This is a genomic window from Paenibacillus sp. J22R56 (assembly GCF_056269375.1).
The window spans coordinates 461,372-519,042 of record NZ_JBWDNV010000004.1; the positions used below are offsets into that span (position 1 = coordinate 461,372).

A 57,671-nucleotide genomic window follows, 5' to 3' on the forward strand; every position below is an offset into this window, starting at 1 on the left:
TACAAGCGGATTTTCTTCCAGACCTTGTATCGTTCTCTGTAGAAATGAGTAGCTTAGACTATGATGATTCGGATGCGTATAAATAATAAGGGTTTTCATAGGGCACCTTCTTTGTTATCATTTGATAAGAAGTTACCATGTGGTCAAATTAGTTGTCAATAGATAATTGTTATTTGATAACAAATATATGCCTGAGCCTAATACAAGGAGATGTTTTGGTATGGCCTCCAAGGAAATCGTCTTTCAACAACTGGTCTTCCTTATTGCATCCTCTCATCAACTGCATTACGACATGACCAAGGATTTGCCGATGGATGATATTACGCCTCTTCAATATGGTATGCTGGAGCTTTTGTCGGTGAAGCAGCCGATGACCTTAAGTGAAATCAGCGATTGCACAGGCATCTCGATGCCGAACACAAGCCGGGAAATCCGAAAGCTGACGGAAAAAGGGTTATGCGAGAAGACCGGGGATGGGGAAGATCGCAGAAAACAGTACATTCGACTTTCTTCGCTGGGCGAGGAGAGAATGGCCTTAGCATTCGATCATATGAATAAGCTGTTTATGCAGCAGGTTAAGGATGTATCGGATGAGGAATTGTCCCGAATATCTGAAGCACTGCATGTGCTTGGATCGACCATTTTTCGATAATTAGGGGGATTAATCATGGACAAGAAGATTGATGTTCTTAGTAAGGCACCGGGTCCAGAAGAATATCTTGCTCTAAGGGCAGCTGCAGGATTAAGTCCACGAGATGTGGACGGCGCCAGGATTGCCATGAACAATTCCATCTTTGCGGTTACCCTGAGAGATTCAAGCCAGCAGCTGATTGGGATGGGCAGAGTTATAGGAGATGGCGGCTGTTTTTATCAAATCGTGGACATCGCCGTTGATCCTGATTATCAAGGACATGGTTACGGCAAGCGGATTATGACGGAATTGATGGAATATCTAAATACCCATGGGCAAAAAGGGGCTTTCGTCAATCTGATCGCGGATATACCCGCGGATGGCTTGTACAAGAAATTTGGGTTTGAATACACCGCTCCGAACTCTGTTGGGATGTACAAAAAACTATAGAACATGCAAAGAAGCCGTGCTCCTGTTCAAGGAGTACGGCTTCTTTGATGTTGCTCCTATTATTTCGATTGTGACGTGCTTGTCGTCTGTTTACGATCCCAGCGGAATAAACGGTTTAGCACGTTAAATATGATTTTGTTCTCCTTTGTGAGGAGCGGTCCCAGGATGGCTAGAATCAGAACATATAGGGCAGCAAACGGCTGGATCACCGCCATCAGTGCACCTGCCTTAGCGAGATTAGCCATAATGATGGAGAATTCTCCACGTGATACGATGGTCAGTCCGATATTAACGGAAGCTCTAGGAGAAAGTCCTGCGCTGCGCCCAGCCAGCATCCCGGCTGTCAGATTGCCGATCAGCGTGACGGCAACAGCAGCTAGTGACAGCCAGACCGCTCCGCCTAAGGCGGTTGGATCAATCGTCAGGCCAAAGCTGAAGAAGAACACAGCGCCGAAGAAGTCCCGGAAGGGAAGGATCAGCTTCTCAATCCGTTTCATGTGCTCAGTTTCAGCGAGTACGAGGCCAAACAATAAGGCACCAATGGCTTCGGCGACATGAATCGTCTCGGAGAGTCCTGCCACAAGGAACAGCCCCGCGAAGATGACCAGTGCAAACAGCTCATTGGAACGGATATTAAGCAGCTTGTTCAGTGTCGGCGCCGCTTTGCGGCCAAGGGTAAGAAGAGCAAGCATAAAGACAAGGGCAATAACCGTAGAGAGTACAATGCCGCCGATCGAGGTTGAACCACTCAGGACGAGCCCGGATAGGATCGAGATATAAACAGCGAGGAATACATCCTCGAACATAATGATGCCAAGAATCATCTCCGTCTCCGGATTGGCGGTACGCTTCAGATCAACCAGCACCTTGGCAACAATCGCACTGGAAGAAATCGTAGTTATTCCGGCAATAACGAGTGTCTCTTGAAAAGGAAAGCCGCTCAGCCAGCCAAACAGGAGTCCAAGTGTGAAGTTAATGGCGATATAGATCGTTCCACCGACCGCGATAGATCGGCCGGACTTAATTAAGCGCCCAACGGAGAATTCCAGTCCGAGGTAGAAGAGCAGGAATAAGACGCCAAGTCTGCCCATGAACTCGATGAGAGGAGCGCTTTCGATAAAACGGAAGTCGAAATGCCAGAGCTCAACGGAATGCGGACCAACGGCCATCCCGATCAGAATATAGAACGGAATGACGGAAAACCGGATTTTTGCCGACAGCAAACCAGCCACAGCGATAAGCGCAATAGCGAGGCCAACCTCTAATATGATGTGATCCATAGGCATTAATCACATCCATTCATGAGGATTTTTTTCAGTTCTTTATGCTGCGCACGTTCTCCGGCAACAACGATCGTATTATCAGCGGCCAGAATAGCCTCAGGCCCAGGATTGATCTGTTTGGCATGATTGGCGGAGAGCAGCGCAATAACTGTTGTTCCTGTATTTTTACGGATATTCAGCTCTCCGATCGATTTCCCGATGCAGGCGTAATGCGCCTCAAGTTTATACCATTCAATAATGAGCTCGTCGAGTGCGACCTCGATCGTCTCGAGCATCTTTGGTTTATACGTCATACCGCCGATCATAGCGGCAGCCATACGGGCTTCGTCGTCATCAAGGGTAATCATGGAGATGCTGGATTCGGGGTTGTCGTGGTGGAAATGATAGCATTCTCGGCGGCCGTCATTATGCACGATAATGACAAGCTGGTCGCCGCTGCGGGTATTCATTTGAAATTTTTTACCGATGCCGGGCAAGTCGATTTCACGGATATTCATAGGAAATTCCTCCTCGAGTATGATCGAAATTCTATTCGTCTGTTGTTGCCTTAAACGATCGAATAGGATGTCGTCAGCTTGAGGGGCATGAGCAGGCGTTTGAGCCGCTGCAGGAAAATGAAGGGGAGTAGAAAAACACGCTTGGCCTGCAAGAACAGGCGAGGGTAGCTGATCCAGCAGTATATCACAGCCAGCAGTGTTGCCATTAGAAGCAGCTTGCTGGCAGGAGACACCGTGACCCTCTTAACAGCTTTCATGCTGTTCGGAAGGCTGTGCTCGATGTGGGCTCTGCTTGATTTCGAGGCATCGAAGTTGCCAAGCATCATAGTTGGCATGCTGAACAGAATAAATGCTCCAAGGAGGAAGAGAAGCAGCGTCAAACGACCTGCAGAATGTGTTGTTCTCATGAATGACGCCTCCCTTCGTTATTCTATCTGCTTTGCCATAACTGAGCTTATGCGGTATTCGAGCCGTACCTCTTTTACGTCAAAATGGCTATTGAGGTTTCACTCCTTTAGCTGGAACATGAACAGCCCTCGCTGTGGCTTTTTGCCGCTCTTGCGAGCTTCTAAGAAGAAGGCGATATGCAGCACTTAATCCGACTAGCAGCAGAGACCCAGCCAAGACCGGGGTTAGCAGGAAAGACCAGCCTGCTCCGGACAGGATAACGACAAGTGGATCAGCACCAGCCGGGGGATGAAGGGTTTTGGTTAACTGCATGAAGAAGATCGATAATGCTACCGCTGCAGCCATGGTCCAGGCATGATGACCAAACACATGCAGGAAAGTGAGACCGGTCAACGTGCTAATAAGGTGGCCGCCGATTACATTGCGAGGTTTAGCCAAAGGACTATCTGGCAGAGCGAATACAATAACGCAGGAAGCACCAAAGGGGGCCATTAACAGCGCTAGTCCCATCGAATTTTCAAACTGGAATAAGAGAAAGATGGCAGCAAAAGCACCTATAGCGGGCCATAGGAAGCGGATAGTACGGTCAAACATGAAGCATCAGCTCTCCTTTACGATCGAATACTTCGATGGTATCATGTGCTTAACCATTTTAAAAACGAATATATATGATAGCTATCATTTTGAAATAAAATACCTAAGGAGGCGGTAAAATGCTGGATCAATGGGATGGGAGATCGCTCCGAACTTTTCTGACGGTAATGGAAGAGAAGAACTTTAGCCGAGCCGCTGACAAGCTGGGTTATGTACAGTCCACCGTGACAACTCATATTGCACAGCTGGAGAAGGTCAGCGGCAAGAAGCTGTTCGACCGTCTGCCAAGAGGTGTTGAGCCAACTGAAGCAGGAGCAGCGCTGGCACGGTTCGCGAGACAATTTGCGGAATTAAGCCAGGCCTTGGAGGATGATCTTCTACGTACGGAGCAGCCACGCGGGGTGCTTAAGGTTCGGGCATTAGAAGCCTACTGCGTGACTAGACTGCCTGATCTCCTTGCCTCCTATGCCGAACAGTACCCGGATGTTGAGCTGCAGCTCTCAACAGGGTTTATGGAGGATATTTGCGGCAGGGTACTTGATCAGAAGGATGACCTGGGGATCGTTCCCCGTGATCCTGAGCATGACAATCTCGTATTTGAGCCGCTGCTTGTAGAAGAATTAGTGTGGGTAGGAAGCCCGGATGCAAGAGGTGGCGGAAAGCAGGTTTACATCAGTTATGGGAATGCTTGCTTGTATCACGAGTTAGGTGAGTCATCCCTGCGTGAAGCGGGACATACCGTGCATGATCGCAGAAGCTTCCCGAGTGTGGAGCTGATTAAGCGTATGGTCCAATCGGGGTTTGGGATATCTTTATTGCCCAGGGTGAATGTGGAGGAGGAGCTACGGTCAGGGAAGCTGATTACGATGAATTTTCCTGTGCCAGAGCCTGTTCATCAAGGATTTATCTATCTGAAAGGTAAGCAGCTTCGGCCGGCGGGAGCAGCATTTATAGAATGGGTGCGTTCTGGGCTTACCTCATAATATGACAATTTCGCTCGATCGTACGAATTTATATTGTAATTCTAGCTCGATCGTACTAAACTAAGTGGTATCAACGGGTCTCAATGATTAGCGAGGATGGAAGAGCATGAAGGGAACACGGGGAAAAATACTGCAAGCCTCACAAGAGCTTATAGCTAAACTCGGTTACGCCGGCTTTTCGCTAGGTATGATAGCCGAGCATTTGAGCATCAGCAAGGGCGTAGTAACGTACCATTTTCCGCAAAAGGATCTTATTCTGGCGGAGCTTGTGGAAGGCTACTTTCATGATGCAGCAGAGTATATGGGCAGGCATATGGTTATTGATAAAACGGCTCCTGAAGCATTGGAGTCTTATATCGATAGCAATCTGCGTTATGTGGCTGAGAATCGGCTCGGGACATTGGCCATCATTCACATTATCGCAAACCATCGTAACAAGGATGGAGAGCTGATTTTCTCGGATAAAGATAACCATATTCACCAGCCGCTTATCGAAATTTTTCAATACGGACAAGATGAAGAGAAAAGCTTTAGGGATTTTCAGCCTGAGTTAATGGCTTTGCTCGTTAGAAGCGCAATAGACACGTTAAGCGGACGGATTGCGATGAACGAAATTGCTGATCTTGATGGAACCATTAAGGAGACGATCAGAACTTTTACTTTTGCGACAAGGAGAGAAGGTCATGAAGAAGATTAAAAATGACGGGCTGCAAATCTTAGGGATCGTCTTGAGTATGGTCGGTATTGCTACCATTGCACAGCCGCTTATTCGAGCGCTCTTTGGCAAACCGCTGAAGTATCAGTTCCTGGGGCTGCTCCCGGAAGGCTGGGCTTCCTTTGCGGCATTGGCCGTTATTTTGGTCGTTGGGCTTGTACTTGTGACCATTACGCAGGGACTCACTTCAGTTAAAAAAGAATAGCAATTAAAAGAGCAACGGCCTTGATAGTGCCGTTGCTCTTTTTCACTTATTGACGATAGATTGGAGCGCCAAATGGTGCTCCGTCAGCTCCGCCGTCTACTTGAAGCTCAGCAGCTTGAACAAAGGAGGATTCATCCGAGGCCAAGAATAAAACAGCATTCGCAATTTCCTCGGGTTCTCCGAGACGGTTCTGCGGAATGGAGTGGGAGAGAGCAGCCTCCAGCTGCATCAGTTGCTCAGGTGAAGAAGCTCCCCAGATTGGGGTTTTGGTCGCGCCCGGCACAACCGTATTCACCCGGATGCCACGCGGCGACAGCTCGGAGGCGAGTACTTTGGCCATGCTGCTAACAGCACCTTTGCTGGCGGCATAAGCTGCCCAGCCAAATCCGCCGGTAGTGGCAAGCACTGAGCCGACAAGGATAACCGACGCACCAGGCTGCAAATAAGGTGCCGCTGCCTGTACGGTGAAGAATACACCAGTCACGTTAATCTTCAGAATATGATCGAAGTCTTCCAGCTTCGTATCACCAAGTGGTGTACTGCCGGCTACACCGGCATTCGCAAAGACGATGTCCAGTTTGCCAAATTGCTTAATGGCAGCAGCAACGGCTTGCTCTGCACCAGCAGGATCGGTTGCATCCGCCTGTACAGCGAAGGCATTTTCTTGACCAAGCTCATTAACTGCTGCTGTTAAAGAAGCCTGATTGCGGCCTGTAATAACAACCTTTGCACCTTCCTCTACAAATCTTCTGGCGGTAGCCAGCCCGATTCCACTATTACCTCCAGTAATTAATGCTACTTTTCCGTTTAATTTACTCATTATAAACACAACTCCTTATTTTTTTAATACGAGAACGATCATTCTAGAATATGCAAAAAAATTTAGTCTAGAATAGACATTGTTGTCGCAATAATCTGTTGTAATCTCTCTCTATTGTATTGGGTCTTTGCCATCACCCGAAGTCCCGTCAACGCATTGTTGAAGTAGGCAGATAACATTTCTGCATCAAGTGCTGCAGACAGTTCCCCATTCTGCTGGCCTTTGACGATCAGATCACGGATCAGCTCTTCGGTAAGTGCCCAGCTTCTGTTGACATAAGCTTCAAGCTCGGTATCATGAACGGCTAATTCCACAGCTGTATTCACCATTAAACAGCCTTGCGGACGTTCCTCATCTTGAGCGATCGTTGCTTCCATGAGAGAGCGAATGGCGGCATTTGCTGTGAAGGAGCTGTTTGCCCGTTGTTCAATGGACTTCCAGACCGTGTCGCTATAGCGCTTCAAAGCTAACAAATATAAGGCGTGCTTATCGCCGAAGGTATCGTAGATACTTCTTCTATGAATGCCCATATGCTCAACAAGATCCTGCATAGAGGTCTTCTCATAGCCTTGTGCCCAGAACAGCTTCATTGCCTTCAGCAGTACAGCATCTTCATCAAATTCTTTGCTTCTGGCCAAATCGTTTCTGCCTCCTTTCGAGATCAGAATATCATATTGAGAACGATAGGTAAAGAATTATTTTTGCTGATCGTTCTCAAAAGGGGGGTGGACTCCTAATTCGCCGTACTGGAAAATTTTAATAATAATTAGTTGCAATAGCATTCTATCTGACATAAGATGAGAATAAATTAGTTGCAATAACACTCTATTATGGAGGAGGACATAATCTGAGCGGGCATTGGAATAAAGAGCATGAGAATGCCTCGGAATCGCACGGGCAATATATTTCGGCGATCTACCGCCATATGCAGATCTTGATCACAGCTGAGCTGGCACCATACCGAATTGGGAGCGGGCAGTATATTTTTCTCATGGCGATTGCCTCTCAGCAGCCAGTTACACAGAAGGCCCTAAGCGAGAAGCTGTTTATCGATAAAACAACAACGGCGAAGGCTATTGCGAAGCTGGAAGCAGAAGGATACGTGCGCAGGGAGGCCGATCCGGCGGATAACCGCTACCATCTGCTCTTTTTGACAGAAGCGGGTCATGAGGTAGTACCGAAGGTGCAGGAAGCGTTGAATCGGATCAAAAGTAAGACCCGAAGAGGAATCAGCGATGATGAATATGGCTTATTATTAACCCTGTTAAAAAATGTGCTTCATAATCTAACGGAGGTGGATGAATAAGATGATTGCACAGCCTTTTATAGTAGTGGAGAATTGCAAAGAGGAAATCAAGTATTATCAAAGCGTTTTTGGCGGTGAGATTGTGATCCTGCGAGAGCAGGGGGACACGGTTCTTAATGCGGATCTCCATGTAGAGGGAACCTCTCTTAAGTTCGCAGATACGCAAGCGGCGAAGCCGGCTGTGAAAGGCGATTATGTTAGAGTGTTTCTGAAGATTGATACGGAGGAAGCGTTCGGACGGATCTACGATGAGTTTGTTGGGAGCGGGACAGTACAAACGGCCATGTACGAAGCGCCGTTTAATGGCTATCTGGCAATTGTAACAGACCGGAATGGCGTATGCTGGGTTCTGTCGTATTATCGGGAAGGTTAAAAAGAAAACAACAGTGCGGGAAAAGTTCCCGCACTGTTGCTTGTTTATGGTAATGGTGTGCAATTTGTGTAAATTAATGTTGGATCCGGACATGTAAAAGCTGGTGGTGTAGGCTGTGTTGTTTCCGGAGAAGATGTTTCTTCCGTATCGGTAGGAGGAGTTGTCTCATCTACCCATGGAGGAGCTGTCTCCTCGGTACCAGTGTCAGTAGGACAAGTCTCTTCAGTTACCGGAGTAGTCGGCTCTTCAGTTACCGGAGTAGTCGGCTCTTCAGTCACTGGAGTAGTTGGCTCTTCACTTGTAGGTTGTTCTGACTGTGAAGGAGTCGATGGTGTCGTTGTATGTACCGGAGTGGGCGTTGGTGTCGGCGCTACATACTGCTGCTTGGCCTCATATGCACCAGTAATGAGCAAATCACGTGTTGCATTAGCTTGTCCGCCAAATTTTCCGTCAGCGCCGTTAGACAATACTTTTAATTCGAGGGCTAGTGCGACATAACCTTGCGCCCAATCGGATACAGTCTTGTCATTCCCAGTGGCTGATCTGCCTTCGGCATCTTTGCCAAGAACTCTGACCAAAAACGTAGCGAGCTGCTCTTTAGTTACTTTACCGGCAGGATTGTAAGTGCCTTCTCCAAAGCCATCGGTAATACCTGCCGTTTTAAGAGCTTCAATATAAGGCAGGGCATATCCGTTTGCAGGATCATCGCTCTTTACATCAGAGAAGCTGGATGTCTTCAACGAAGAGTCGGTTTCCAATCCTGTGAGCAACGCTGCAACCTTGGCGAATTGGGCGCGGTTCATTTCTTCCTTGAGTCCGAAGCTTGTGTCTGAGACACCATCGAAGATTCCTGCGCTAATCATGGCATCGAACTTGGCTTTAGTGGCTGCATCCAAATCCTTTAGGTCGGTGAAATCGGCAGATGTCTTTGCAGTGGCGGCAAAACTCAATGAACCATAGGTACATAAGAGCAGAGCCAAGGCAATACCTGCGATTTTCTTTTTCATCATACTCATTCCTTTCAAGATATAATCAATACAATTGCTATATACAATTATCGGCGCAATATTAAAAAATGTTTATATTATTCAGTTGATTTTCCCTATGGAGGAATAGGTATATGGAACTATTGTTGGAATGTGTTTTGGAAGAGCATGATCAGTTGGGCGAAGGCCCTGTATGGGACGAACGGCTGCAGGAGCTGTTCCGAGTTGATATCGAAAGCTGCAAGCTGCACAGATATCGTCCCAGCGATGGCAGACAAATCGCATATCAGCTGGATCAGAAAATAGGTGCAGCAGTTCCAGCAGAGGATGGATCATGGATCCTCGCGTTAGCAGATGGGTTCTATCGTTTCGACCTCGAGACAGGAACAACAACATTAATTGCGCACACCAAAGAGGATATTCCTAACAGACTTAATGATGGCAAATGCGATCCGGCCGGTCGATTCTGGGCGGGCACAATGAGCAGCAAATGGAACCAGCGAAGCGGACATTTGTACGTTCTTGAGGATAGTAAGTTGTTAACGCGCTTATCCGAGGTTGGCTGCTCGAATGGACTTGCTTGGAATGCGGATGGAACAGTGATGTACTATATCGACACCTTTGAGAATTTTATTCATGCCTTCGATTACGATGCAGCGACCGGTCAGATCTCAAATAGAACAACTGTGATTACGATCCCAGAAGGAGAGGGTAGTCCGGACGGGATGTGCATCGACTCAGAGGGAATGCTGTGGGTTGGCCATTGGAATGGCTGGCAGATCTCACGATGGAATCCTTTGACGGGTGAAAAGCTGGCAACCATTCCGCTCCCCGTCAGTAATGTCACGTCCTGCGCATTTGGCGGCGATAACCTGGACGAGCTATTCATCACAACAGCAAGAATTGGCAATGACGAATTGCAGCTCAGCAAGCAGCCGCTTGCCGGCGCATTGTTCCGCGTTAAGCTGGATGTTAAAGGACTGCCCGTGCAGCGGGCGAAGTGATTAGAATAAATGAAACGACCACTCTCAATGAAGTGGTCGTTTCATTTATTCGTGGTTACAGCTCATTGAGTAATTTTTGAGCGCGATTTTCACATACTGAAACAAATCCTGCATTCATTGATCAAAGAAAGCAGCTGCTTTATGCTAGTTAAGAGGTGAGCATCATGCCAGACTATGAGGTCTCCAGCCTGAAAAAAGGTCTCCAGATTCTAGATCTGCTAAAGGAAAAGCAGCGCCTCAATCTTACTGAAATCTCAAACCGGATTGAAGTAAACAAGACAACGGTGTTCCGTCTGCTGCACACTTTAGAAGAGATGAATTACATCATTAAGCTGGGCAGGGACTATGAGCTTCATCCGATGCTTTTCAACGATATACAGGCTGTAAGAAGGACGATAAAATGGTCCAAGCTTCAGGCACTTGGCCGGCTGGGGGCGGAGTGCGGAAAAGATGTGTTTGTTGGTACGCTTCATGGACGCGATGTCATCGTCCGTCAGGTGTATGAGGCGAATACCGGGCAGATGGTCGACAGGGAGACGAGCGGATCTGTACCTGCCTATCAAACAGCTGTGGGCAAAGTGATATTGGCACAGCTGGAACGTTCGGAACAGCTCGAGTTATTCCTTTCGTCAATCGATCCGATGCAGATAACGGATCAAACCTTCACTGATCCGGATTTATTCCTCCGTCATCTGGAAGTCATCAAGCAGCAGCGATACGCAGCAGATTACGAAGAATTTCGTAAGGGTGTGCAGTGTATCTCTTCCCCTGTGTTCAGCGGGAATAAGGTTGTCGCATCCATTGCTGCAGCGGATTACAGCGATTTTATGCCGAAACACGAAATGAGAAGCTTAACTCGCAAAGTTATTTATGCCGCTGAGGAAATAACGAAAGAAATCAACACGTATGTCAATGCTATGGAATGAGAAATGGGGAGGTACGTTCATGCGCATTGTAGAAGGATTAGAAATGCTCGAGATTGAAATGAAGCTGGCCGGACGTTCGATGATGATTCATCCGGTTATCCTGCATGATAAAGACACTTGGATACTGATCGACACTGGAATGCCAAGCAATGCAGACGATATTCGTGCTTTTGCAGAACAAGTGGGAATCTCAGGACTCCCATTAACGACAATCATTCTGACCCATCAGGATATCGATCACATTGGCGGCCTGCCGTCATTCCTGGAGAAGGAAGGCAGCACGATACCGATTGAGATATATGCCCATGAAGAAGATAGATCCGTCATTGATGGAGAATCTCCGCTTCTCAAGTTCCCGGCGGACCGGTTAGAGACTGAGCTTGAGGCTTTGCCGAGTGAAGTAAGTGAGCAGTACAAAAATGCATTTATGCAGGGGTTCAAGCCGAATGTGACAAAGCTGATGGCAGACGGAGAGACACTGCCGTTTGGCGGCGGTCTAACCGTCATCCATACGCCAGGCCATACACCAGGTCATGTCAGCCTCTATCATCATGCCAGCAAGACGCTGATCGCCGCGGATGCTTTGGTTATTCATAACGGTGAGCTGCTGCCTTCGTCGCCATATTCAACCGCAGATATGGAGCAGGCACTTCGCTCTGTAGAGAAGTTCAAGGACTTTGATATTGAAGCGGTTATTTGTTATCATGGCGGATTGCTGCGAGGCAATATGAATGAACTTATCAATAAACTGATTACGAAGTAATAAGAAAGATTCCATTTCAAAGAGCCATTCAGCTTCCTCATGAGAAGTTGAATGGCTCTTTTTGTTAGGGATAAGGAAATGACGGTGGGGCTGTATGAAGCTTGTTATTTTAATGTAATAAGTTTGCCTGGGTATAGGCAATTCCGCAGGAGCAGCGGTGACTTCCAAACATGGCATCGTAGGAGGGCGGAAACTCTCGGTTAACCCGAATAACTTGTTCGGCGAATTCCACGGAGTCCTTAGGTACTGGGCCAAGAGAGTCGGCTTTCTCCTGTGTATCAATATGTGCACCAGGTGGAACAAACCGTTGAGGAGCGATTCTTACCCCGTTTGTCACAATAGCATCCATCGAAACATAAGAACCACGGCCTACATAAGCATTAAATACAATAGCTTTGAAGCTCACGAATACATCATCTTCGATGAGGCAAGGACCATGGACAATAGCCCCATGAGCAATGGATACTCTGTCGCCTATAAATATAGAGTAACTTTTACTCCCTACATGAATGCCTTGATTAGCTAATCCGTGCAAAATCACGCCATCTTGAATATTGGAGCTCTTGCCGATGAAAAAAGGAGTTCCTTCATCGGCGCGAAGAGTTGCACTGGGTGCTACAAATACATTGTCGGAGATGATCACGTCACCAATAACCGTGGAGAACGGACTCAAAAAGGCGGTAGGATGGATGGAAGGAAAGCGCTGAACCGGATTAATCGATGTTATCAGGTTTGGGCTAATAAACCTTGCGAATAGATTAACAGGGCCTTTCGGAAGAAGCTCAGGGTTTATCGGCCAGGCGCTGCTCCTGATGAAAGGCTTCTCTTGTGCCATGAACCATTCTCCTCGTCGTGAATAATGCCTTATAAATTAGGCTATTCGGCATATAGGTAAATGTCACAAGGAATTAGCTGCTATAACGAGAATTTGAAGTTGCCGCTGACCAAGAGCCCGAAGCAGGCCGCGTTAACTAGAAAGGTAATGCCCGCACCAATTAGCAGGCCTTGAACGATGCCAGTTTTTTTGTTGAAAATAAGGATAGCAGGCAGCAGGTAGACGAGCTGTACAACGCTGATAAAGAAGAACCCGATCGGAAATAGGAATAGCAATAAATGAAGGACAGCGAGTAGTCCAATCCCAAGAAACACATCTCTGACATGATGAGGTGATTTCTCGTAGGGTGATTGCTTCTTCTGCTTATTCTCCTCGTCACTCGCTCCATTCATAGACCTTACCTCCCGGACGCATGTCAAATTCTTGTCTCAGTTCGGCCAGCTTCTTCTCCTGATCTGCGGATCGGTAGAACATATTGTAGGTATCAAAAGGAATAATTCTTCCATCAGGATGTACGATATGTACACATGACTTCTTAACAGAGCGTACATCGAAATTGTACGGGTCTAGAAATTGCATAATAATAACCCGGAATACATTGTCATAGCTAATATGCTCCGGCACCGAGACGAGCGGCAGGCAGCATAGCAGGCTCTTCAGCGACAGGGCGGAAGAAGAGGGAGAATGGGCGGTCGAGAACAGCTCGAATATCCGCGACTTTAGCGTCTCATCTTGCTCGAATACGATGGTATTGCGGCCGCCGTCTAACAGAATTTGTGGATCAATTAACCCAGTAAGCGGCAGTACCGCCTCCTCGCCGAGCTTCAAGGCGTAGCCCATGGCTAAGCAGTCCGGATGGCATGGAACAGGAATTATATCCTCAGCACGGAAAATACCCGACTGGTTAATGATACTTTGCCTTACTTCGCTTAATGTCAGACGGTCCTTGGCAGGATCAAAATCCTCGAGTCTTCCTGCCGCTTGGATTGGTTGGAAGGTAACACCACGCACAGCACGCTGCTTCAGGCCGTACTGAATAATGTCGCCGATCTCATGATCGTTAAGGCCTTTCTTAAGCGTGACGACCAGCGTTGTCGAAATATTGAACTCATTCAGATGCTCCAGCGCTCGGCGGCGGACATCACGCAGATCAACTCCGCGCAGTTCTTTAAGCGTCTCCTCCTCGAAGCTGTCGAACTGCAAATAGATTTCAAACCCTGGCATATAGGCAGCCAGACGCTCCACAAATTTCCTGTCCTGGGCAATACGCAGTCCGTTTGTATTGACCATCACATGCTTAATCGGTTTGCTCTTCACAAGGTCGAGTATTTCAAAAAACTGTGGATGAATCGTTGGCTCGCCGCCGCTGATCTGCACAATATCCGGCTCGCCCTCATTGCGGACAATAGCATTCAGCATGAACTCGATCTGCTCCATCGAGCGATAGGAACCCGCATGCGGGGAAGACTCCGCGTAGCAAATCGGGCACTGCAGGTTACAGCGCTCCGTGATCTCGAGGAGTGTCAGGCAGCTGTGCTGCTCATGATCGGGACATAGACCGCAATCATAGGGGCAGCCGTAGCGGATTGGGGTGTTCCAAACCTCCGGCATTTCCGCTGGCTTAAGGAACTCCCGACATTTCTTGTAGTATTCAGCATCGCTTGCAATCAGAACCTTTTCCCTGCCATGCTGTCCGCAGTATTTCAGAAGGAATACTTGATTGTCCTCAATGATGACTTTCGCTTCGACCTTGCGCAAACATTTGGAACATACACTGTTCGTAAGCTCATAGAAAATGTAGGGTCTGTTTTTGGTTGTCATCATTATAATTCCTTTCTATGTGAGCGATGCGGCTGCACGAGCCACTTGGATATTAGAACAAAGTAATAGAATAGGCCAGCGATGCAGGCAAGCTGAATATTGTTTATTCCGAAATAGAAATGAGGGGTTGGCTTTATGAAATCAATCGTGAAGCGGAACAAGAGATACCCCGTCATAAATAGCTGAAAGATCGCTCCGTCAGGCAAGACGGCTTTTCTTTTCCATTGGAAGAGCAAGGCCCCAAGCAGAAGCAAGAAAGCTATCTCATAGAGCTGTGTAGGATGTCTTAGAACGCCGTCACCGAAATCAATACCTGTAATCCATGTGGTCGCAACACCGTAGGTATGATCATCCAGTCCGGTCATAAAGCATCCGATTCGTCCAATAACCATGCCGACAATAATTGGAAGCGCCATATCGTCACCGGTGGAGCGGGTATAACCGATGCGCTTCTTGGTCCATTCGACGCCAATCAATCCGCCTAGCAGCCCGCCGACAATTGTTTTGCCTTCCATTAAGTAGGTGTAGCTGTTCCAATTCTCGAGCGTCAGCCTAGGATCCTCGATCCAATACAGTAATTTTGATCCGATAGCGGCTCCTAATATGGCTCCAACGACAACCCACATGCCTTGTACGATCGGAATCTTGTCCTTGCTTCGAGTGTAGAGGTACACGCGAAAGCCGATAAAATAAGCAAGTGTTTCAAATACCGCATGAGGATGCAGTCTGATAAAACCAAGATCGATCCAGATTGGAAATGTCATTGTGTGCTCCGATTTGTAGTTTTGGTTTATTTTGTATAGATTCGCTGATTAGAATAAAAACTCCTGTCTAATTCCTTAACTAGCATTATCTTGGGCGTAAAAATGAAACAGCAACATTACAAAACTGCTCCTATGATACAACTAATAGTGTAAAAAATTAGAAGGAGTTGAACGGAGCATGAGTAGATTAAATGGAAAAATTGCCTTGGTTACAGGTGCAAGCAGAGGGATTGGCCGTGCTATTGCGCTGAGACTTGCCCAGGAGGGAGCAATAATAGTTGTTCACTATGGTGCTGATTTTGAGGCGGCGGCTGATGTTGTAAGGCAAATCAAGCAAAACGGAGGGGAAGCTTTTTCAATAGGGCAGGAGCTTGGGACTGCTGCTAGTGCTGCTAAGCTTTATGAACAATTGGATCAGGCTTTGGAGCAGCGTACGGGTGAGAGCTCCTTTGATATTCTCGTCAATAATGCAGGTGTGGGGCTTCCCGCTGCTATTGAGGATACTACAGAGGATGCCTTCGATCATGTTATGAATACGAACGTAAAGGCTCCTTTCTTCCTCATTCAGCAAGCGTTGCCTCGCCTAAGAGATAACGGCAGGATTATTAATTTGTCCTCTGCTACAACGAGGATTTCCCTGCCTGGGGTTACGGCATACAGTATGACCAAAGGGGCTATCAATACGCTTACGCTTTCTTTATCTACCCAGCTTGCACATCGCGGGATTACTGTTAATGCCATCCAGCCCGGTTTTATCGCCACAGATATGAATAATGCCTTGTTGCAGGATGCGTCTGGGTATAGATTTGGCGCTGAATATTCGAGCTTCGGCAGATGGGGAGATCCTTCAGATATTGCGGATGTTGCGGCCTTCCTGGCTTCTTCAGATAGCCGCTGGATTACGGGGCAATGCATAGATGTAAGTGGCGGGTCGCATTTATAAAGATTCATCAAAAAATACACCGCTTCGTCCCTCAGGGCTTCAGCGGTGTATTTTTATCCGGTCATAAGCTTAGAATACAATACTTATCTTCCCAAATGCAGAACCTTGCGCCAAGTAGCGGAGAGCATCAAGGGATTGGGAGAAGGGGAAGGATCGGTCCATGACTGGACGAAGGGCATGCTGCTCAATGACAGCATTCATTCTTTCGAACATTTCCCGGCTGCCGACATTGATCGCTTGAAGTCTGGCTTTGCGGATAATAGCAGGGACAATGGCGAAGTCCTCAACTGCTGCGCCTGACAGGATACCTATAATGCTGACTTGCCCGCCCACTTTCAGCGCCGAGATGGAACGATTCAGTGTAGAGGCACCGCCTAGATCAACGATGTGGTCAGCTCCGCGTCCTTGTGTATAGGTCAAAACAGCCTGGTCCCACTCAGGATTTGTTCTATAGTTAATGCCATAGTCGGCCCCAAGAGCCTTCGCGCGTTCCAGCTTCTCATCGCTGCTGGAAGTGACGATAACAGTGGCTCCCCGAAGTTTGGCGAATTGCAGAGCAAATAGGGACACACCACCCGTTCCTTGCACAACAACGATGTCACCAGCCTTCACTTGACCTTCCACCACAATTGCATGCCAAGCCGTGACACCCGCGCAGGCTAAAGTTGCAGCTTCTTCATCCGTGAGATGTTCGGGGACCCGCACGAGTCCTTCCTCCGGCAGTACAACAAACTCGGCAAGCATACCGTCAAGCGGGCTGCCTAGTGTTGATACCCAGTTCTCCTGTGTAGGTTCGCCTGTTGTCCAGCTTTGCGTAAATATCCCACTGACACGGTCTCCGACTTGGAACTTGTCTGCGTGTTTCCCTAAGGCAATGATCCTGCCGACACCATCTGAGACCGGAATAAGAGGTTCCGTCCGATTTGGTTCATAAAATCCGTCAATCACTCCTGTATCACGGGAATTAAGAGACACTGCCTGTATCTGAATCAGAACCTGCCCAGGTCCAGGAGAAGGAATAGGGAGATCTGCCTCCATCACATGTTCAAGTCCAAAACCGCCTTGTAACACAAATGCTTTCATCTCAAGCACACTCCTTTGTAAAAGATAGACATAATATAGCGCACGTCATAAAATTTAGTAACACGGCACTTTAAAGTGGGTTACGAACTTAAAGGTGCGTACAAAGGGAGGGGAGCAGTCATGAAGAAGCTGCCAGATATCTCTCTGGAGGCATGCAGGTATAGTCATGTGCTGGAGATCATATCTAACAAATGGACGGCACTGGCTATATATGCGATGGAGGATGGCACCATTCGTTACGGAGAAATCAAGAGGCGTATTGAAGGTATTTCTCAGAAAATGCTGACTCAAACGCTGAAGCAGCTGGAGCGGGATGGCGTAGCTAACCGCAGGCTTATACCTTCTGTTCCGCCGATAACGGAGTATTCCCTTACGCCACTTGGGGAATCGCTTCTTCCCATTATGAATATGCTTAAGATCTGGGCGGTCGACCATTATGACGATGTGAAGCAGGCAAGAGAAGGATACGACAGCGATAAGGGTTAGATAGAGGATTGGCTGGAATAGAAGGGCCGAGAATCTCCGCAGGGGAGACTCTCGGCCCTTTATGATTATCTTAAGCTCCAAGCACAGGAAGCAGAACATGACTCGGATATTGTTCGGAATGATGGATCGTCTGGGTAGCCAAGATCGGTTCCGGATCATCATACGGGTTAAGGCCCGTGTTCGAGTTCGGGAATGCGACGAACTTGCTGGACGATGTAATTGAGAAGCGGATCCGGTGTCCGGCCGGGAATTGGTGCGCGATATTTGGCATGAAAATATCAAATTGCTCCACTTGGCCTGGCGTCAGCAGCTCCGGCTTATCGTAGCCGTGGCGGTATTTCGCCCGAACGATGTAGCTGGACAGCAGGATCGAGTTGTCCGCTTCATCTACATCGCTAAGTGCCACAACCCAGTCGGTATCCACAGCAGAGCTTGAGGCATACAAAACAGCAGAGAGCTCGCCGGCGATAGTAATCGACTCAGCCAGCTTGTCGCTTGTATAACAAACGACGTCCTGGCGAAGTTCGATTGTGCGGCGATTTTCCGGGATACGCTCGCCGGAGTCAACCACTGGATCAAATGGATTATAGACATAGACATCAGGCGTGCTGTCTTGCTCGGGTTGAGCAAGGCTCAGCTTACCATCACCAAAGGCGGAATTCGCTCGTCCGTCACCACCGAGATAGAAAGGCGTTACGGCAGCTTCTGCCGGTGTCCAATCCTCAGATGTACGCCACTTATTCTCGCCAACGACATAGTAACGGGCGCGAGGCTCTTCGTTGATCCCATTCTGCACACCTTTGAGGTAATGGTCGAACCAGCGAAGAACGTTCACATCATAATCGTAGACGACAGCATCTTCACCGAAGGCGGTGCCTTCGAGATCGCGGGCACGGTTTGGACCATGCTCCCACGGACCAAGCCAGATTTTACGGTTCGGAACATCATGCTCCGTAAGGAGGCGCCATGTCTCTGATACACCGGGGCTGTCGCCATCGTACCAGCCGGAGATGACGAACATCGGTGTTTTGATCTGGTCAGCGCGCTCCGAATGGGTACAGTTCGCCCAGTATTCATCGTATTCTGGATGCTGGCTCCAGAAGTCCCATGGTCCGGAAGCTTTGCCGATCATCTGTTGAGGAATTTCGCGGATTGGCCGCGCCTCAACCGCTTTGGCTGGATCAACGGTAATGCCGCCAAAAATTTGGAAATCTGTGCGGGTGCCAACCGACTGAGCTAGCGTCCAAGAGAGAAGCGGCCAAGAGCAGACCGTACCGCCTCTGCGGACGGTATCTACAAACGGTGAGCCAACGTTCACTTCGTTTACGACAGCCTTCAGGTTCGGGTGTCCGCTTGTGGAAGCGGCCATAACAACATAACCGAGATACGAAGCGCCCCACATACCAACATCGCCATTCGACCAGTCCTGGGAAATAATCCAGTCGATGGTGTCACTGCCGTCTTCTCGTTCATAATAGAACGGCACTAGCTCCCCCTCGGAATCCGCACGTCCCCGAACATCCTGGTTTACGACGGCATAACCTTTATTTGCCCAGCGGATAAGGTTTTCTTTCTTGCCGTTCCTGTCGTAGCAGGTCCGAATCAGAATGGTAGGCAGACGTGTTCCCTGCTTGATACCCTCCGGCAGATAAACATCAGTCGCAAGCTTCAGGCCATCTCTCATTGGAATAAGAAAAGTACCTAGATCATTAATGCCATACTCAGACTTGGATAGAAGAGGATCATCGTACACAACAAGCGGCGTCAGCTTCTCCAATCCCTCTTGAACGATCAGCTCCATCCCATAGCGGTTAGGGCAGAGGAAGGCAATAATGTCACCGTCCAAGGTTACGATATCAACTGCTGTATCGCCGCGCTTCGCCCATACTTGAGAGGTGTGGCCTTGATCATCCGAATAGGTGAGGTGGCGGTGATACGTTTCGCCGTTATCTACGATGACGCGGTCCCCGGACCATTCCGCTTTGCGATAGAGCGACAAATTTTCGTGGATTTTTTGCAGCGGCAGAACATACTTCGCTTTGTCATCCAGCACATGCTCCTGCATTTGCGTACGTCTTCTTGAATCGACCTTGGCATGCATCACTTTCGTATCGGCAAAACGAATCTTACCTTCGTACACACCCGCCCAGTAAAAGTTAAAAGTTGTCATCTTCCGTATCCCTCCTATCCCCACACCTGTTCGAATATACGCAGCCAGTTGCCGCCGATGATTTTGCTTACATCTTCATCGGAATAACCACGGGCCACAAGGCCGCGGGTGAAGTTAATGAACATGCCATATTGCTCGAGCCCTGCAACCAGCTCAGTTGATGGACCGTCTCCTTTGGCAAAACCAAGCTTAGGTGCAATATGCTCCTTGAAATATACGAGTGACCAGTCGACGTCGCTCATCGGCCAGTCTGTACCGATGCCAACATGATCAACGCCTACAAGGCGGACGATGTAATCGATATGATCAAGCACATGGTCTATTGTAGTTCCTTGTGGATCCGCGTGAACGAACCATGGCATAGCAAAAACGCCGATAACACCGCCTGTAGCGGCGATCGCGCGCAGTTCTGCGTCGCTTTTACACCGGCGATGTGGATAGATTGCTTCAACTCCTGTATGCGAAGCGATAACCGGCTTCGTTGACAGGCGGCATGCATCCAGCGTGGTTTGCTCACCGCAGTGACTTGTATCTACGACGATGCCAAGCTCATTCATCTTGCTGATGAACCGTACGCCGAAGTTGGAGATGCCGCCGTTCGCCAGCTCCATACAGCCGGACGCGATAGCATTCTGATTGTTATAAGTTAATTGAAGGACCCGCAGGCCAAAGCCGTGAAGGGCTTCAAGAAGATCGAGGTTTTTGCCAAGACCAGTTGGATCTTGTGAAGTTACAATGCCCGCCTTTAGACCTTTGCTCTTGGCTTCGCGGATATCCGCTGCCTTCAGAGCTTTCACAAGCCAATCGATACGGTCGAACTGCTCCTGTACTTCGCCCATACTCGTCATAATCGCTTCCGGGCTGGATAAGTCTACTTCCCGGTTACCGGCTGTAATACCGGAGCGATACCACTCATCTTTGAACGCAGCTAGTCCGCCGCGTACAGACATTTGGCGCAGCCGTTTGGCAGGAAGGGCGCTGTACGCCATTGGGTCGTCCTTCAGAGATTCACATTCTTCTTTGATTTGCGCCGATATTTCTGCAGGAACAACGCCAGGGGAAAGAGGGCCTTGGAACAGCAGGTCAATGACGATGCTGCTCTCGTGAATGTCGATTGCCCGCTGCTCTTGCTCTGGAGTAAGGTAAAAGTTGTACAATCCTTGATGATCTCTCATGATGACACGCTCCTAGATTGCGATAGTTGTACCTTTGCCTTGAAGCTTAGCCTGCTCAACAATGTAAGTTGCCGCTGCCAAATCTTCGACGGCTAGACCAAGTGATTTGAACAGCGTAATCTCTTTGCCGGATACTCTTCCCGGAGCACTCCCAAGTAACACTTCGCCAATTTCTCCGACGATGTGTTCGCTGTTAATAGCACCTTCTTGAAGCGGGATCAGATAATCACCGGCTTCATTCAGAGCGGATTCACGCCGGTCAACGTAAAGCCTTGCCTTTTCAACCACATTTGTGGCGAGCTCTCGATCTTGTGCACGGCACGCTCCAACTGCATTAATATGGACGCCTTCTGGAATCCATTTGCCTTGTAAGACAGGCACTGTCGAAGAGGTGATTGTACAAATGATATCGGCATCCGCAACAGCTTGCTTCGCGGAGTCCGCAGCTTCAATGGTCAAATCAGGGTAAAGAGCACTCATCTCCGATTGAAACTTTAACGCGTGTGATGGGTTTGGACTCCATACACGGACAAGCTTGATAGGGCGGACGAGAAGCAGCGCTTCCAGATGGCTGCGGGCTTGCTCGCCCGTACCGATCAATGCGAGTGTTCGCGAGTCAGGTCTTGCCAGCAGCTTGGTTGCTGCTGCACTGACAGCGGCTGTGCGGATCGCGGTAACCCGGCGTCCGTCAACAATGGCGTTCATGGCACCATTTTCCGCATCAAACAGAGCAATAACACCTTGATGGGAAGGCAGTCCACGGTCGTGGTTATGCGGGAAGACGCTGATTAACTTGGCTCCGACAACTTCTTGGCGGACGAGATAAGCAGGCATGAGTCCCATTAAGCCGCCCTGACGGACGGGTACGACAGATCTGAGCTGCTGCTCAGCTTGTCCACTAGATAAGTCAGTTAATACATCTTCCATGAGAGTAATGCATGATTCCATGGACAATAGTTCGGATACTTCATTGCGGTCAATGACTAACATGCTGCGCTCACCTGCTTGCTTCCGAATAAAAGAACAACTTTATTTTACCTCAAAAGCTTTCGGGAGTGTTATCTAGCCAGCCTGACTGCGGAAAATGCTGTTTCGACCATTGCGTTTGGCCGTATACAGGGCTTGATCACATCTTGTATACATTGATTCCAGATGAGTGTGCTGATCCGGGACAACCGTGAGTACTCCTATACTAATGGTATAAGTGACAGGCAGGCTGCTTGGAACTGTTTCGAGCAGTTTCTTAATCCGCTCGGCCAATTCGTTTGATTGGGCCTCGTTTTTCCCGGGTAACAGGATACCGAACTCATCTCCTCCATAACGAACGAACAGATCGTTCTCCCCTAATTGCTGCTTAATCCGGTTCGTAACATCTTTAAGCACGAGATCTCCTATATGATGGCCGTATGTATCATTAATGTCCTTAAAGCTGTCGATATCAAACAGCAGATACGATACAGCTTCACTTTTTTTTGCAGAGCGAGTAAGAAAATCCTTAGCATGCTCGGTGAACGTTCTTCGATTAAGAGTTCCGGTCAGATCATCATAACTAGCATAGCGAATCAGATCCTGATTGATTTTCTCCTTCCACATGAGTAGAAATCCCATGATCGAAAGAATGGTAAGAAGATAGATAGTCAGCAGGTAGAACAATTGATAAATACCTGGTGTGTAAAAGCTTGCTGAGATATCCGTAAAGAGGGCCGTTACCCCTCTGAAGATATTCGCTGCTATAACAAATAAATAGATATAGCCTATAACTTTCATTAATGAGGATGGTCCTTTAATTAACCGATACACGGGTGCCAGAAGGAATACAAGGATGAAGGAGCAGTAGGCGATTCGTATGTCCTCATTCTGATGAAGGAGTAATTGAAAACCAACGATGCTAAGGAGGAGGAATGATAAATATATTTTTCTGAAGGCAACACGCCATTCGTTCCTTAAGTGTAACAGAGAGATAATTTCCAGAGATGCTCCGATAAACATGAATGAATTGGCAACGGAGAAGGATAGAAAGTCTGATATATCTCCACGTAATACGGCACAGAACCAGGAGATGGACTGCAATAATTTAGCTACGAAGAATGTTCTGACTGGTAAAGCCTTGATCAGATCACGCCAGTAAGCACTCATAACAATAAACGTGAATAGATATCCGATTCCAAGAAAAATAACGATCGTAGTTGAATCGAGCATTATATTTATAATAGTCACCAGCCTGACGAGAAGAATGTCCGTTAATGTCGATTATATCAGGTCAAAGGAAACACTTGGAAGTGATTGTGTGTAAAAAGTAGGTCTTTTTCACCAGATATAACGTTGCATCCCATTTCAGATTGATTTAAGGAATGAAGTATACACTGGCTGTAATTACCATTGAAGCGATGAAGGGGGCTACATAGATGGCTAATCCAAAGTGGGTGAAATGGGTTGTCGGCATCTCCAGCGTAGCATTATTTACAGGTATGGTAGGCGTGATTAATCATTCCGACACAACAACTGCAGCCAGTCCGGTCAGCAGTGATATCATAAACACCAGTCCAACGGACGAGAGTATGCAAGGCGGCAGCAGCTCAGACAGCTTTCAGCAGCGCCCGCTAGGCGGCCGTGGCCGTGGATCGAGCTCAGAGTCAACAGATGAAGGCATGCGGACACACGCATCTTAGAGGAGGGAATCGGGCATGACTTTGCATAGATTTTACGCGATGAATACGCAGTTCTTCACCAAAGGACTGCCAACTGGAGCGCAGGAGATGTCTGAAGGCTGGATGGCCACCGTAGAGGGAAAGCTCAGCCGATTTAATCCACATAGCGAGTTGTCATTATTCAATCGTTCGGCGGGACAACCTTTTCTTGCCTCAACTTTGCTGTATGAAGTGTTGAACGAAGCGAATCGATACTACGAGGCAACAGAGGGGTTATTTAATCCTTATTTGGGCCATGTGATCCGCCAGCTTGGTTATTCGAAGTCCTATGAACTTCTGGAGGAAGAGGCTGTAATTCACGACATAATGTCAAAGCCTTTCGAGTGTGATATTCCTGTAATTCTTGATCCCGATCTAGGTGCCATTAGACTTAACCTGAAGCTTGCTGTTGATCTGGGCGGTTTTGCAAAAGGCTGGAGTGCCCATCAATTATCTCTCATGCTGCAGCAAGCAGGCATCCGTTCTGGAGCAATTGGAGCGGGGGGCGACATTACATTATGGGGAGTACCGGAAGAGGGTTGGACAGTCAGCATCGGTGATCCTTGGGAGGCGAGCCGGGATTTGATGACACTTCGCGTGCGTTACCCAGCCGGAATCGCCACGAGCAGCATAGTGAAACGGCAGTGGAAGGATCATTTGGGACAGTCCCATCATCATATTATTCATCCACATACAGGGGCTTCTGTCCGTTCTGATCTTGCTCAGGTTACGATCTTTGCCCCTCATCTGGTAGACGCTGAGGTGTATGCCAAATGTGTACTTATTCTTGGTTCGGAGCAAGGCTTTGAATGGTTATCTAGTCATCATCCCTCTTGTGCGGCAATAGGTGTTCTGCATGACGGTTCTATACGGACAGTTGGTGTGATTGGGCAGTATGTGGAGGAAGGGGAGCTTCTTCATGCATGGAGTTATTGAAGCTTTTAGTGTATGGACGACTACGCGTGCGTCAGGCATTACCTCGTATTTGTTTCTGTTTCTATCAACGGTTGCAGGCATAACAATAGGACTTAGTCTGGTCAAAAATAAAGCTAAACCAATTGTCCTTACCATCCATCAATCTGCGGGCTGGTTTGGATTTCTATTCGGCATGATTCATGGCTCGGTGCTGTGGTTTGATCACTATGTGGGCTATTCAATCAGTGATGTGTTGATTCCTTTCACGTCTGACTCGCATCCTATTTTGACTGGCCTAGGCACATTATCCTTTTACTTCACCTTCATCGTAATCCTGTCTTCTGATCTGATGAGAAGGCTTGGCAAAAAAGTTTGGAAAATGACGCATATGCTGGCTTTTCCCGGTTACTTTCTGTCTCTTACACATGGGCTCTTGATCGGTTCAGACTCCCATTACCCATGGGCGCAGGCGATGTATTGGTCGACAGGTATCATCGTAGTTCTTCTTACGTGGTATAGGGTAGCTACTTTGAAATCTAAAACACTTGAGGCTCCGAAGAACGGACGGCTGGCCTATCCGCCTGTTAAGCCAATTATTGAGAAGAGTGAATAAGGAGCAAGGCTGTACTACAAGAAGCCCGTTGCTGAGCCGAAAAGTCCACATACAAGAGATAAGACCCTGCGAGGGTCTTATCTCCCCAATACCAGCTACTTTTCCGCGAAATAAGACCCCCGCAGGATCTTATTTCGTGCTAGTCCCATCTTTTCACCCCGTCTACGCGCCATTTTGACAGCGATAAGGTCCTACGAGGGCTTTATCACTTACATACCAGCAACTTTTCTATCTGATAAGACCCCTGTAGGGTCTTATTTTTTGTGCTGCGCCTATCATTCTTCTTCGTCCCTTTCACACGTTTTCTTGTATCCAATAAGCACGCTTTTTTATTTTCGAGAATATACGTTGATACAGGCTTATGGTGGAGACAACTTGCGAGCTTCCTGCATAAAATGTAAGCGTATCACATTCCTCTAATTCGGAGGTGATGAAAAGTGCTAGGATCATTTACACTTTGGATGGAAGTCGCAATGTGGGTCGTAATGGGCTCAATGGCAGCCAACTTATTAGTTGATTTGTTCAAAATGGTAACAGGAGGAAAATTCTCAACTGACTTCGTGTTAGGCTATTTGAAAGACATGGTTTACTATGTGCTCCCGCTGCTCCTTCTTGCAGGTCTTGCTGCAATGGATGTAACAGGCTGGCTAGTTTTGGTCGGCTACTACTTGGGCGCCCTCGCTGTACTGTTAAAGTATTTGATGGACTTGAAGGGTAAACTATAAGACTCATAGATGCAGCAGTTCGAGCCGCTAGAGAGGACTGCGTATCTTCGGATATGATAGGCCGGAGCCCCCTTAGGGAGTGCTCCGGCCTTTGTGTTTTTGCACGAGGCAGTTAAGGTAATAAGGCAAGAAAGGACTTCGTTGCCGCAGATAAAGGAACTCCCCGCAAGGTTGCAATTCCAATAGGACGAGCAGGTATGGAGGGGGTTAATGGAATTTCAACTAGCTCGCCTCGCTGCAATTCCTCAAGTACAAAGTTACGAATGACAAACGCAAGACCAAACCCACTTCTGGCAAATTGGACAAGAAGATCTACGCTGCCAAGTTCAAATTCCGGTGTCAGCGTTATGTCGTGCGATGCCGCATAGTCATCCAAGTAACGCCTGGTATAGCTTCCTTTCTCGAGTAAAAGCAAAGGATATTCGTTTAATTGTTCAAGAGGCAGTGGAGAGCTTGCTGCTAGTGCTTGGTATCCGGTACCTCCAACGAGACAGTCTTGCAGAGGTGTGCTTTCACGAATATCAACTTGTTTATCTGATACTGGGATACTTACAATACCGCAATCAATCTTCCCTTCTTTTAGCAGCCCGAGTGTTTCTGGTGTTGTTCGATTCGTTATCCGAATTCGGATGCCGGGAAGCTCTTTATGAAACTGCTCCAGATAGGGTAGCAAAAAATGCTTGCACAACGTGTCGCTGGCTCCTATTGTGATCTCACCGCTATTCAGGTTGTTCATTTCAGCAATAGCCTTTTCACCAATTTCAACAGACTGGAACGCCTGCTCAATATATTGCAGCAAAACGGCTCCTTCCGTTGTTAAGGTGACGCCCCTTGGCGTTCGGAAGAAGAGCTGCCCTCCCAATGTACTCTCGAGCTGCTTAATCGTATGACTAACTGCAGGCTGCGTAATATGCAGCTGTTCGGCTGCTCGTGATAAGCTCCCTGTCTTCGCAATCCAATAAAAGACACGGTACCATTCCAAGTTAACTTCCATAGGTATTCCTCACATTTATATCGGATATTAGTTATATGAATTATTCTAATACACTTCTTTGCCTTTATCATTTGTTTTGTAAGTAATAAATGAGCGGAGGTTGAGAAGATGGCTGTTACGGCAATTGTAGGAGCAAATTGGGGAGACGAAGGAAAGGGCAAAATGACGGATGTGCTTGCTGCACAATCTTCCTATGTGGTCCGTTATCAAGGTGGGAGCAATGCGGGGCATACGATTATTAATGACTATGGCAAGTTTGCGATGCATATCCTTCCCTCGGGCGTTTTTAATCCGAATGTGATGAATATCATTGGACCAGGAGTAGCGCTGGATATCGACGTATTATCAGAAGAACTTCAGGCTTTATCCTCAAGAGGAGTACCACTTCCGCAATTAATGATTTCTGATCGAACTCAGATTGTACTGCCTATTCATAAGCTGTTTGACCAGCTTGAAGAAGAGCGGCTGGGCAAAAACAGCTTTGGTTCGACTAGACGGGGAATTGCTCCTTTTTATGCTGATAAGTATATGAAGCTTGGCATTCAGGCCTCGGATCTGCTGGATCCCAATCGGCTGCGCGAACGTATTGCTCGGCTGCTGGATGCTAAAAATGTACTCCTCGAGCATTTTTACGGACAATCACCGATAGAAGCTGACGAGTGGATGCCGCAATTGCGTAAGCAAGCCGAGTTTCTAGCTCCATATATCGGCGATACTACGACTTTACTTCAGAAGGCATATATGAATGGCCAAAATATTTTGCTCGAGGGTCAATTGGGAGCACTGCGAGATCCGGATCATGGTGTGTATCCTTTTACCACATCATCCTCTACACTAGCTGGATTTGCTTCTGTTGGAGCAGGGCTTCCCCCATATGCCATTACGGAGGTAATAGCCGTAACGAAAGCCTACTCCAGTTGTGTAGGCGCAGGACCTTTTGTCTCTGAACTGGATGGTACAGAGGCAGAAGCACTCAGGCAGCGAGGCGGGGATGCCGGAGAATATGGCGTAACAACGGGACGGCCGAGACGTGTAGGCTGGTTCGATGCTGTGGCAACCCGTTATGGATGTCGTTTGCAAGGAGCGACCTCGGTGGTGCTAACGAATTTGGATGTATTAGCTTACTTAGACGAAATCCCTGTATGCATCGGTTACGAGATGGAGGACGGCATCACTGATCAGTTTCCAATCACATCGAGACTGACATCTGCCAAACCGGTGTTCAAGCAGCTGCCTGGCTGGAAATGTGATCTGTCGGGGATCAAACATTACGATGAGCTGCCGGCTGAAGCCAGACGATATGTAGAATTTATGGAGTCGGAGATTGGGGTTGTGATCGCAACCGTTTCTGTTGGTCCAAGACGTGATCAGGTCATAACACGATAGACATACGAATAGTTAAGCTGTAATAACATCCATTAAGGTAGTAGAACGGAGGGACTATTTGATGGGGAAGGTTACAGAAGTACTGCTGTCGTGGCCAGGAGTAACGTCGGGGCCGCATCGGTTTGGAGGAATTGAGTTCATTGTTAGCGGAAGAGAAATCGGCCATCTCCATGGCGAGCAGCTTGTTGACCTGCTATTGCCAAAGGCCAAGCGTGATGACGCTGTGAATGTCGGAAAAGCGAAAGCACATCATATTCTTCCTGATTCAGGCTGGGTTTCGATTTATTTAAATACCGAAGAAGATGTTGCACATGCGATTGAGCTTCTTAGGTTCAACTATGAACGGTTTGCAAAAGGGAGAGAAGAGATCTAACGCATAATTGGGTGCATATTCCATTCCTCCTCCGCTCATACTGTAATGAGTTTGAAGCAGAGGAGGTTATGGCGATGGATGTTAATCGGGCAACAGAGATTGCGGCATCTCCGATTATGGCAGATGTGAGTTATAACGGGATCCCGGTCTATATTCAGCATGTGGATGAGGAAAAAGGGACAGCCCGGATTTATCCTCTTGCTGAGCCGGATCAAGAAATAGAAGTACCCTTACGCAGCTTGGCTGAGCCTTCAGCTATGATGGCTATGGAAGTTGATCAAGTGGCTTGTCGGGTGTCTGATAGTGGAATGGAAGAATAAAGCTTTTCGCAGAACAGAGCATAGCGGATGACCGCTGTGCTTTGTTTTTGTATAATTAACTTTTAGATCGTGTGAAAACGGGAGAGACGTAATTCATGAAACAACAAGGGCAATTAAAATCGAGTTTACTATTATTAATCGCCGCTTTAATATGGGGATTCGCTTTTGTAGCACAGCGGCAGGGAATGGAGCATACAGGGCCTTTTACTTTTAATGCGGTCAGATTTGCACTAGGGGCACTGTCGTTGGTTCCGCTCATTTGGGTGATGGATCGAAAATCCGGTCAGACGCCAATGCAGCTTCGCTCATCATTTAAGAGTGCCTCGATGTACGGGCTCTGTTCGGGACTTATTTTGTTCGCTGGCGCGTCTTTGCAGCAAATCGGACTCATGTACACGACTGCGGGAAAAGCAGCTTTTGTTACGGGGCTGTACATTGTTATCGTACCTTTCTTTGGTTTGTTCCTGAAGCAGCGGCTTGGGATAAACAGTGCCGTGGGTGCGATACTCGCGGTCATTGGCCTTTATTTATTATGTATGACGGATGAACTAACGCTTGGCAAAGGCGATCTGTACGAGCTTGTGGGTGCACTATTTTGGTCCGTACATATTCTGATGATCGACAGCTTTTCCAGAAAGACGGACGTGCTGAAGCTATCGCTGGTGCAGATACTGACCTGTTCGCTGTTGAGCTTCATTGCGGCTTTCTCTACTGAAAAGGTTGAGTTAGCTGGATTGTCCGATGCGATTATTCCTTTGCTGTACGGGGGAATCTGTTCAGTCGGCATCGCATACACGCTTCAGATCGTAGGTCAAAAGAACGCACATCCCACACAAGCGGCAATTATTCTGAGCTTGGAAACGGTATTTGCCGCAATTGGGGGCTATCTGCTGCTCGATGAGATACTTGGCGTTCGCGCTGGAATTGGCTGTTTGTTTATGCTGGTAGGCATGATCGTGCCGCAGCTTCCACCGCTTTGGCGTGTAGGTTTAAAGGCAGGCGTTAACGTTAGAAAATAATTGTTTTGAAATGAGGTTTATGATTAATTGAAGAAATCATTTACTTCATAAATAAACTGGGCAAATAACGGATGCTGTTGGCTGTCTTCAGCTTTAATGAATGCATCAGCAAGGCTTTTATAGTACCAGGCTTGCTTTTTCTCACCTCTTTTAAAACGTGACCAGAAGGTCGGGCCAAATGCTTCATAATCCCGTTTCATGCTTCGCAGGTTATGCAGCTTGTCTGCGCACGCCACTAAACGGACTTCAAGCGGATCAGTAGGGATATTCTCGATCGTATGGGTTTTCCGTTCTTCCCAGCTAAGTGATTTATCTGGTTCGGAACAACCCTTCACAATGGAAGTGACTTCATGGCCAAACTTTTCAATCAGCTGCTGCTCCGTAACATCGGTATCCTCCAGAAGATCATGAAGAAGGGCGGCAATAATAACCTTCTCGCTGCAAAGATATGACGATAAGATCATGGCTACACCAAACGGATGGGAAATATACGGCGTATTTGTTCCTTTACGGTATTGGGATTGATGGGCCGTAGCGGCAAACTCGATAGCCATATCTACTAAGCTCATTGGAATCAGCTCCTTTAGGATTGGATATAAGGAAAGTTTACGTGCAGCTGACATTGATGTCGAGAAGGCGAAGGACACATTTTCTTGCAGATTGCTTAACGATGTCCGACATCGTTAAGGAGGTAGAAAAGTAACATTAGTGTGGTCTTAACGATGTCGCGCATCGTTAAGTGGACCCAGCACGTCCACAACGAGCAAAAAAGAGGCCCTCCCATCGTCATCTTGGATGACAGATGGGAGGGCTTCTTCATTTATTGCCTACCAGTTGTTCCCCGATACTCTCGTTACCGTGAAGTTCGGGCTTGCTGCTTCGCCGTAGATCGCGGAGATACCTGGATTGTTGACCTTCACGTTCGTGAAGCTTGCGCCGCCGTAAGCAGGGCCTTGGCCTTGCTCGGCACGTAAGACAAGCTTGATCCCGTAGCGAGTCGGGTTGTTGATGTTTACGTTCTCGATGCGGATATTTTGCATCACCATATTGTTAGGCGTCATGGACTGGAACATAAGGCCGAAGTAGACCGGATTGTTGATGTCTACATTTTTGATCAAAATGTTCTTGATTGCCCGGTCTCCGCCGTAGATCCAGATCGCGCCGAAGTTCTGATAATCGTTAATTTTGTCATCGGCTCCAACGCTGGTCCAGAAGTCTCCGCCGGTGCGATCCAGAGTTGCTCCGTCAATAACGGTGTCTTGATCACCAAAGCCAAGTGTATTGTAGCCAAAGCTGTAGCTGCTGATCGTGATACCTGGATAAGTCAGAGTATCGGCACCATACAGGTTCTGGAACAGATTATTCGAGCCGCCGTATACCGCAAAGGCAGCTGCACGTCTGACATTAGTTGCTGTCAGGTTGGTGTATTTGTTGCCTACATTGTAGGAACCGCCTGCATCGGCAGCGCTGAACAAGGCGAAGGAGTCATCCCCCGTTCCACGAGCATAGTTGTTGTCGATGACATTGTTAGACGAGCCGTTAGTCATGTTGATGCCATCTGCGAATGTGTTCTTGATCCGGTTGTTTTTGAACGTATTGTTAGAGGAGTTCACGCCCCAGTACAAGCAGATAAAATGCTCGACCCAAATGTTCTGAACCGTTACGTTCTGCATGCCGTTACCGTCAATGAATTTGCCCGGTCCGTCAGTCCGATAAATGTAGTTGCCCCATGCGGAGAGGTCACGGATGGTCGAGCCGTTTGCCGCTGAGCCGATGTTGAAGCCCACATCTGTATTCGATTGGTCCTGAGGAGCGACCAGCTTCGTATACCAAGGACCAGCGCCTACAATTTCCGTTGCACGTCCGTAGAGGAAGATCTTACTGTTAATCGTCCAATTGCCGGCAGGGATGTAGATGCCTTTTTTCGTAGTATCCTGTCTGAATTCGTTTAAAGCCTGCTCGATCGATTTGGAAGAGGATACTTCGACGTATTTGCTAGGGTCCGGGTTCGCTTGCGCCGGTGCGACATTTTCCGTCTCGATCATGTCAACATAGATCCAAGGTACATCTCCTGCATCCTTCTGAATCTTAATCTTTGTTCCAACGGGATACACTTGATCCAGCATAAGCTGCGAATCTTCGTAGAGCCAGTAAGCAGTGAGGCCAGCACCAGGTGCATTGTCATAGCCAAGACGGCCAAGCGTACTAGGTGTTGTGTACAGGTAAGAGAACTTGGAAGAGACGTTGAACTTGCCTTTGCTTACCCCATTTGCATAGACGCTTACTGTACCAGTTGTATTCTCGGCAACAGCGTTGCGGAGGACAAAAGCATTCGCCGGGGACGTGAGCGTAAACTCGACATATTCACCCGTTGCATCAAGCTGAACGGCGGAACGTCCGGAAGCTTCACCGGCAAAATCACCTGGCTTGAAGTTAGGAGCTAATTTCGTACCGTTGGTAGTATTCGAAGTCGACTCTGCTTCCATAATCGTAAACGGCATATTTGCGCCGCGGCCCGAGTACAGGCTTACTGCATTGGTGTTATTGGTTTGCTTCGTGCTCACTTCACTGCCATCAGCCGCAACCGTAGTTGTTACCGAGTAGCTGCCGTTAACAGCTGTCCAAGTGCCCATTGTCACGTTGACCGATTGGCCTGCAGCAAGAGATCCGCTATAAGAGCCGTTCCATGACTGAACCGTTGCTCCGGCTGCATTTTTCAATGTAACAGTAATCGCATGAGCGCCGCCGGCAGAAGCGATGTTGCCTTGGTTTTTCAGATTCGTAGTAAGGGTTACCGTATTGCCTGCGCTTGGATTGCTTGGGTTCCATGTCGTCGAGACGATCAGGTCCGAGCTTTGTACAGCTGCTACCGTAATACCAGCTGAGTTGCTGTAGCTGTTGTTGTTATTGTTTTGCTCAATTACCGTGTTGCTCTCGTCGACTTTGGCGCTGACCGGATAGCTGCCTGCATTTCTTGCTCCGGCATTCACCGATACAGTAGCTGTAGCATTAGCGGCAAGCGCAGCAACAGGAGCAGATTCAACAAGCTCGCTGCCCAGATAGAAGTTAACCGAAGAAGCTGGGGAGCCGGCATTGCCGATATTTTTCACCGTTGCGCTAAGGGTAATCGCATCTGTCTCAACCGGAGCGGAAGGTGTCCAGGTTATGCCTGTGATCGTCAGATCCGGGTTAGCAGCTGGTGTACCGTAGATCTCGAATTCCGCCACTTGACCAGCTGGTGCTCCAGAGTTGGCCGAAATATTTAATTGAACCTTGCTAGCAGTAGCAGTGACCGGAATGGTTACCGAGTTGCCGGAGGTTGGGTTAAAGGTATACGACTGTGCGGACACCAGATTGCTCAAGGCTGTTGTGCTTTGGTTAGCACCCAGCACTTGAATCGTTTGGGTACGCGTGCTCCATTCGGTCGCAGGATTAAGCTTCACAACGACGGAAGTAATGTCATGGTTGGCACCTAGATCAACGGTTAATTGGCTAGGACTACTGCCACCTTCCCAATAAGTAGCTGTGCTGCCGTCATTGCCGTTAGCTGCTACAAAAGTAAAAGTAGAGGATGAAGCGGTAATGGTCTTGCCTAATGCTACATTTGATGAGCCGGCAGGAGGTGTTGGAGTAGGTGTTGGAGTAGGTGTTGGAGTAGGTGTTGGAGTCGGTGTCGGTGTCGGCGTTGGAGTTGGAGTCGGCGTCGGAGTAGGTGTAGGCGTTGGAGTCGGTGTCGCCGAAGCAGCTACTGAAATTTGGTCCAGGTTAATGTTACCGGAATCGGTTGTATCGTATTTGTAGGCAATTGTGTTATTGCCGGCATTCAGCGTCAGCGTTTCTGTCTTGGTTCCCCAAGTATCCCAGTTGGCCAGATTGTTCAATGTCGTTTGGCGGATCTTAGTACCGTTGACGTATATGCTGAGCGTGCGTGAAGCCCCTTGGGAGTTTGCATATTTGAGCGAGACATCGTAATTGCCAGCAGAACCTACATTTGCGGTGAAGGTCGTTATTGCACCTTGCGTCCAGTAGCCGTCAACAAAACCTGTACCGGAGTAACCGGTGTGGTCTGTGTTCACTTTGGCGCCGCCCGACAGTGCCGCACTTTCAGCTTGGTAAGTACCGGATGGTGGTGGAGTAACAGCTGCTCCATAGATTTCGAATTCGGAAATTTGTCCAGCCTGCCAGCCTGTGTTAGCGGTGATATTCAGGCGAACATAACGTGTGCTGGCTGCCGAGAAGTTGATTGTAACCGAATTGTTATTCACCGTAGGATTAAAGACATAACTGGCTGAGCCAACGATATTAGTAAATGTCGAGCCATTGGTACTGCCTTGTACAGAGAGGGTTTGCGTGCGGGTTTCCCAGCCAGCAGGGATCTTGAGTACGACCTGATCAATGCTGGTGGTGGCACCAAGATCGACTTGAACCCATTGCGGGAAGGCGTTGTTCGCACTTTCCCAATACGTAGCTTGATTGCCGTCAGCCACATTGGCGGATACATATACATCGGCGTAGCCGCTCGCTGTTACGGTCTTGCCTATAGCAAGGTTAGAACCGCCTGCCGCCGAAGAAGTAGAAGGGTAGAGCGTAAGCTGGAATAAAAGGATGACGAATGCTAAAGAGAACATGAAAAGTGGATTGCGGTTTAACCTTTTGCTTATTGCGAACATAATTAACCTCCTAAAAAGAATGATCAAACAAAAAAATAATGCGCTTACATTTTGACACAAAGTTACATTCAACCACCTCCTAAAATGAATTGCACAGTAAAGGGACTATCTTATGACATTGGGTAATTCTTGCTTCGTAGCATTAAACATGGGGAAACAAAAAACCAATACCGAAAGCTCCTATTGATTCGCGGTAATGGTCATATTGAGGTTTGTTCATGAGGTTATTGTCCGAACTATGAGCATAGCATAATGCACTTGCCGATTAAGCTGAAGATGTATTCCTACGATGAACATGTGTGATTCTATGTATCCATTTCTGTTAATTACCTACAAAATGGAATGAGTAAATTACCCCCAAGAAAACATTCAAGCTCAATCAACCATGCTGCGTCTTTATAGGGAGAACATTCACAGAGGCCAGACTGTACATTATCCAACAGAATGGAGCATCCGAGCCAAGTAACCATAGCTGCATTGGATTCTATCCAGCAGAATTCAGCGCACATAGGCGAAACAGCTCATGATGCGTGAAAGTTAATGGATGGAATCCAACATAATCTACAGTACTGACTCTCAGAATCGATTTCGTTGGATGAGATCCAATGAAAAAACGAGGATCAGGCGTGTAACGCCTTAATGGCATAGGTCTTGCTTAACTTCGATATCATTCCACATCCACATTCTTCGTCGATATGGCCAAAGTAGAGAAGCTGTCATAAGAATAGCAGACGTCTGGTGAAAAATAGAAAACCGGCAGCCAAAAGTGGCTGCCGGTTCCTCGTATTACATATCTTGTTCCTTCAAATAGCTGAGCGCAGAGCGCATCTTCTCGATATAAGCTTCTTCGCCGCCGGTGCACATGAACTGTACATGGCCGCTGCCGCGCCCAGCTCCGATCCCGTAACGGTTCAGCATGGCGGATAAACGACGGATCGTTCCCATATTGCCGTTCACAATCTGAATATGCGGCGGCAAGACCTCTTGCAGAATAGACGTATAGAACGGGAAATGCGTGCAGCCAAGCACGACTATGCCGTAATCCTCAAGATCATAAGGAGCCAGCTTGGCCAGGAAATAATCGCGAAGGACATTCGTATCGAATTGAAGCGACTCGCAATATTGGACAAGCTCAGGCATCGGCAAGGAGTCGACGATGCCTTCTTCATCGACGCGGGAGACGAGTGCGTAATATTTTGGCATCCGAAGGGTAAGGGGAGTTGCCCAGACAAGAACCTTTTTCCCTGTTGCCCGGTTCATCTCCACAGCCGGCTTAACGGCTGGCTCCATCCCTATGATTGGAAAAGAATACCGCTCACGCAGCTCATTAATTGCAATGCTGGTCGCTGTATTACAGGCCACAACAAGCGCATCAATGCCTTGCTCTACCATCTGTTCTACGGTCTGTAGCACGAAGGCGCGTACTTCCTCTTCTGACTTCGTGCCATATGGGACATGCTTCGTGTCGGCCATATAGAGATAATTCTCGGCAGGAAGACGCTTCAGCGCTTCTGCCAGTACTGTAAGTCCTCCGAGTCCGGAGTCGAAAATACCGATCATCATAGATTATGAGTTCCTATCGTATGGTATTGATTACACTCAGCATAACGCGAGAAAGGCGTTAGGGCAAGACTACGATAGGATTATTTGAAATTATAAAAAAGTATAAGAATTTCTCCATACAGGGCTTATAATTCACCACGAAACTTGGCTGCTCCTCCTATGGACAGCCAAGCCGTTTACGCTTGCCTCCGTTTATCCTGTGATCACTCTCTCAATCGGATAGCGGTACTTCGACATCGTTTGCTGTCCGCCGATGATATAGAGGAAGGAGGTTAGCCCAATTCTTCCGATGAACATCAGCAGCATAAGAATACATTTGGCAAATATGCTTAAGTCCGGCGTAATGCCTGTCGACAGGCCCACTGTACCAAAAGCAGAGCATACTTCCAGAATGATCGCAACGAGCTGATGCTGCTTATCTGAGAAGCTGATTGCGATGACGGATAAGATGCACATGACAATGGCCATCATCGATATCGCGAGCGACTTCAGAACATCGTCTGGATGAAGCTCCCGCTTGAATACTTTGTAATCCCGGCGACCTCTGGCAAAGTGGTACACAAACAGCATGTTCAGTACAAAGGTCGTTGTCCGGATCCCCCCGCCTACCGAGTTAGGAGAACCCCCGATAAACATATACACGCACATGAGAAGAAGAGTTGGCAGCGTCAAATGGGTAATATCCATCGTCGTAAGTCCTGCGCTGCGGGTAGTCGCGGCCTGGAAAAAGGCATAAAAGAAGCTTTCATGCCAGGACAAGCCTTTGAAATAATGCTGTGATTCGAACAGCAGGATCAGAATGGTGCCAATTCCGAGCAATATGAAATAAGTGGACGTCGCAAGCTTAGTAAATAAGGAGAAACGGAACGGATAGTTCAGATCGAGCTTTTTCCGGGACAAGAATGCCTTCACTTCAATTAACACTGGGAATCCAATCGCGCCAAAAACAATAAGTAATATCGTGACCAGCTGCACGAAATAATCATCCTTGAACGGAATCAGTGACTGGCCAGTAATGTCCATTCCGGCATTGGTCGTTGCACTAACGGATGCAAACAGGCCTTGCAGAAAAGCTTCCTGCCACGTCGGAAAGTAGCGGAGGAAACGCAGACCAAATATGATCGCTCCGACCAACTCGGTCAATAGAGTAATCCGCAGGATCTCCTTAACCAATTGGACAAGCCCAGACAATGCAAATTGATTATTGTCGACCATGATGAGGCGGCGCTCGCGCAGGCCGATTTTGCGTCCGATGAGCAGCCAAAAGAACGTACTCATCGCCATAATGCCGATGCCGCCGAACTGCAGGACGATCATAATAACGAAATATCCGAACACGCTATATGTTTCTGCGACGTTAAATACGCTTAGTCCAGTATCGCTTACGACACTGACAGCCGTAAAGATGGTGTCAAAAAAGGATACTTTCATTCCGGGTTTCCGTACGGCAGGAAGGCTGAATAGCAGGATAGATAACAGCACGGCCACAATGTAATAACCAGAAATGACTTGTGCGGGTGAACGTTTGCTCACCCAATTCCGAAATGTTCTCCACATGAATGATTAATCCTCTCCGATGTTTCTTTTCAGATAGCCATAATATGGTTAGATCGGAGCGGAAATATGCGGAAGGCTGCATTTACAAACTCTTCACCAAATTTTAAAATTCCCTTTATAAAGCCCCCCTACAATAAAAACATGAATACAAGTCGTATACGAGCAAGACACAACCAGTACACAACCAATTTGTAGGGGGAAATAATAACAATGAAATTATCCAAAGCTTACGCAGCAACCGCAATCGCAGCATCTCTGGTACTTGGTGCAGTAGCTGCACCAGCAGCAAGCTTCGCAGCACCGGTTGCAGCATCCCAAAAGCAAGTGCAAAGCGTATTCACACAAGCAAGCGTTGAGCGTACAGCAGACGGCAAATTGAAAATTCACTGGAACTCGAATGTAGATCTTGGCGCTGCGAAAATCCTGTACAGCACCTCGCCTGACAATATCGCGATAAACGGCAAGCAGCTGAAACGCATCAACGCCAGCTATAACGGTTATGTAACATCCGATCCGAAGCCAGGCTCCCGCTTGTATTTCTATATTAAGACAAGCAGCGGCGCGACAATTACGGTTGCTGAACGCAAAGTAAACCTACAAGGCGCATTCAACTTCCGCGACCTAGGCGGTTACAAAACAACTGACGGCAAGACTGTAAAATGGGGCAAGCTGTTCCGCGGCGAAGAGCTTGGACATTTGACGGATGCTGATATTAAGATTGTTCAGTCCATGGGTATCAAATCAAACGTTGACTACCGTACTGATGCAGAAGTTAACGCTATGCCAGATCCGATTATCCCAGGTATCACAAATATCCGTACCGATGCAGGTAATGCTGGTTCGACAGCAGATCTGAACTCCATGATTGCTTCTGGTATGATGAAAGATGAAGCTAGTGCAGTTGCAATGATGGCAGGCTTCAACAAGCAAATGGTTGATAGCCCTAAATTCTATGTTCAACTGATGGAATTGCTTAACGATCCGAACAATATCGGCTTGCTGCAGCACTGTACAGCTGGTAAAGATCGTACAGGCCTTGGTTCCGCAATCATCCTCCTGGCACTTGGTGTAGATGAGAAAACAGTGATGGACGACTACCTTCTGAGCAACGTTTACCGTGCAGAAGCTAACAAAAAAGCAGTTGATGCTGTCAGAGCTCAGGTGAAAGATGAGAACGTTGTTGCAGCTATCTCGGCAATGATGGGCGTTCAGAAGGAATTCCTGCAAGCAGCAATCGATGAAATGAAAAATAAATACGGCTCAATCGACGCTTTCCTTGAAAAAGGTCTTGGCATCACCAAGCAAGAGCGTGCGAAGCTGAAAGCCATGTACACAGAGTAAGATTTCATGCAGAGTCCGTTGACCATTTGGTCACGGGCTCTTTTTTATTTGGACGTTTCTTCATGGTAAATGGAAGGAAGGTTATAATAAGGTTAAATATGAAAATGGATTGGAGACCAAGATGACGGATAACAAATCGCAAATAGGCTGGAACTTTGAGAACAGCTATTCTGGCTTGCCGGACTTATTGTTTACCAAGCAAAATCCTATTCCTGTATGTGCTCCGCAATTAATCAAGTTAAATGAATCACTTGCTGCTGCACTTGGATTACATGCTGATGCACTGCGCGGAAGTGATGGTGTAGATGTGTTTGCGGGTAATCAGGTTCCAGAGGGCGCGGATCCGCTTGCACAGGCGTACGCCGGACATCAATTCTCTTATTTCAACAAGCTGGGGGATGGCCGGGCAGTGCTGCTTGGCGAGCAGATTACTCCACAAGGAGAGAGAGTGGATGTGCAGCTCAAGGGCTCAGGCCGGACGCCTTATTCCCGTGGTGGAGACGGCCGGGCAGCGCTTGGACCAATGCTGCGTGAATATATCATCAGCGAGGCGATGCATGCACTGGGCATTCCGACTACACGCAGCCTTGCTGTTGTGACAACAGGCGAAGAGATTGTGCGGGAAAGCTTGCTGCCGGGAGCTATTCTAACTCGTATCGCAGCAAGTCATATCCGCGTTGGAACCTTCCAATATGCCGCACAATGGGGAACACATGAGGAGCTTCGTGAACTGGCGGATTATACGATTAAGAGGCACTATCCGAATATGGAAGATGGGGACAACCGCTATGTCAGCTTCCTTAAGGAAGTGATCAAGCGGCAGGCCTCACTTATTGCGAAGTGGCAGCTTGTTGGTTTTATCCACGGCGTTATGAATACCGACAATATGGCGATCAGCGGAGAATCGATTGATTACGGGCCATGTGCGTTTATGGATACGTATGATCCGGCTACGGTCTTCAGTTCAATCGATCGGGAAGGCCGTTATGCTTACGGCAACCAGCCGTATATCGGTTCATGGAACTTAGCTAGATTAGCTGAAGCTTTGTTGCCGCTGTTTGATGAAGATGAGGAAGGGGCAATCGAGCTTGCCCAAGACGCGTTGTCTGATTTTAGCGAACTGTTTCATGAGCATTGGCTACAAGGGATGAGAGCGAAGCTTGGGATTTTCAATGATGAGCCTGAGGATGAAGCTCTGATTGAAGCTTTTCTACTGCTTATGCAGAGCAACAAGGCCGATTACACAAATACGTTTCGTGCTTTATCGCTGGATAAGCCGGAGGATACGGTACTGCATGGGATAACGGAGTTTGCCGAGTGGCAGGAGCAGTGGCAGGCAAGGTTGGACAGACAAGTGGAGTCCAAGGAGGATTCTTTGAGGCTGATGAGAAGCAGCAATCCGGCTGTTATTCCGCGCAACCACAGGGTAGAAGCAGCGCTGGAAGCGGCAGAGCAAGGTGATTTATGCGTCATGAATAGTCTGCTGGAGGCACTTAGCAACCCGTATGCTTACTCGGAAGAACAGGCGGAATATGCTCTGCTGCCAGATGAATCCCCACGTCCTTATCGGACGTTCTGCGGGACATAACTTGAGGGAGATTAACACCATGAAATATGAACTTGGCCGATGCTTGTTGCAGGAACAGCTAGAGGAGCGGGGAATGAGCAGAGAGGCGCTGGCAGGGGCTTTGTTTTATAAGCCGGAGCGGCTTGCGGACTATATCGATAATAAGCGGTTAATGCCGCTAAAGACGGCAATCTCGATCGCTGATACCGTAGGTTGTACGGTCAATGATCTATATGAGCTTATTCCCGTAGAGAGAGGTAACGGTCGATCTGGGAGAGAATGATGGCAGTGGCGGAAATGACGAGCCTTGATCGTTGAAGGAAGCGGGCCAGCCGTTTCCGAATTTTAAGAGGCTGGAGCTATAGGGTGAATAGGAAAAGGACGGGGCAGCCCGTCCTTTTTGTTATTTAATAATGTGGCTGTTAGTGAAGCTGCTGCAAAGCGTCCTGATATTTCGGATACCAGCGTTCCCAATGCTCGCGGCGTGCAGCAAGAGGTTGTCCGGTGTCCAGCAAGGATTGAATCATGTCAAAGCATACATGCCAGCCTGCCAGATCCTTTGGTGTATGATCGGAAGGAGTAAGGATGCTTTCAATTAATTGAAGTGTGCAGACACCGTCTTTTTCATGCAGCTCGAACCTCACGGCCATGTCTTCACCCCAAGTGAAGGCGAGCACGGATAATGGCTCATAGGCGGTAATCCTCATCGTCTCATAATTGCCGTCACCCATGTTGAAGCTCAGGTGTCCGCCTTCCTTCAGATCCTCTACCCGAAGCTCGGAGAACCATTTCGACAGTTTTTCGTTAACGGTAAAATAAGACCAGACCTCTTCTTTCGGATGTTTCAGCTTGCGCTCAAACACCACTGTATAACCAGAGCCTTCTCTTCGAATGGTTGCCAGCATACGGACTAATCCCCTTTGTAAGGAAGTAACATCAAGGAAAGTGTATCAAATGGCGGCATGGGAATAAAGAGAGTGCTTGATTGACAGGGTTCATTCGCTTGGCGTATAAGGAGAGTACATCGGACAATGAATTAGAGGAGGCATATAAAAGGATGCTGATCGACCTTACCCATACGATTGTAAACGGGCTGCCGCCGTTCCCGGGAGATGCAGAGACGGAGCTCGTGCAGTCGAGATTTTTCCAGGCGGATGGCTACAACAATCACCAGTTGAATATTAACATGCATGCGGGAACTCATATTGATGGGCCTATGCATTTAACGGATTGTTACGAGTATTTAAATGAGGTTCCTCTAGAATCATTCATCAGCGAAGGATGTCTGTTAGATGTAAGAGGACAGGAAGTTATTGATTATAAAGACGTGTATGAGCAACGTATCGGAGAGCATCAGATTATCGTGGTGTATACGGGGCATAGTCACAGATTTGGGGAACCCGGCTATTTTACGGATTATCCTGTTCTTACACCAGCGTTTGCTGATTTGCTCGTTCGGAAAAAAACGAAGATGGTTGCTCTGGATACACCGTCACCGGATCGGGACCCCTATGAAGTACATACTCGTTTATTCGAAAATCGTATTCCTATTGCTGAGAATTTGACGAATGTAGATAAGCTTTTGGACGTACAAGCATTCGAAATCATTGCACTGCCCCTGAAAATCCGAGCCGATTCATCAATCGCACGTATCGTTGCTCGGGTTTTGTAGCGAGAATCACTGTGGGACAAATGTTCGGCGTACAAATGACCGATGCCATATACCCAAGCCATCCGTGTCCCAGCTTCTTATAATAAATAAGCGGTTATGCAGGATTGGGAAAGGAGATCGGTATGAAATTATATGGCCGGAGCAAGAGAGAATCGGTTCCGCTGCTGCTGTATATGTCTCAGCAGCAGTCAGGTTTTTTGTCCCCTCCAACAAACCACATAGATCAGCCAAAGAAGAAAAGGAAGAAACCATACAGCAGTGAGAAAAAGCAGAAATCGATCGTTACCAACACCAATACCACCACCAACACTAATATCAATAGTCGAGTCAGACCCGAATACCGAACAAAGCTAAAGCCTCATAAACGGTATGGTATGAAAGAGCTGGAGGATTTCGTAGAAGAGGTTGAGCTTGAGCTTGATCAGATGGATGTTAATCTGATCTATGTCACCTCACAAGAGGATAGTCTGATTACCGTCATTGACGGAGAGACGGAAGTCGTTATTCGGACGATCCCTTTATCTCCGGCTGGTTCATCCACACGAGGCATTACCCATAATCCAATAACGAATCGTATTTATGCGATTAACAACGTCACACATAATGTCTCCGTTATTGATGGTACGACAGGTAATGTCCTTGCAGTTGTCCCGGTCAATCCTTTTCCTTGCCATGCGGCGGTGAATATGGTCACTAATCATGTCTATATCACTAGTCTTCTGCTGAATACAGTAGATGTCATGGACGGGGAGACTAATACCATCATCCGATCGGTAGGAGTGGGCAATATTCCTTCGGGTATTTCCGTCAATCCGGTTACGAATCGTATTTATGTCGCGAATGGCGATCCCGATAACGACGTATCGATTATTGATGGTTTGACGCATACCAGGATATTCCCGGATATTCCGGCGGGCAAAGATCCCGGTTTGCTCGCCATTCATACGGCTGCGAATCTGATTTATGTTCCGAATTTCAAGAGTAACAACGTCTCTGTGATGAATGGAGCAACCCATTCCTTGCTGACAACCATTAAGGAAGGAATCGGGGTTAATCCTTATGCAGCGGCGGTTAATCCATTGACGAATCTCGTCTATGTATCGAACTTCGGCAGCGATTCCTTATCTGTTATTGATGCCGCTGCGAATACAGTGGTAGCGACGATCCCAGTTGGCAGCCATCCAAGAGCAGTTGCCGTTCATCCAAGAACAAACCGGATTTATGCTGCGCTGGGCAGCGAAGTTGCCATTATTGACGGAAAGACAAACCAAGTAGTGAACCGCATAAAGGTGGCTGCTAACCCTAGTGGTATTACAATACAGGATTAGCATATTGAATTAAAAAGTACAACGACATAATAATCCATTAGAACCTTGATAAATCAAGGTTCTTTTTCGTATTTTCTTGTCATTTATTTTTTGATGTGAAAATCCCTTAATCTAGCGCTGCCGACAAGAAAATCACATTATTATGTGTTGTATGAGCAATATTTGAGCGAGTTAAGCTAAGAAAATAAAATGAAGACAGACAAGACACTTTATTCAACTACCATGAAAATTAAATTAGCTCAAAACCAGTAAATGAGCAAAACAAAAAGACCCAAAAAAGCACTTTTTAAAAAAGGCCTGAGCCTATGATATTAACGATTATGTAGTTGAAGAGGTAGTAGCGACTTTCTTCTAAAAGCAAAGGTAAGGCTGGTGCAACCAGTCAAAAAGGATTAATCTCCCATAAGTGCTACCCGTAAAGGGTGCGACATTCTGTGATGCACCGTGATGGTTGGAGTCAGACTAACGGTTGGGCTCTAATGGCACCATAGTTCACAGACCTTCTTCCTCCAGCCCCGTTAGAAGTATTGACAGATTCTAAACATTTTCATCCTCTGTGGTGCAGCGCTGATCTTACGCTGCATGTATGGCTAACGGGGAACTTTAGCTCAATAGGAAACGGTAGCCGGTGTACAATGACTGGCTACCGTTTTGTCAACTAAAGGTCTGGTCAACTGAATAATATCGTAAAGGTCTGGAACAATATGTATAAACTATCGAGAGAAGTGTATTGTGAGTATGCTGAAGACATTAGATGGACTTGATCCAAGGTGACGAAATCCTGCGAATGAGTGAGTATATGTGAGATAAACCCTTAAAACCGAGGGACGGGAGACTTTAGTTCAACAATACAGGAGCAGTTTGCCACTGCGGCAGTTGCTCTTTGTGTCGTTAAGCTGTTTGGCAACGGCAATAAGTGCATGTGTAGATGCGTCGATATAATGGGAATCCTTTTCAAGTAAAAGGAGGGTATGCTACGGGATGGCCCTGAGAATTGGCTACTTAATGATGATTTGCTGGGTTTTTTATGTAGTTTACTCTATTCAGCATGTGGATACTTGGAACGATGATAACCGTATTGCAATAGCTATATTCATTGCCTTTGCAGGACTAGTGATATTCCCTGTTTATTTTGTCTCAATTTACTTTTTTGAAAAAGTGAGAAAAATCCTGCAACGTTAAGCTATCTAGGAACGATAGTTCAAAACAACACGACAGCAGCCGTCAACAAGTAAGCGGGTGTTGTTTTTATTGTGTTGATTTAAAAACACAGTGTGTAATGCAATTGAGCCTCAGTCAGTAATATATTATTGGGGCCAATGAATACATTTAATAGAATGTTAAGGAGGGTACAAGCAAGAATAAGAGCATTAGTTATATATTCGGGTTAATTGGTGGAGTAGGACTAATTTTCCCTCTTATTTTAGTAAGTAGTATTCCTACTTCAATCGCCAGAATTGTATTTTATAACTTCGAATTTAATATAATAAAACTCGTTGCTAATATTGGCTTTTATACTGTTTTACTATTCAGTTTTTTACTGGTTTTAAACGGAATTAAATCTATAATTAAGAAGTAAAGAGAGCATATTGCCCTCTGTGAATTCAACTAACGGAGAACACTAGCTTAATAAAAATGTCTAAAACCTTCTATTAGAAGCAAACTAGTAATAGATGCTCTAATGGGAGGTTTTTCTTATGCTTATAAGCGAATTTATGGTCATTGTATGAGGCAGATAAACGTATCCAGGGATTTAGCACGAATACCTTGAGAGCTTATGCATTGCAACTGAAAATATTAGTTATCGGGCACCTTGCCATCCAATCTTCAAAAATGACAACGCTTTCTTAAGAATGTTGGCTTTCGACGCTCTGATTCGAAGAGTACACTGAAAACAAAGGAGGAGCAGATATGGAGTTGGATACACGCGTAACCGGAATTAAGGGAAAAACAGAACAGCGAACGCAGTTTTGGAAGCGGTTTAAAAAACAAAAAACGCTGCACCTGTTCGTTGGGCTCGGCATGATATTTTTGCTTGTCTTCGCCTATACGCCGATGTTCGGCATTCTAATGGCATTTAAGCAGTATTCCATCTCTACCGGAATTAAGGGCATTTTTACAAGCGAATGGGTGGGATTAAAGCATTTCAAGGAGTTCTTTAATGACTATCAGTTTGGAACAATCGTTCGAAATACGCTGGCATTGAGTCTGCTAAAAATCCTTTTTGCTTTTCCGGCTCCCATATTGCTGGCCATTCTATTAAGCGAAGTGAAAAATTTGAAGTTTAAGCGTTTTGTCCAAACGATCAGCTATTTGCCCCATTTCATCTCGTGGGTTGTCGTCGCAGGCATCGCTTTCGCCTTCCTGTCGACGGATATCGGGATGGTCAATAAAGCGCTTCTAGGGCTAGGCATAATCGACAAGCCGCTTGACATATTGACGAACCCCAACTATTTCTGGGGACTGGCGACTGGAAGTGCCGTCTGGAAGGAGATGGGCTGGTGGACGATTATCTTCCTGGCCGCCATAGCGGGAATTAACCCGTCATTATACGAAGCCGCGCAGATCGACGGAGCGGGCCGCTTGGCTCGAATTCGCCATATTACGTTCCCTGGAATGAAGGGAACGATCGTCGTTGTACTTATTCTGACGATCGGAAGCATTCTGGGCGGAGGACTGGTGGGCTCCAACTTCGAGCAGGCGTTTCTGTTCGGCAACAGCATCAACAATCCGACCTCGGAGATCGTGCAAACTTATGCGTTTAAGGTCGGATTAAGAGACGGGAGATTTTCCTATGCGGCAGCGATTGATTTGATCCAGTCCGTCATTTCCGTCATCCTGATTTTCTCCAGCAACTACATTGCCAAACGCACTTCGGGATCAAGTCTATTCTAGGAAAGGGGAGCGTGCATGCAGCTCAGCCAAAAACAAAAAGATCGTATCATGGACGCTATGATTTATGCATTACTAGCCATTCTGACGTTATCGATGCTTTATCCGTTCTATTACGTCCTGATTCTTTCCTTCAATAAAGGAACCGATTCGCTTCTTGGGGGCGTCTATCTATGGCCAAGGACCTTTTCCTTTGAAAATTACGCGCGATTTTTGGATGACCCCCACTGGTACCGTGCTTTTTTGGTCACGATTATGAGAACGCTTGCGGGAACCGCCCTAGGCGTCCTTTTTACCTGTTTGGTTGCTTATGGGCTGTCTCACCGCGATCTGCTGTTTCGCAAAGGTTATTTCACGGTCATTATATTCGCGATGTACTTTTCCGGCGGTTTGATACCGTATTACGTCGTTCTGCGCGCACTGGGGCTGCTGAACACGTTTGGTGTCTATGTCATTCCTTCCATGTTAAGTACGTTTTTTCTGCTGATAGCCATTTCGTTCTTTCAGGAAATTCCGAGTGAACTCAAGGAGTCGGCTTACATGGACGGGGCTACCGAGCTCGTTATTTTCTACCGGATCATCCTTCCCGTCTCTATGCCGCTGATCGCAACCATGTCGCTTTTCTTGGGGGTTGGTCAATGGAACTCTTGGCTGGATTCCGCTTACTTCGTGCAGTCGGAAGGTCTGCGGACGCTCGCTTTCCGGATGATGGAGGTTATCAACAAGAGCAATGCGCCGATGGACGCTATAGCCGTTGCGAACAGCGCTTCAGCGGGCGTCACCAGCTATTCGCTTCAGGTAGCGGCCATGGTTATCTCTATCGCTCCTATCGTATGCGTCTATCCGTTCCTCCAGAGGTTTTTCATTCAAGGCATTATGCTGGGTTCCGTGAAGGGTTGATTTTGTTGGCATGATATTAAAGCGTTTGCTTTAATATAAACATCACTTGTTGGAGGGGTTATTTTGAAAAGAAACAAAGGGAAGAAGGCACTGCTCTTATCGCTCATCCTAATGATGACGATAGCGCTGATGTCCGCATGCGGAAATAACAACGATGGTCAAGTCAATAACTCGGTGGGGAGCGAACCGCCCGCCAAAAGCAACGAGGTGAAGGAGCTATCCCTGTTTATCGATGCCTCCTGGTATCCGGTGAAGGAGTGGAAGGGGGCGGTTGCCGAGAAAATTACCGAAAAGACGGGAATCAAGCTGAAAGTGACAGTAGCCACGGACGACAAGCAGCTTCCGCTCATGATCGCGTCCGGCGATCTCCCGGATCTGGTTTTTACTAACGCGAACATCGAACGGATGTCCGATTCGAAGCTTTCTTATCCTTGGAACGAGCTGATCGAGAAATACGCGCCTGACTTTAAGATCGACCCGACAAGAATTGCGATACACACGATGGATGACGGCAATTTCTACACGGTGCGCAATTCTTTCGCGACCCAGGAGGAAGTGGCGAATAACAAATACTCGGTTGGCAGCGACGGCAACCCGGGAATAGCGGTGCGCGAGGATATTCTGAAAGAGCTGGGGAATCCGCCGATCGACACCATCGATAATTTCATAAAGGTTCTGGGCATGGTCAAACAAAAATACCCGGACATGATTCCGCTCATTATGGACAAGGACTGGATCGAGCAATACTTCCTGCAGCAGTTCGGTGTCGAAGGTCTTCTGGACGGCTGGTACGAACGGGACGGAAAAGTAGACTACGCGATAAGGCAGCCGGAAATGCTGGAATTTTTCAAGTTTATGAATCGTCTTTACCGCGAAGGGGACATTCTGGCGGAGAACTTCGCCTATACGAACGATCAGATCGACGATCAGTATGCGACCAGCGGGAAGGCGTTCGCGCATAGCCATACGGTCAGCATAGCGGACATGGACAATATCAAGGTCAAAAACGCCGGCGGTTCGTATACGTTCCAGATGCTGCCCAGCGCAATCTCGAAAAGCACGAAAGCGGTCAGCTCGGGACTGGGCTTCGCAGGTACGTTCATCACGAAGAAAAACAAGGATCCCGAGGCGTCGATTAAATTCCTTGAATATCTTGCAAGTGACGAAGGAAAGAAATTGACGATGTTCGGCGTCGAAGGCGAGCATTGGACTTGGAACGAAGAAGGTTATCCGAATTTGAAATATGATCCGTCCGATGCCGATTTCGTCAACAGCAACGGAATCAAATGGTGGTACCTGTACAACGACGGCGTTACGGAAGGCATGTTGAGCTACGTACCGGGAGCGCAGAAGACGAAAGCGTTGATGGAAAGAAAGGCGTTCACGGTTTACAAGCCGGAGCTCGGCTTGATTCAGCTGCAGCCGGATTCGGACGAGAAGACGATCAAAACGAAGATCGACGAGATGATCAAAAACGAGAAGGTTAAAATCTACTTGGCGAAGTCGGAGGAAGAAGCCGTGGCAAACTACGAGAGCATGGTGAAGAACGCCGAGAAGATAGGTCTGGAGCGCTTGGTGGATTGGGCTAACCAAACCTATCAGAAGAAGAAGGATTTGTTTAAAAAATAAGACTGGGTCCGTCAGGAGCGCTGCGCGTTCCTGACGGACTTTGCACGCTATATTGCAGGTGAAGGCAAATGGGAGAACGGAAATGCGGGAAAATGATGAAGCTGGAGTATGATTCGCCCGGTACGGCATGGAAAGAGGCTCTTCCGATTGGCAACGGACGGCTGGGAGCAATGGTGTTCGGAGCAGCGGAAACGGAAAGAATCCAGATCAACGAGGAGACGTTGTGGTCGGGGGCGCCGCACGATTATAACCGGCCGGACTCGGGGCAATATTTGCAAGAAGTCCGGAGCCTGATTTTCAATGATCGGATCGAGGAGGCGGAGCGGCTGTTTCTGGACCGCATGATGGGCGAGCCGATCCATCTGCAAGCCTATCTGCCTTTTTGCGAGCTGAATCTGGCGTTCCCCGGGCATCGCGAGGTTACGCGATATCGGCGTGAATTGGATCTGCGGCGGGCGGTGGCGACCGTATCCTATGAAGCCGACGGATGCGAATACACGCGCGAAATCTTCTGTTCCCGCCCGAGCGGCTGCCTGGTGATTCGGCTTTCGTGCGGCGAGCGGGGCAGTATCGCCGTAGACGCGTCTTTGTCCAGCGTCCACCCCGATGCGTCCGTTCAATCGGACGGCAGCCGTGCGATTCGGCTGACTGGACGGACCGGAACGCGCAAGGGTCCAAGAAATTGGAGCGGCTCTTGGGAAGGTCCGGGACTCCGATTCGAAGGGAGGCTCACGGCTTTTTGCGAAGGCGGCTCGTGCGCGGCCGGCGACGGCGTCCTGCGCATAGCGGAAGCGAGTGCCGTAACCCTCGTTTTTTCCGGAGCGACAAGCTTCTTGAACTACCGGGACATGGGGGGCGATACTTCGGAATTGAACAATCGGTATATGGCGCGCGTCTCCGAACGACCTTATCGCGAGTTGCTGGACGAACACGTCGAAGACCATAAAGCCTTGTATGAACGGGTCTCGATAAGGCTGGGGGGAGCCGGGGCGGACGAGCGAACTGGCGGCAAGCGGCGTCCGACGGATCGGCGCGTACTCGACATTCGGGAGACGGAGGACCCGTCGCTCGCCGCGTTATATTTTCAGTTCGGCCGGTATTTGCTCATTGCATCTTCCAGACCGGGCGATCAGCCTTCCAACTTGCAAGGCATATGGAATGAAGAAGAATGGCCGGAATGGGGAAGCAAATGGACGACCAACATCAACGTCCAGATGAATTACTGGCCGGCGGAGGTCGGAAACTTGCCGGAATGCCACCTGCCGTTGTTCGATCTGATCGACGATCTTCGCGTCACCGGCGCGCGCACGGCGGAACTCTATTACGGCGCGAAGGGCTTCGTCGTCCACCACAATACCGATTTATGGCGCGCCGCGGCCCCGGTCGACATCCATGCCGGAATATGGCCGATGGGCGGGGTATGGTTGGTCCAGCACTTATGGGATCACTTCGAATACAATCCCGACCTTGACTTTCTGAGGGTACGGGCCTACCCTGCCATGAAAGAAGCCGCCCGATTCGTGATGGACTTCCTGGTGGAGGCTCCCGAAGGCGTCAAATTCGCCGGTCTGCTGATTACCAATCCTTCCTATTCGCCGGAGAACGCGTATCGGGACGGCCGCGATCGAAGAAGGCATCTCACGATCTCGTCAACGATGGACGTGCAGTTGATCCGAGACTTGCTCGAACGTTGTTTGATCGCAAGCGAGCTGCTGGGCGAAAATTCGGCGTTCGAACACGAAATCCGAAAGGTTCTGGACCGGATCCCCCCCATGCAAATCGGACGATTCGGCCAATTGCAGGAATGGCCGGAGGATTGGGATCGACCGGAAGATTCGAACGGCCACGTTTCTCACCTTTACGGCTTATATCCCGGCAATCAGATATCCGAGGATACGCCCGAAACGTTCGAGGGGGCGCGCAAAAGCCTTGAGCTTCGCCATCGGAGCAAGGACCGAATCCTGGCTTGGCCGGCTGCTTGGCGGATAGCGCTGCACGCCAGATTGCGAGACGGGGAGCGCGCGCGCAAGCGGCTCGTCGATCTCTTGGCGGGATCGACCAATCCGAATCTGCTCAATCAGCATGAGCCGTTTCCGATGCAGATCGACGCCAATTTCGGCGGAACCGCGGGCATTGCGGAAATGCTGCTGCAAAGCCGATCCCGCTATCGAAACGGAAAAGCCGAATACGAAATCGAATTGCTTCCTGCCTTGCCGGAAACATGGCCGGAAGGCTCCGTCTCGGGCTTTCGCGCCAGAGGGGGATTCGAAGTCGGCATGACTTGGGCGGAAGGAAGCTTAATCGGAGCCGAGATCCGTTCCCTTTACGGAATGCCTTGTACGCTGCGCTATAGGAAGCGATCGATCCGATACACCGTGAAGGCTGGCGAATCGTTTCAATTTGATCCGTTCTCACGTTAACCGGGGTTTGCGGAATTGCAAATCTGGAAGGGATGCGCCTCTATCGGAATTCTTTAGTACATGATATGTTAACGATATATGGATTCCGCATCGGAGGGAAACGCCGCCTTGAGCATCATGCGCAAAATCGTGCTTGGTTACGTGATTATGATCTTTATCCCTGTTCTGGCATTCGGTTATCACTATTACACGCAAATCTACGGCAACCTGACGCAACAATTCGTGGAGAGCAGGCAGAAAATCCTGGAGCAGGCTTACGCCAATCTGAAAACGGATTTCGCCCGAATTCAGTCGGTCCACCGGGTGCTGCAATACAATCCTTACTTGACCGATTATCTGGACGGCGTATACGAATCCGACGCGGACAGCATCTACGCGCTGACCCGCTATATTCTCCCGCTTAACACGCAATCGATGTTCGCTAATCCGGAGATCGAATCCATCGTCATTTATAAGATGAAGGATCGGGTATTGCCCATCACCAATCTGTTTCGCGATCGGTCTATGCTGGATCCGCAAACGGAACAAACCGTCTCGTCCCTGAAAGCCGGACAGGGGAAATGGCTGCGCGCCGATCCCGCGGCGTCGGATCCGGACCTGATCTATTACCAGTACATTTACAATACGCAAATTACGGAGCGAATCGGCCTTCTTGAAATTCGGGTACGCAAAAGTTTAATCCATAACTTCTATGCGGCCGCGGGTGTGGAAGGAAGTTGGAGAGCGTTGCTGTTGTCCGGACAGGGCGATCCGTTGACGAACGAAGCGCCGGCGTTGGACAAGAAGACATTGCGTCTTCTGCAAGCGGATGACAGGAAATTTTTTATCAACCGGCAAACGATCGTCAATCAGCTGAAGCTCGAGCCGCTGGACGTTCGCGTCATCGTCACCGGTCAGGTGGGAGACGTCTTCCGTTCCGTGAAGAAGAAGGAAATCGTCTTGGTGACGATGATCGTGCTGCTGTTGATCGCTTTATCCATCGCCTATTACCTGCTGGCTTCGACGATTACCAAACGGATTCTTCGGTTGGCCCGGCATATGCGTACGCTGAACGACAATAACCTCAGGCAGCTGACGATCAAAAACGGCAAGTTCGAAAAGGATGAAATCGGCTTCCTGATCGTCACCTATAACGCGATGGTCCGGCGAATGGACGAGCTCATCAACAACGTCCACCGAGCTGAAATGCGCAACAAAGAAGCGGCATACCAGGTGCTGCAAGCGCAGATCAAGCCTCATTTCCTCTATAACACGCTCGAGACGATCCGCATGGTCGCCGAGGCTAACGACGACAAGGAAGTCGCCGATATTTCCTTCTGGTTCGGGAAACTGATGCGGTACAGCTTGTCGTCCGCGCGGGAAGAAACGGTTCTTGCGAAGGAAATCGAGATAGTTTCCTTTTATATGAACATCCACAAAATGAGGCTCCAAAGCAGGCTGACTTTTGAAATTCAAGTTGCGCTGGATGCCGAACGGCTGGCTTGTCCGCGATTCCTTTTGCAGCCGCTTATCGAAAATGCGATCGTGCATGGAGCTTCCGCCGTCCTTCGACCCGTCCATATCTCGCTGCAGGCGACGGAAACGGAAAGCGAGATTACGATCGACGTTACCGACAACGGCAACGGGATTACGCCGGAGAAGCTTCTCGCGCTTCGCGAACGGCTGTCCAGGCACGACGAGCCTAGAAAGGCAGAGGAGCGGATCGGCGTAGGTTTGAAAAATGTCAACGAACGAGTCAAAAGCTTCTTCGGAGGAGAATCCCGACTGGAAATCCTCAGCGAGTCGGGCAAAGGAGCCTGCTTGCGCATTATCATCGTGAAAAGGAAGGTGGCGGACGTTGAAGATCTTGATCGTAGACGACGAACCTTTGATTCTGAAAGGGTTAGTTAAAATCGTCGAGGAAGTCGCGCCTGTCGGTTCCGACATTTGCTCGGCCATCAATGCCCCGGAGGCATTAGAGACAATGAAGCGCTTTATGCCCGATGTGACGATAACGGATATCCATATGCCGGAGAAGAACGGATTCGAATTAATTCAGGAGGCCAGGCTTGAGGGGTTATGCGATCGATTTATTATCCTGACCGGCTATGACGAGTTCGACTATGTCCGTCAGGCCCTTCGCTCGGGCGTCGTGGATTACTTGCTGAAGCCTTTGGACAAAAAGGAAATCGCGTCCCTGCTGAGCCGCGTGAAGGAGGAGCTTCCCGCCGCATCGGATTCGGATTACAGTCGGCACGCCGAACGGATATTGGCCTATTTGCAAATGAACTATATGAACGATCTGTCCCTCGACCATCTTGCGGATCGCATGAGTCTGCATCCGAATTATATTAGCAGCTTGTTCAAGAAGGAGACGGGAGACACCCTCGTCAATTACTTGAATGCGTTACGAATCCGGGAAGCGCAAAAGCTGCTGAAAACGCAGCCTCATTTGACCGTTTGCGCGATCAGCCGGCAGGTCGGCTTCGATACCAAGCACTACTTCGCGAAGGTGTTCAAAAAATACACGGGAACGACTCCCGGCACCTACCGCGAAAATCAAGAAGAAATCGAACGTCATGAATCGCCTAATACCTGAAGGTTTTCTTCATTCGCGCTTCACAGGCGAACAACTTAACAATTCCTTGCTTCATTTTCTGACGGGGATTAATTTCTTGAAACCAGAAAGTTTATTGTTCGCCAGCATATCTGGATTAGATGAAGAGGTAGACGCTATAAAAACTGAATCTCCAGTTTCATCCACCTCATCAGCGATTGGTTTAAATAACCAATTACCAACAATTATTTCAACTAGCACAACCAATTAAGACAATTTATGAGGGGGTTATTCGAAACGTATGAAGCTGAACAGAGACTGGGAGAATCCGCATGTCGCTCACAAGAACCGTCATCCCATGCATGAGCCGTATGGAATATACGAAACCGTGGAACAGGCGCTAAGCGGCGACCGGAGAGCGTCAAAATACGTAAAATGCTTAAACGGCACTTGGAAATTTAAAACGTTTTCATCTCCGGATGTAGTAACTGATGAGTTTTATCATCCTGCATATGACGTGTCCAAATGGGATGATATCCCCGTTCCTTCCAACTGGGAGTTGTTCGGATACGGGAAACCTATATACACTAATATTAAGTATCCCTTTGCGCGGAAGGGGGCGGACTCTCATCACGAAATTCAACTGAAGCAAGATGAATTTGTTTTGAATCCGCCTTATGTGCCGGAGGATAACCTCACCGGATGTTATGTCCTATCGTTCGAAATTCCTGAACATTTTAACGGCAGAGATTTGTTTATCGATTTTGCCGGTGTGGAATCCTGCTTTTATCTGTGGTTAAACGGGAAGTTCGTCGGTTATTCGCAGGACAGCAAGCTTAACGCTTCTTTTGATATTACCGATTACATCCAAACGGGGCAAAACCATTTGGCCGTTCAGGTGATGCGATTCGGAGCCGGTTCTTATCTGGAGGATCAGGACTACTGGCATCTATCGGGTATTTTCAGAGATGTTCTGATTTATGCAAAACCGCGAATGCGAATTCATGATTATAAAATCGAAACGCTTTTCCCGGGTGATTATGACAATGCCGAATTAGCCGTGACGGTTTATCCTAATAATCAAGCAAGCTGTTATGGGGAAGCTCACGTGCGTCTGTCACTTTATGATCACGATCGAAAATTGGTTACGCAATTTGAGACGCCGAAGTTTGCGGATTTCAGATCCTATCTGCAAGACAACTATGTGGCGAAAGTCAAACAAACCATTAAGAGTCCCCAATTGTGGAGCGACGAAATTCCTTACCTCTATAAATTGGTATTGGAAATGATCGACCCTGACGGAAATGTCGTTGACATCGAGAGTGCAAATGTCGGCTTCCGAGAAATCAGCATCGATAACACCGGGATATTGAAAATTAACGGCAAACGTCTCATAATTCGCGGAACCAACCTTCATGCATTTTGTCCCGAAACGGGGCGCGTGGTGTCGACGGAGTATATGAGTGAGCAGATCAAGATCATGAAATCGCTAAATATCAATGCGGTAAGAACGAGTCACTATCCGCATGCCGTCGAATGGTACGACCTTTGTGATGAACTGGGCATATATGTTGTGGATGAGGCCAATATTGAAACCCATGGCATCGGCGGCCAGCTCAGCGCATCTCCCGAATGGACGCATGCTTATATGGAACGTGCTGCACGGATGGTGTTGCGAGATAAGAATCATCCCTCGATCATTCTGTGGTCCTTGGGAAATGAGTCCGGTTACGGAGCGAACCATGCTGCCATGTACGGGTGGATGAAGGAATATGATAAAACAAGATATGTTCAGTATGAGTCCTTGAATCCTCCGGCCAATATTTCCGATATCATGGCGCCCATGTATCCTCAGAAGGATTGGATCGTGGATTGCATGACGAGCAGCGATGACTTGCGGCCGTTTATTATGTGTGAATATGCGTACGCGAAAAGCAACAGCAACGGGAATTTTAAGGAATTCTGGGACCTTATTCATAAATTCCCGCGGTTTCAGGGCGGCTTCATTTGGGATTTCCAGGATAAAGCGCTAGTCCGGCATGATGAATCTGGGAACAAAAAATATGTTTATGGCGGCGCCTTCCAGGAAGAGATTATTGATTCCGCGCCCGATATGTGCCTGAACGGCATTGTATTTCCGGATTTAACGCTGAAACCGGCTGCCTATGAAATTAAAAATGTACAAGCTCCCGTCCAGATCGATTATTTTGCACGGTCTTATGATGTTCCCGGTAATAAAAGTTATCGAATTTATAATCATTATACGCATCGGGACTTAAGCCACCTGGACATCGGTTGGGAACTTGTTTGCGACGGGAAGGTTGTGGAAAACGGTACATTACCCCAATTACACACGCCGGCCGGAGCTATCGAAAGTCTTCAGGCACCATACGATCCAACCAAGGTCTCTGGGGAAGCGTTCCTGAATTTTTATGCTTATCTGAACGAGGACACCTATTATGCAAATAAGGGAACCTGTATCTATGCATGCCAGGTCGAGTTGAAAGATTCCGTATATGAAATACATACCGGGGATATTCAAAGTGGGAGCCTGGTATATGAAGAAGCTGCGGATCGAATTCATATTTATAATGAAAATACGAACGTGGTCTTCTCGAAAGAAACGGCAGAGTTCATTTCTGTCAGATACAATAATCAAGACTACTTTACGGGCGGAGCGAACAATTTCTATCGGCCGCCAACGGGGATAGACGCAGGTGTGCCTGGTGAGACGCTAAACTATGCAGATGATTGGAGAAGCCTCGGGCTGGACTCCGATCAGAAAGAGATCAAGCGTATCCGGGTATATGCAGCGCCTGCATCAGTCATCATTCAGGTTCATGTTCTTTATCATGGATGCATTGAAACACTTACGGAGTATGCGATTGGCGGTAAAGGCATTGAAATTACTAACACTGTCGTGAATAATGCTAATGTCGATACCTTACCGAGAATCGGTCTGAGCTTTACCTTCCCTGCTGCCTGGAAGAGTATCAAATGGTATGGCCGCGGGCCATGGGAGAACTATGCGGACCGTAAAACGGCTGCCTTCGTCGGTATATATGAAAGCTCTGTTGAAGAACAGCATGTTCCCTACATCGTGCCGGTTGAGTGCGGGGGCAAGGAAGATGTCCGTTATTTGTATGTGTCGGCGGATGACCGCAAGGTAAAAGTTACCTCGGTGGGTCACTTCCATTTTGACATCCATCAGTACAGCATCGGACAGTATGACAATGCCGCCTATGAGGACGAGCTTGGCACATCCGATTCTGTTTTCCTTCATATCGATTACAAACATGCAGGTCTTGGTGGCGATACTGGATGGACCAAAAATATTCACGAT

Annotated in this window: 56 protein-coding genes and 1 pseudogene (2 of these 57 running past the window's edge); 34 read left to right on the top strand and 23 right to left on the bottom strand. The window is 48.0% G+C overall.

Going from position 1 to position 57,671, the window contains the following annotated elements; genetic code table 11:
- Positions 1-99, bottom strand: the 5' portion of a protein-coding gene (locus AC0YNT_RS12675) for an NAD(P)H-dependent oxidoreductase (RefSeq protein WP_475804885.1). Its footprint begins 489 nt before the window's first position; the window shows 99 of its 588 coding nt (coding positions 1-99); it begins with the start codon at positions 97-99; its stop codon lies off the left edge, out of view.
- Between the two features lie 121 nt (positions 100-220).
- Here AC0YNT_RS12675 and AC0YNT_RS12680 point away from each other — a divergent pair, with 121 nt between their 5' ends.
- On the top strand, positions 221-652 hold the full coding sequence (locus AC0YNT_RS12680) for a MarR family winged helix-turn-helix transcriptional regulator (protein WP_475804886.1): 432 nt from the start codon (positions 221-223) through the stop codon (positions 650-652).
- A 15-nt stretch (positions 653-667) separates the two neighbouring features.
- Positions 668-1,081 (top strand): GNAT family N-acetyltransferase, encoded by a 414-nt coding sequence (locus AC0YNT_RS12685; protein ID WP_475804887.1) that lies wholly within the window; start codon positions 668-670, stop codon positions 1,079-1,081.
- Between the two features lie 59 nt (positions 1,082-1,140).
- Here AC0YNT_RS12685 and AC0YNT_RS12690 read toward each other — a convergent pair whose 3' ends face one another.
- The 4 genes from AC0YNT_RS12690 to AC0YNT_RS12705 form a co-directional block, all read right to left on the bottom strand.
- Entirely contained in the window at positions 1,141-2,361 is a 1,221-nt protein-coding gene (locus AC0YNT_RS12690) for a cation:proton antiporter (protein WP_475804888.1), read from the bottom strand.
- 5 nt (positions 2,362-2,366) lie between these two features.
- A complete protein-coding gene (locus tag AC0YNT_RS12695; protein ID WP_475804889.1) occupies positions 2,367-2,861 on the bottom strand; it encodes a cation:proton antiporter regulatory subunit in 495 nt (164 codons plus the stop codon).
- A 50-nt stretch (positions 2,862-2,911) separates the two neighbouring features.
- On the bottom strand, positions 2,912-3,268 hold the full coding sequence (locus AC0YNT_RS12700; protein WP_475804890.1) for a hypothetical protein: 357 nt from the start codon (positions 3,266-3,268) through the stop codon (positions 2,912-2,914).
- A gap of 88 nt (positions 3,269-3,356) precedes the next feature.
- Positions 3,357-3,863 (bottom strand): HPP family protein, encoded by a 507-nt coding sequence (locus AC0YNT_RS12705; protein WP_475804891.1) that lies wholly within the window; start codon positions 3,861-3,863, stop codon positions 3,357-3,359.
- A 119-nt stretch (positions 3,864-3,982) separates the two neighbouring features.
- Here AC0YNT_RS12705 and AC0YNT_RS12710 point away from each other — a divergent pair, with 119 nt between their 5' ends.
- The 3 genes from AC0YNT_RS12710 (at position 3,983) to AC0YNT_RS12720 (ending at position 5,766) form a co-directional block, all read left to right on the top strand.
- Entirely contained in the window at positions 3,983-4,846 is an 864-nt protein-coding gene (locus AC0YNT_RS12710) for a LysR family transcriptional regulator (protein WP_475804892.1), read from the top strand.
- Between the two features lie 106 nt (positions 4,847-4,952).
- Entirely contained in the window at positions 4,953-5,543 is a 591-nt protein-coding gene (locus tag AC0YNT_RS12715) for a TetR/AcrR family transcriptional regulator (protein WP_475804893.1), read from the top strand.
- Positions 5,530-5,766: a hypothetical protein gene (locus AC0YNT_RS12720; RefSeq protein WP_475804894.1), complete on the top strand. Its 237-nt coding sequence runs from the start codon at positions 5,530-5,532 to the stop codon at positions 5,764-5,766. The genes AC0YNT_RS12715 and AC0YNT_RS12720 overlap by 14 nt, the downstream gene beginning before the upstream one ends.
- A 46-nt stretch (positions 5,767-5,812) precedes the next feature.
- On the opposite strand, the gene AC0YNT_RS12725 is transcribed toward AC0YNT_RS12720, so the two are convergent.
- Positions 5,813-6,586 carry an SDR family NAD(P)-dependent oxidoreductase gene (locus AC0YNT_RS12725; RefSeq protein ID WP_475804895.1) on the bottom strand — a complete coding sequence of 258 codons (774 nt, stop codon included), beginning with the start codon at positions 6,584-6,586 and terminating at the stop codon, positions 5,813-5,815.
- A 62-nt stretch (positions 6,587-6,648) separates the two neighbouring features.
- Positions 6,649-7,224, bottom strand: a complete 576-nt coding sequence (locus AC0YNT_RS12730; protein ID WP_475804896.1) for a TetR/AcrR family transcriptional regulator — start codon at positions 7,222-7,224, stop codon at positions 6,649-6,651.
- Positions 7,225-7,511: 287 nt separating this feature from the next.
- Between AC0YNT_RS12730 and AC0YNT_RS12735 the strand changes: the two genes are divergently transcribed.
- Together AC0YNT_RS12735 and AC0YNT_RS12740 are read left to right on the top strand one after the other, a co-directional pair.
- Positions 7,512-7,892: a MarR family winged helix-turn-helix transcriptional regulator gene (locus AC0YNT_RS12735; RefSeq protein WP_475804897.1), complete on the top strand. Its 381-nt coding sequence runs from the start codon at positions 7,512-7,514 to the stop codon at positions 7,890-7,892.
- Complete coding sequence (locus AC0YNT_RS12740; protein WP_475804898.1) at positions 7,885-8,265, top strand: VOC family protein; 381 nt, start codon at positions 7,885-7,887, stop codon at positions 8,263-8,265. Before AC0YNT_RS12735 ends, AC0YNT_RS12740 begins: the two co-directional genes overlap by 8 nt.
- A 44-nt stretch (positions 8,266-8,309) precedes the next feature.
- Here the strand turns inward: AC0YNT_RS12740 and AC0YNT_RS12745 are convergent, their stop codons facing one another.
- Entirely contained in the window at positions 8,310-9,275 is a 966-nt protein-coding gene (locus tag AC0YNT_RS12745) for an S-layer homology domain-containing protein (RefSeq protein WP_475804899.1), read from the bottom strand.
- Between the two features lie 110 nt (positions 9,276-9,385).
- On the opposite strand from AC0YNT_RS12745, the gene AC0YNT_RS12750 reads away from it, so the two are divergent.
- The 3 genes from AC0YNT_RS12750 (at position 9,386) to AC0YNT_RS12760 (ending at position 11,944) form a co-directional block, all read left to right on the top strand.
- Positions 9,386-10,255, top strand: coding sequence for an SMP-30/gluconolactonase/LRE family protein (locus tag AC0YNT_RS12750; RefSeq protein WP_475804900.1), 870 nt, complete (start codon positions 9,386-9,388; stop codon positions 10,253-10,255).
- Between the two features lie 164 nt (positions 10,256-10,419).
- Positions 10,420-11,181 (top strand): IclR family transcriptional regulator, encoded by a 762-nt coding sequence (locus tag AC0YNT_RS12755; protein ID WP_475804901.1) that lies wholly within the window; start codon positions 10,420-10,422, stop codon positions 11,179-11,181.
- 19 nt (positions 11,182-11,200) lie between these two features.
- Complete coding sequence (locus tag AC0YNT_RS12760; protein WP_475804902.1) at positions 11,201-11,944, top strand: MBL fold metallo-hydrolase; 744 nt, start codon at positions 11,201-11,203, stop codon at positions 11,942-11,944.
- Positions 11,945-12,053: 109 nt separating this feature from the next.
- Here the strand turns inward: AC0YNT_RS12760 and AC0YNT_RS12765 are convergent, their stop codons facing one another.
- The 4 genes from AC0YNT_RS12765 to AC0YNT_RS12780 all read right to left on the bottom strand — a co-directional run bounded on the left by AC0YNT_RS12765 (position 12,054) and on the right by AC0YNT_RS12780 (position 15,364).
- Positions 12,054-12,779: an LbetaH domain-containing protein gene (locus tag AC0YNT_RS12765; protein WP_475804903.1), complete on the bottom strand. Its 726-nt coding sequence runs from the start codon at positions 12,777-12,779 to the stop codon at positions 12,054-12,056.
- 80 nt (positions 12,780-12,859) lie between these two features.
- On the bottom strand, positions 12,860-13,171 hold the full coding sequence (locus AC0YNT_RS12770; RefSeq protein ID WP_475804904.1) for a hypothetical protein: 312 nt from the start codon (positions 13,169-13,171) through the stop codon (positions 12,860-12,862).
- The gene (locus tag AC0YNT_RS12775) at positions 13,155-14,600 is read right to left on the bottom strand and encodes a radical SAM protein (RefSeq protein ID WP_475804958.1); all 1,446 of its coding nucleotides are present in this window, start codon (positions 14,598-14,600) and stop codon (positions 13,155-13,157) included. The genes AC0YNT_RS12770 and AC0YNT_RS12775 overlap by 17 nt, the downstream gene beginning before the upstream one ends.
- A 2-nt stretch (positions 14,601-14,602) precedes the next feature.
- Positions 14,603-15,364, bottom strand: a complete 762-nt coding sequence (locus AC0YNT_RS12780; protein ID WP_475804905.1) for a prolipoprotein diacylglyceryl transferase — start codon at positions 15,362-15,364, stop codon at positions 14,603-14,605.
- A gap of 178 nt (positions 15,365-15,542) precedes the next feature.
- On the opposite strand from AC0YNT_RS12780, the gene AC0YNT_RS12785 reads away from it, so the two are divergent.
- Positions 15,543-16,307, top strand: a complete 765-nt coding sequence (locus AC0YNT_RS12785) for an SDR family oxidoreductase (RefSeq protein ID WP_475804906.1) — start codon at positions 15,543-15,545, stop codon at positions 16,305-16,307.
- A gap of 69 nt (positions 16,308-16,376) precedes the next feature.
- Here AC0YNT_RS12785 and AC0YNT_RS12790 read toward each other — a convergent pair whose 3' ends face one another.
- Positions 16,377-17,390, bottom strand: coding sequence for a zinc-dependent alcohol dehydrogenase family protein (locus AC0YNT_RS12790; RefSeq protein WP_475804907.1), 1,014 nt, complete (start codon positions 17,388-17,390; stop codon positions 16,377-16,379).
- 120 nt (positions 17,391-17,510) lie between these two features.
- Between AC0YNT_RS12790 and AC0YNT_RS12795 the strand changes: the two genes are divergently transcribed.
- On the top strand, positions 17,511-17,876 hold the full coding sequence (locus AC0YNT_RS12795; RefSeq protein WP_475804908.1) for a winged helix-turn-helix transcriptional regulator: 366 nt from the start codon (positions 17,511-17,513) through the stop codon (positions 17,874-17,876).
- A 70-nt stretch (positions 17,877-17,946) separates the two neighbouring features.
- On the opposite strand, the gene AC0YNT_RS12800 is transcribed toward AC0YNT_RS12795, so the two are convergent.
- The 4 genes from AC0YNT_RS12800 to AC0YNT_RS12815 all read right to left on the bottom strand — a co-directional run bounded on the left by AC0YNT_RS12800 (position 17,947) and on the right by AC0YNT_RS12815 (position 23,420).
- Positions 17,947-20,046 carry a CocE/NonD family hydrolase gene (locus AC0YNT_RS12800; RefSeq protein WP_475804909.1) on the bottom strand — a complete coding sequence of 700 codons (2,100 nt, stop codon included), beginning with the start codon at positions 20,044-20,046 and terminating at the stop codon, positions 17,947-17,949.
- Positions 20,047-20,060: 14 nt separating this feature from the next.
- The gene (locus AC0YNT_RS12805) at positions 20,061-21,221 is read right to left on the bottom strand and encodes a dipeptidase (protein ID WP_475804910.1); all 1,161 of its coding nucleotides are present in this window, start codon (positions 21,219-21,221) and stop codon (positions 20,061-20,063) included.
- Positions 21,222-21,233: 12 nt separating this feature from the next.
- The gene (locus AC0YNT_RS12810) at positions 21,234-22,211 is read right to left on the bottom strand and encodes an ornithine cyclodeaminase family protein (RefSeq protein WP_475804911.1); all 978 of its coding nucleotides are present in this window, start codon (positions 22,209-22,211) and stop codon (positions 21,234-21,236) included.
- Between the two features lie 72 nt (positions 22,212-22,283).
- The gene (locus AC0YNT_RS12815) at positions 22,284-23,420 is read right to left on the bottom strand and encodes a GGDEF domain-containing protein (protein ID WP_475804912.1); all 1,137 of its coding nucleotides are present in this window, start codon (positions 23,418-23,420) and stop codon (positions 22,284-22,286) included.
- Positions 23,421-23,626: 206 nt separating this feature from the next.
- Here AC0YNT_RS12815 and AC0YNT_RS12820 point away from each other — a divergent pair, with 206 nt between their 5' ends.
- From AC0YNT_RS12820 to AC0YNT_RS12835, 4 genes are all read left to right on the top strand, one after another.
- The gene (locus tag AC0YNT_RS12820) at positions 23,627-23,890 is read left to right on the top strand and encodes a hypothetical protein (RefSeq protein WP_475804913.1); all 264 of its coding nucleotides are present in this window, start codon (positions 23,627-23,629) and stop codon (positions 23,888-23,890) included.
- A gap of 15 nt (positions 23,891-23,905) precedes the next feature.
- Positions 23,906-24,844 (top strand): FAD:protein FMN transferase, encoded by a 939-nt coding sequence (locus tag AC0YNT_RS12825; RefSeq protein WP_475804914.1) that lies wholly within the window; start codon positions 23,906-23,908, stop codon positions 24,842-24,844.
- Positions 24,828-25,436 (top strand): ferric reductase-like transmembrane domain-containing protein, encoded by a 609-nt coding sequence (locus AC0YNT_RS12830; protein ID WP_475804915.1) that lies wholly within the window; start codon positions 24,828-24,830, stop codon positions 25,434-25,436. The genes AC0YNT_RS12825 and AC0YNT_RS12830 overlap by 17 nt, the downstream gene beginning before the upstream one ends.
- Before the next feature lie 437 nt (positions 25,437-25,873).
- A complete protein-coding gene (locus AC0YNT_RS12835) occupies positions 25,874-26,161 on the top strand; it encodes a hypothetical protein (protein ID WP_091188296.1) in 288 nt (95 codons plus the stop codon).
- A 112-nt stretch (positions 26,162-26,273) separates the two neighbouring features.
- Here AC0YNT_RS12835 and AC0YNT_RS12840 read toward each other — a convergent pair whose 3' ends face one another.
- Positions 26,274-27,155, bottom strand: coding sequence for a LysR family transcriptional regulator (locus AC0YNT_RS12840; protein WP_475804916.1), 882 nt, complete (start codon positions 27,153-27,155; stop codon positions 26,274-26,276).
- A gap of 108 nt (positions 27,156-27,263) precedes the next feature.
- Here AC0YNT_RS12840 and AC0YNT_RS12845 point away from each other — a divergent pair, with 108 nt between their 5' ends.
- From AC0YNT_RS12845 to AC0YNT_RS12860, 4 genes and pseudogenes are all read left to right on the top strand, one after another.
- Positions 27,264-28,541, top strand: coding sequence for an adenylosuccinate synthase (locus AC0YNT_RS12845; RefSeq protein ID WP_475804917.1), 1,278 nt, complete (start codon positions 27,264-27,266; stop codon positions 28,539-28,541).
- Positions 28,542-28,602: 61 nt separating this feature from the next.
- Positions 28,603-28,914: a luciferase domain-containing protein gene (locus AC0YNT_RS12850; RefSeq protein ID WP_475804918.1), complete on the top strand. Its 312-nt coding sequence runs from the start codon at positions 28,603-28,605 to the stop codon at positions 28,912-28,914.
- A 74-nt stretch (positions 28,915-28,988) separates the two neighbouring features.
- Positions 28,989-29,162 (top strand): annotated as a pseudogene (locus AC0YNT_RS12855) (small acid-soluble spore protein H); the annotation flags it as partial.
- A 167-nt stretch (positions 29,163-29,329) separates the two neighbouring features.
- The gene (locus AC0YNT_RS12860) at positions 29,330-30,253 is read left to right on the top strand and encodes a DMT family transporter (protein WP_475804919.1); all 924 of its coding nucleotides are present in this window, start codon (positions 29,330-29,332) and stop codon (positions 30,251-30,253) included.
- 23 nt (positions 30,254-30,276) lie between these two features.
- On the opposite strand, the gene AC0YNT_RS12865 is transcribed toward AC0YNT_RS12860, so the two are convergent.
- The 4 genes from AC0YNT_RS12865 to AC0YNT_RS12880 form a co-directional block, all read right to left on the bottom strand.
- On the bottom strand, positions 30,277-30,822 hold the full coding sequence (locus AC0YNT_RS12865; protein ID WP_475804920.1) for an HD domain-containing protein: 546 nt from the start codon (positions 30,820-30,822) through the stop codon (positions 30,277-30,279).
- A 258-nt stretch (positions 30,823-31,080) separates the two neighbouring features.
- Entirely contained in the window at positions 31,081-34,923 is a 3,843-nt protein-coding gene (locus AC0YNT_RS12870) for a galactose-binding domain-containing protein (protein ID WP_475804921.1), read from the bottom strand.
- Positions 34,924-35,709: 786 nt separating this feature from the next.
- On the bottom strand, positions 35,710-36,486 hold the full coding sequence (gene murI, locus AC0YNT_RS12875) for a glutamate racemase (protein ID WP_475804922.1): 777 nt from the start codon (positions 36,484-36,486) through the stop codon (positions 35,710-35,712).
- 192 nt (positions 36,487-36,678) lie between these two features.
- Positions 36,679-38,043 carry a TrkH family potassium uptake protein gene (locus AC0YNT_RS12880; protein ID WP_475804923.1) on the bottom strand — a complete coding sequence of 455 codons (1,365 nt, stop codon included), beginning with the start codon at positions 38,041-38,043 and terminating at the stop codon, positions 36,679-36,681.
- 210 nt (positions 38,044-38,253) lie between these two features.
- Here AC0YNT_RS12880 and AC0YNT_RS12885 point away from each other — a divergent pair, with 210 nt between their 5' ends.
- The 3 genes from AC0YNT_RS12885 to AC0YNT_RS12895 all read left to right on the top strand — a co-directional run bounded on the left by AC0YNT_RS12885 (position 38,254) and on the right by AC0YNT_RS12895 (position 41,234).
- Entirely contained in the window at positions 38,254-39,384 is a 1,131-nt protein-coding gene (locus AC0YNT_RS12885; RefSeq protein ID WP_475804924.1) for a tyrosine-protein phosphatase, read from the top strand.
- Between the two features lie 121 nt (positions 39,385-39,505).
- Positions 39,506-40,972, top strand: a complete 1,467-nt coding sequence (locus AC0YNT_RS12890) for a protein adenylyltransferase SelO (RefSeq protein WP_475804925.1) — start codon at positions 39,506-39,508, stop codon at positions 40,970-40,972.
- A gap of 19 nt (positions 40,973-40,991) precedes the next feature.
- Positions 40,992-41,234 carry a helix-turn-helix domain-containing protein gene (locus AC0YNT_RS12895; protein WP_475804926.1) on the top strand — a complete coding sequence of 81 codons (243 nt, stop codon included), beginning with the start codon at positions 40,992-40,994 and terminating at the stop codon, positions 41,232-41,234.
- Positions 41,235-41,373: 139 nt separating this feature from the next.
- Here the strand turns inward: AC0YNT_RS12895 and AC0YNT_RS12900 are convergent, their stop codons facing one another.
- Positions 41,374-41,856, bottom strand: coding sequence for an SRPBCC family protein (locus AC0YNT_RS12900; protein ID WP_475804927.1), 483 nt, complete (start codon positions 41,854-41,856; stop codon positions 41,374-41,376).
- Positions 41,857-42,008: 152 nt separating this feature from the next.
- On the opposite strand from AC0YNT_RS12900, the gene AC0YNT_RS12905 reads away from it, so the two are divergent.
- The 11 genes from AC0YNT_RS12905 to AC0YNT_RS12955 all read left to right on the top strand — a co-directional run.
- Entirely contained in the window at positions 42,009-42,623 is a 615-nt protein-coding gene (locus tag AC0YNT_RS12905) for a cyclase family protein (protein WP_475804928.1), read from the top strand.
- 122 nt (positions 42,624-42,745) lie between these two features.
- Positions 42,746-43,951 carry a YncE family protein gene (locus AC0YNT_RS12910; protein WP_475804929.1) on the top strand — a complete coding sequence of 402 codons (1,206 nt, stop codon included), beginning with the start codon at positions 42,746-42,748 and terminating at the stop codon, positions 43,949-43,951.
- 981 nt (positions 43,952-44,932) lie between these two features.
- Positions 44,933-45,133, top strand: a complete 201-nt coding sequence (locus AC0YNT_RS12915; RefSeq protein WP_475804930.1) for a hypothetical protein — start codon at positions 44,933-44,935, stop codon at positions 45,131-45,133.
- A 729-nt stretch (positions 45,134-45,862) separates the two neighbouring features.
- A complete protein-coding gene (locus AC0YNT_RS12920; protein WP_057304609.1) occupies positions 45,863-46,846 on the top strand; it encodes an ABC transporter permease in 984 nt (327 codons plus the stop codon).
- Between the two features lie 15 nt (positions 46,847-46,861).
- Entirely contained in the window at positions 46,862-47,743 is an 882-nt protein-coding gene (locus AC0YNT_RS12925) for a carbohydrate ABC transporter permease (RefSeq protein ID WP_475804931.1), read from the top strand.
- A gap of 63 nt (positions 47,744-47,806) precedes the next feature.
- A complete protein-coding gene (locus AC0YNT_RS12930; protein WP_475804932.1) occupies positions 47,807-49,372 on the top strand; it encodes an extracellular solute-binding protein in 1,566 nt (521 codons plus the stop codon).
- A 68-nt stretch (positions 49,373-49,440) separates the two neighbouring features.
- Positions 49,441-51,792, top strand: a complete 2,352-nt coding sequence (locus AC0YNT_RS12935) for a glycoside hydrolase family 95 protein (RefSeq protein ID WP_475804933.1) — start codon at positions 49,441-49,443, stop codon at positions 51,790-51,792.
- A gap of 117 nt (positions 51,793-51,909) precedes the next feature.
- Positions 51,910-53,682, top strand: coding sequence for a sensor histidine kinase (locus AC0YNT_RS12940; RefSeq protein WP_475804959.1), 1,773 nt, complete (start codon positions 51,910-51,912; stop codon positions 53,680-53,682).
- Positions 53,630-54,370 carry a response regulator transcription factor gene (locus AC0YNT_RS12945; RefSeq protein ID WP_475804934.1) on the top strand — a complete coding sequence of 247 codons (741 nt, stop codon included), beginning with the start codon at positions 53,630-53,632 and terminating at the stop codon, positions 54,368-54,370. Before AC0YNT_RS12940 ends, AC0YNT_RS12945 begins: the two co-directional genes overlap by 53 nt.
- Positions 54,351-54,599 (top strand): hypothetical protein, encoded by a 249-nt coding sequence (locus tag AC0YNT_RS12950; RefSeq protein WP_475804935.1) that lies wholly within the window; start codon positions 54,351-54,353, stop codon positions 54,597-54,599. The genes AC0YNT_RS12945 and AC0YNT_RS12950 overlap by 20 nt, the downstream gene beginning before the upstream one ends.
- 30 nt (positions 54,600-54,629) lie before the next feature.
- Positions 54,630-57,671, top strand: the 5' portion of a protein-coding gene (locus AC0YNT_RS12955) for a glycoside hydrolase family 2 TIM barrel-domain containing protein (protein ID WP_475804936.1). The gene runs 60 nt beyond the window's last position; 3,042 of the gene's 3,102 nt are visible here — the first part of the coding sequence; its start codon is at positions 54,630-54,632; its stop codon lies off the right edge, out of view.

Coding starts and splice junctions, on each gene's coding strand:
- AC0YNT_RS12790 (WP_475804907.1), bottom strand. CDS start 17,390: ATGAAAGCATTTGTGTTACAAGGCGGTTTTGGACTTGAACATGTGATG.
- AC0YNT_RS12880 (WP_475804923.1), bottom strand. CDS start 38,043: ATGTGGAGAACATTTCGGAATTGGGTGAGCAAACGTTCACCCGCACAA.
- AC0YNT_RS12805 (WP_475804910.1), bottom strand. CDS start 21,221: ATGAGAGATCATCAAGGATTGTACAACTTTTACCTTACTCCAGAGCAA.
- AC0YNT_RS12850 (WP_475804918.1), top strand. CDS start 28,603: ATGGGGAAGGTTACAGAAGTACTGCTGTCGTGGCCAGGAGTAACGTCG.
- murI (WP_475804922.1), bottom strand. CDS start 36,486: ATGATGATCGGTATTTTCGACTCCGGACTCGGAGGACTTACAGTACTG.
- AC0YNT_RS12735 (WP_475804897.1), top strand. CDS start 7,512: ATGCAGATCTTGATCACAGCTGAGCTGGCACCATACCGAATTGGGAGC.
- AC0YNT_RS12905 (WP_475804928.1), top strand. CDS start 42,009: ATGCTGATCGACCTTACCCATACGATTGTAAACGGGCTGCCGCCGTTC.
- AC0YNT_RS12935 (WP_475804933.1), top strand. CDS start 49,441: ATGGGAGAACGGAAATGCGGGAAAATGATGAAGCTGGAGTATGATTCG.
- AC0YNT_RS12765 (WP_475804903.1), bottom strand. CDS start 12,779: ATGGCACAAGAGAAGCCTTTCATCAGGAGCAGCGCCTGGCCGATAAAC.
- AC0YNT_RS12910 (WP_475804929.1), top strand. CDS start 42,746: ATGAAATTATATGGCCGGAGCAAGAGAGAATCGGTTCCGCTGCTGCTG.
- AC0YNT_RS12950 (WP_475804935.1), top strand. CDS start 54,351: ATGAATCGCCTAATACCTGAAGGTTTTCTTCATTCGCGCTTCACAGGC.
- AC0YNT_RS12680 (WP_475804886.1), top strand. CDS start 221: ATGGCCTCCAAGGAAATCGTCTTTCAACAACTGGTCTTCCTTATTGCA.
- AC0YNT_RS12745 (WP_475804899.1), bottom strand. CDS start 9,275: ATGATGAAAAAGAAAATCGCAGGTATTGCCTTGGCTCTGCTCTTATGT.
- AC0YNT_RS12740 (WP_475804898.1), top strand. CDS start 7,885: ATGAATAAGATGATTGCACAGCCTTTTATAGTAGTGGAGAATTGCAAA.
- AC0YNT_RS12780 (WP_475804905.1), bottom strand. CDS start 15,364: ATGACATTTCCAATCTGGATCGATCTTGGTTTTATCAGACTGCATCCT.
- AC0YNT_RS12900 (WP_475804927.1), bottom strand. CDS start 41,856: ATGCTGGCAACCATTCGAAGAGAAGGCTCTGGTTATACAGTGGTGTTT.
- AC0YNT_RS12755 (WP_475804901.1), top strand. CDS start 10,420: ATGCCAGACTATGAGGTCTCCAGCCTGAAAAAAGGTCTCCAGATTCTA.
- AC0YNT_RS12860 (WP_475804919.1), top strand. CDS start 29,330: ATGAAACAACAAGGGCAATTAAAATCGAGTTTACTATTATTAATCGCC.
- AC0YNT_RS12760 (WP_475804902.1), top strand. CDS start 11,201: ATGCGCATTGTAGAAGGATTAGAAATGCTCGAGATTGAAATGAAGCTG.
- AC0YNT_RS12840 (WP_475804916.1), bottom strand. CDS start 27,155: ATGGAAGTTAACTTGGAATGGTACCGTGTCTTTTATTGGATTGCGAAG.
- AC0YNT_RS12720 (WP_475804894.1), top strand. CDS start 5,530: ATGAAGAAGATTAAAAATGACGGGCTGCAAATCTTAGGGATCGTCTTG.
- AC0YNT_RS12815 (WP_475804912.1), bottom strand. CDS start 23,420: ATGCTCGATTCAACTACGATCGTTATTTTTCTTGGAATCGGATATCTA.
- AC0YNT_RS12705 (WP_475804891.1), bottom strand. CDS start 3,863: ATGTTTGACCGTACTATCCGCTTCCTATGGCCCGCTATAGGTGCTTTT.
- AC0YNT_RS12825 (WP_475804914.1), top strand. CDS start 23,906: ATGACTTTGCATAGATTTTACGCGATGAATACGCAGTTCTTCACCAAA.
- AC0YNT_RS12690 (WP_475804888.1), bottom strand. CDS start 2,361: ATGGATCACATCATATTAGAGGTTGGCCTCGCTATTGCGCTTATCGCT.
- AC0YNT_RS12770 (WP_475804904.1), bottom strand. CDS start 13,171: ATGAATGGAGCGAGTGACGAGGAGAATAAGCAGAAGAAGCAATCACCC.
- AC0YNT_RS12940 (WP_475804959.1), top strand. CDS start 51,910: ATGCGCAAAATCGTGCTTGGTTACGTGATTATGATCTTTATCCCTGTT.
- AC0YNT_RS12885 (WP_475804924.1), top strand. CDS start 38,254: ATGAAATTATCCAAAGCTTACGCAGCAACCGCAATCGCAGCATCTCTG.
- AC0YNT_RS12870 (WP_475804921.1), bottom strand. CDS start 34,923: ATGTTCGCAATAAGCAAAAGGTTAAACCGCAATCCACTTTTCATGTTC.
- AC0YNT_RS12695 (WP_475804889.1), bottom strand. CDS start 2,861: ATGAATATCCGTGAAATCGACTTGCCCGGCATCGGTAAAAAATTTCAA.
- AC0YNT_RS12715 (WP_475804893.1), top strand. CDS start 4,953: ATGAAGGGAACACGGGGAAAAATACTGCAAGCCTCACAAGAGCTTATA.
- AC0YNT_RS12915 (WP_475804930.1), top strand. CDS start 44,933: ATGGCCCTGAGAATTGGCTACTTAATGATGATTTGCTGGGTTTTTTAT.
- AC0YNT_RS12920 (WP_057304609.1), top strand. CDS start 45,863: ATGGAGTTGGATACACGCGTAACCGGAATTAAGGGAAAAACAGAACAG.
- AC0YNT_RS12895 (WP_475804926.1), top strand. CDS start 40,992: ATGAAATATGAACTTGGCCGATGCTTGTTGCAGGAACAGCTAGAGGAG.
- AC0YNT_RS12890 (WP_475804925.1), top strand. CDS start 39,506: ATGACGGATAACAAATCGCAAATAGGCTGGAACTTTGAGAACAGCTAT.
- AC0YNT_RS12685 (WP_475804887.1), top strand. CDS start 668: ATGGACAAGAAGATTGATGTTCTTAGTAAGGCACCGGGTCCAGAAGAA.
- AC0YNT_RS12845 (WP_475804917.1), top strand. CDS start 27,264: ATGGCTGTTACGGCAATTGTAGGAGCAAATTGGGGAGACGAAGGAAAG.
- AC0YNT_RS12795 (WP_475804908.1), top strand. CDS start 17,511: ATGAAGAAGCTGCCAGATATCTCTCTGGAGGCATGCAGGTATAGTCAT.
- AC0YNT_RS12725 (WP_475804895.1), bottom strand. CDS start 6,586: ATGAGTAAATTAAACGGAAAAGTAGCATTAATTACTGGAGGTAATAGT.
- AC0YNT_RS12775 (WP_475804958.1), bottom strand. CDS start 14,600: ATGACAACCAAAAACAGACCCTACATTTTCTATGAGCTTACGAACAGT.
- AC0YNT_RS12750 (WP_475804900.1), top strand. CDS start 9,386: ATGGAACTATTGTTGGAATGTGTTTTGGAAGAGCATGATCAGTTGGGC.
- AC0YNT_RS12820 (WP_475804913.1), top strand. CDS start 23,627: ATGGCTAATCCAAAGTGGGTGAAATGGGTTGTCGGCATCTCCAGCGTA.
- AC0YNT_RS12800 (WP_475804909.1), bottom strand. CDS start 20,046: ATGACAACTTTTAACTTTTACTGGGCGGGTGTGTACGAAGGTAAGATT.
- AC0YNT_RS12925 (WP_475804931.1), top strand. CDS start 46,862: ATGCAGCTCAGCCAAAAACAAAAAGATCGTATCATGGACGCTATGATT.
- AC0YNT_RS12810 (WP_475804911.1), bottom strand. CDS start 22,211: ATGTTAGTCATTGACCGCAATGAAGTATCCGAACTATTGTCCATGGAA.
- AC0YNT_RS12830 (WP_475804915.1), top strand. CDS start 24,828: ATGCATGGAGTTATTGAAGCTTTTAGTGTATGGACGACTACGCGTGCG.
- AC0YNT_RS12700 (WP_475804890.1), bottom strand. CDS start 3,268: ATGAGAACAACACATTCTGCAGGTCGTTTGACGCTGCTTCTCTTCCTC.
- AC0YNT_RS12710 (WP_475804892.1), top strand. CDS start 3,983: ATGCTGGATCAATGGGATGGGAGATCGCTCCGAACTTTTCTGACGGTA.
- AC0YNT_RS12785 (WP_475804906.1), top strand. CDS start 15,543: ATGAGTAGATTAAATGGAAAAATTGCCTTGGTTACAGGTGCAAGCAGA.
- AC0YNT_RS12865 (WP_475804920.1), bottom strand. CDS start 30,822: ATGAGCTTAGTAGATATGGCTATCGAGTTTGCCGCTACGGCCCATCAA.